Below are 56540 nucleotides of genomic sequence, written 5' to 3' on the forward strand. Positions count from 1 at the left end.
CCTCTCCTGGCGGTTACACCGCCCCCGCCACCCCCTCCCCTCCCTGTTCCCCCCCTGCTAAAACCGAAACGGCCGCGGGCCCCGGAGAGTCTCCGGGGCCCGCGGCCGTTTCGGCGGTGGAGACCGGCGTCAGCCGGTCATCCGATGTCAGCCGTTGCGCTTCCAGCGCGGCTTGTCGTCGCGGCGGCCGAAGGAGCCGGTGCCACGGTGGTCGTCACGACGGCCGTAGGGGCGGTCGTGACCGGCCGAACGGAAGCCAGGACGGTCGTCACGGCGCTCGCGGTTGAACGGACGGTCGCTGCCCCGGTGACCACCGCGGTCGTCACGGCGGAAGCCGCCCCGCTCGTCACGGCGGTCGAAGGAACGGCCACCACGGTCGCGGTCGGAGGGGCGGCGGTCGTCACGGCGCTCGAAGCCACGGCCACCGCGGTCGCCCCGGTCACCACGGTCGTCACGGCGCTCGAAGCCACGGCCGCCACGGTCACCGCGGTCGTCACGACGCTCGAAACCACGGTCGCGGTCCCGGTCGAACGGGCGGCGGTCGTCACGGCGCTCGAAGCCACGGCCGCCACGGTCACCGCGGTCGTCACGACGCTCGAAACCACGGCCGCCACGGTCACCGCGCTCGTCACGACGCTCGAAACCACGGCCACCGCGGTCGTCACGGCGCTCGAAGCCACGGCCGCCGCGGTCACCGCGGTCGTCACGACGCTCGAAACCACGCCCGCCACGGTCACCGCGCTCGTACGGCGCCGAAGCCGCCGGACGGTCCTCACGCTCGGCCTCGCGCTCCGCAGGCTGCTGCGCCGCGGCCTCGACCACGGCCTCCGCCGCGGCCGCCTGGGCCTCGGCCACCGCGGTCTCCGGGTCCTCGCCCCGCTCCCGGGCGACCCGGGCGACCAGCCGGTCGGCCTCCTCGCGCAGCTCGGTGGCCCGGCGCTGGGCGCGCTCGAGCTGCTTGGTGAGCTGAGCCAGATCGCGCTCGGCCTGCTGGGCCGCGTTGTTCGCGGACTCGGCCTGGACCTCGGTCATCGACCGGGCGCCGGTGATCTCGGCGACCTCCGGGTCGAAGGCGCCGGCGCCCTGGATGATGTGGCGCGCGGCGTCGACGCCGGCGTCCTCCATCAGCCGGAAGATCTGGCGCCGCTGGTGCGGCAGCGACAGGGAGACGACCGTGCCGGTACGGCCCGCACGCGCCGTACGGCCGGCCCGGTGCAGGTAGTCCTTGTGGTCGCCGGCCGGGTCCACGTTCAGCACCAGGTCGATGCCGTCCACGTGGATACCGCGCGCCGCGACGTCCGTCGCGACCAGGACGTTGACGTAGCCGTCCTTGAAGTCGGCCAGCGTCCGGGTCCGGGCGCCCTGGGTCATGCCGCCGTGCAGCGCGTCGGCCTTCGCACCGGCCTCGCGGAGCTGCTCCGCGACCCGGTCGGCACCCAGCTGGGTGCGGACGAAGATGATCGTGCGGCCCTTGCGGGAGGCGATCGCGGCCGTGACCGGCGCCTTGTCCTTGGGCTTCACGATGAGGATGTGGTGGGACATGGTCGTCACCGCACCCTGGGCCGCGTCCACCTCGTGGCTGACGGGGTCCTTCAGGTAGCGGTCGACGAGCGTCTTGATCTCGTTCTCCATGGTCGCGGAGAACAGCATCCGCTGGCCGCCCGCCGGGACCTGGTCGAGCAGCTCGGTGACCTCGGGCAGGAAGCCCAGGTCGGACATCTGGTCGGCCTCGTCGAGGACGGCGATCTGGGTGTCCTCGAGGGAGCAGGCGCCGCGGTTGATGATGTCGCGCAGCCGGCCCGGGGTGGCGACGAGGACGTCGACGCCGCGCTCCAGGGCGTAGATCTGGTTGCCCATCGACGTACCGCCGCAGACGACCTTCATCTTCAGGCCGAGGACGTCGCCGTACGGCTGGAGGGCATCGGCCACCTGCATGGCCAGCTCACGCGTCGGGGTCAGGATGACGGCGCGGGGCTTGTGCTTCTGGGTGCGGCCGCCGGCCAGCGTGGCCAGCGTCGGCAGACCGAAGGAGAGGGTCTTGCCGGAGCCGGTGCGGCCACGGCCGAGGATGTCCTTGCCGGCCAGGGCGTCCGGGATGGTCGCGGCCTGGATCGGGAAGGGGGTGGTCACGCCGTTCTGTGCGAGCTTGCGCACGACGCCCTCGGGGAGACCGAGGTCGGCGAAGGTGATCTGGGGGGACTGAGGGGTGTCAGTGGTCTCGGTGACCTCGGTGATCTCGGTCGTCCCGTCCACGAGTTCGTCGTTGACGTTCTCGTTCTCGGGCATGACGATCTGATCAGTACTGGACACGGACATGCGAATGCGAAACCTTCCGGAGTCTCTTCGGCACGCGCCCGTCAACTCCGTGATTCGCATATGACCGCCTCAATGCGGTCCGCCACGGCAAGGGAGAGTACGCGCCACACGGCGCGCTCTGTGGTGGCGCCGGGCAAATGGGATCAAACGATCTACCACCATACGCACCCACCACCCCCAAAGGCAAACCGGACCCGGTCGTCACAGGTCAGCGACCTTCCAGGCCCCCTCGCCTCACGCGGGCGCCCCCGCCACCGGCGCCGGTTCACGCTGCACCAACTGCGCCCTCGCCTCCTCGTGGGCCGACGAGGACGGCTCCGCCGACGGCGGCTCCGACGTGGGCTCCGGCGGCGTCGACACCGGAGGCTCGGGCGGGGCGGACGTCACCGGAGGGGACGGCTGGACCTTGGTCGGCGCCGGATCCCCCGGCTGCGAGCTCTTCCCCGGCCGCGGGGACGCCGACGGCTCACCGTCCTCCCCGGACGGCGACGCCGAGGCCGAGGCCGACTTCCCGGGCTTCGCCTTCCCCCCGTGCTCGTGCTTTCCGTCACCCCCCGGACCGTCGTACCCGAAACCGCCCCCGCCACCCCCCGGAGCACCGTCCGGCTCCTCACCGCCACGCTGCCCCGCCGAGTGCGCGGGCCGGGCCCGGCCGTCGTCGTCACCGACGCTCACACACCCCGCGGCCACGGACACCGCCAGCACCGTGACGGCGAGACGGACGGGTACGTACAAGCGGCGCACTGCGGCCACCTCCGGAGGCGGGAAAGGGAGTCAACCTCCCCAACTCCCGCCGCCCGCAAGAGGACACGCACCGCGCCTGAACCGGCCCCACCCGATCACCCGTACCCGAGCGCGTGCAGCCGGGCGTCATCGATGCCGAAGTGGTGCGCGATCTCGTGCACCACCGTGACCTCCGTCTCGGCGACGACGTCCTCCCGGGACTCGCACATCCGCAGCGTCGGCCCCCGGTACACCGTGATCCGGTCCGGCAGCACCCCCGCGTACCACTCGCCCCGCTCCGTCAGCGGCGTTCCCTCGTACAGCCCGAGCAGCCCGGGATCGTCGGCCGGCGGTTCGTCCTCGACGAACACCGCGACGTTGTCCATCAGCCGCATCAACTCCGGGGGAATCCGGTCGAGCGCCTCGGCGACCAGTTCCTCGAACTCCTCGCGCGTCATCTCCAGCACACGGCCATTGTCCGGCACGGAACCGTCGCACGAGAGAGCCGAACCGTCGCATATCCACGCCGGAGCGTGGGCATACGGGCCCAATGGTCCGCGTCCCCGTCGCAGCCCTGAACCGCAGGCTCCACCGCAAACCCGACCGCACCCGCACCGCCCGCACCCTTCCCGACCTCGAACTGGCCACCCGCCCCCGCCGCTGGCTCAACGCCCTCGGCCTCACCGCCGTGGTCCTCGCCGGCGCCTGGCTCGGCCTGCTCGTCGTCGGCAACGTGCGCGCCCCGGTCGGCCCGATGGACACCACCATGGCGCTGCGCCCCTCCCTCACCGGCGGCACGAAGATCAACGTCTCCCCGCTCGGCGCGCTGACCCTGGACAGCCACGTCGCCCCCGTCCGCCTGGACGTCAACGTCGACCAGCTCGACCCGCTCCGCGCCCAGGCCCTCGTCGACCACCCCGAACGCATCTCCGGCCTCCAGGACGAGGTCGCCCGGGACGTCGAGCACGGCACCCTCGACCTGGCCCTGCGATCCGGCGTCGCCGTCGTCACCGGCGCCACCGCGCTCGGCCTCGCCGTCTACCGCCGCCCCCGCCGCGCCGTCGCGGCCGGCGGGCTCGCCCTCACCCTGCTCGCGACCTCCGGCGCCTGCGCCTACGCCACCTGGAACCCCAAGTCCGTCCTCGAACCCCGGTTCTCCGGCCTGCTGTCCTCGGCCCCGTCCGTGGTCGGCAACGCACGCAGCATCGTCACCGAATTCGACGTCTACCAGCAGGAGTTGGCGCGGCTGGTCACCAACGTGACCAAGCTCTACGACGTCACGTCCACCCTCCCCGCCTACCAGCCGGACCCGGCCACCCTCCGCGTCCTGCACGTCTCCGACATCCACCTCAACCCGGCGAGCTGGAAGATCATCGCCTCGCTGGTGAAGCAGTACAAGGTCGACGTGATCGTCGACTCCGGCGACACCATGGACCACGGCACGGCGGCGGAGAACGGCTTCCTCGACCCGATCGCCGACCTGGGCGTCCCCTACGTCTGGGTCCGCGGCAACCACGACTCGCGCGCCACCCAGCGCTACCTGGAGCGCATGAAGAACGTCCACGTCCTGGACGCCGGCCGCGCGCGGACCGTCGCCGGCCTGCGCTTCGCCGGGATCGGCGACCCCCAGTACACCCCCGACCGCTCGGTGGCCCCCGGCGGCGACGCGGCCGAACGACTCGCCGGCGACCGCCTGGCCTCGGCCCTGCGCGACCAGCGGGCGGCCGGCACCCCGGTGGACGTGGCCGTCGCCCACGAACCCGTGGCGGCCCGGGAGACGGACGGCCAGGTGCCCCTCGTGCTCTGCGGCCACCTGCACCACGAGGGCAACGAACTGCTGAAGTACGGCACCCGGTTGCGCATGGAGGGCTCGACCGGAGGCAGCGGCCTGCGCGCGGTGGAGGGCAAGTACCCCGACCCCATCGAGGCCTCGATCCTCTACGTCGACCGCGACAGCCACCGCCTGCAGGCCTGGGACGAGATCAGGCTCGGCGGCCTCGGCCTGACCACGGCGGAGGTGAGCCGCCACCTCCCGGAGGACGTCTTCGACCACCGCCGGTCCGGCACCACCCCCAGCCCGAGCACGGCCTCCCCCGCCTCCCCGTAAACCGTTTTGGCGAACCCCGCCGCCATCCCATATGCTTCTCACGTCCCCGACGCGCTGAGAAGCGCGCAGGCGGGCCGATAGCCCTCATCGTCTAGCGGCCTAGGACGCCGCCCTTTCAAGGCGGTAGCACGGGTTCGAATCCCGTTGGGGGCACGCAATACCGTGTGCGACACTGTTGCACGCAAGCTTGGTCCTGTGGAGCAGTTTGGAGTGCTCGCCACCCTGTCAAGGTGGAGGCCGCGGGTTCAAATCCCGTCAGGACCGCTGAGGCTTCCCCGGAAGCCTCGTGGCTGGGTAGCTCAGTTGGTACGAGCGATCGCCTGAAAAGCGATAGGTCGCCGGTTCGACCCCGGCCCCAGCCACAACGAAGGCCCCGATCCCCGGATCGGGGCCTTGTTGCGTTCCGGGACCCGCCTCGGTCCAGGCGGCCCCGGGCCGGTGGCGTCGGGCGGGTGGGGGCGTTACGTTCTCGCTGCCAGGGACGGTTCGCGGGGGACGGAGGAAAACATGGGCCGGGACGAGGCGCGTGCGGTTCGGGATGCCGAGGTGGAGAAGGTTCGGGCCAGGTACGGGCTGCTGGCCGTTGTGGTCAGCAATATCGCCATCGCCGGGGTCGCCGCCTTCGGGGTGTGGCGGCTGAACGGGGACCAGGCCGTGATCGTCGGAGTGCTGACCGCCGCGTTCACCGCGGTGAGCAGCATGACCACCGCCTATCTGGGGATCAAGGCCGTGTCCAACACCGCGCGGGCGATCGCCCTCGGGGACGGTGCGGGCCGGGGGGACAGGGCGGCGGCGTCCGCCGAACCGCCCGCTTCCTAGCGGCCGCCCGGGTGGCGGTGGCGCCAGACCAGGAAGACCGCGACGGAGACGACGGCCCAGCCCGCGAGCACCAGGAACGGGAAGGCGTGCTGGTGGCCGGGGAAGTAGACGGCGGTGTGCTGGGCGTTCACCGAGGCTCCAGGCGGCAGCCAGCGGCCGATGACACCGAGCGGGGAGGGCAGCAGGGGCCAGGAGACGGCGCCCCCGGACGAGGGGTTGCCGAGGAGGACCATCAGTCCCCAGGTGGGCAGCATGGCCCAGCGGCCGACCAGGGTGTTGAACATCGTGAACACCATGCCGGAGGCGAACATCGTCAGCGCCAGGATCAGCCAGGACTCGACGAACGGCAGGTCCAGCGCGCCGAGCAGCCAGTCGACCACCGCGGCGATGGTGAACCCGCCCAGCACGGCGTAGGCGGCGGTGAAGGCGATACGCTCCAGCGGGTTCAGGGCCCGTGCGTGCACGCTCATCTGGATGGACCCGACGAAGCCGATGATCACGGCGGCCAGTGAGATGTAGAAGATGGCGAGGCCGTGCGGGTCGCCCCGCTGCAGGGGCCTCAGGTTTCGCACCGTGACGGTGGTGCCGGTGGCCCCGCTCACCTTCACCGCCGCCTCCCCCAGGAGCTGGGCGACGGTCGCCCCGGACGCCGCGGAGACGTCCAGGACGATCGCCCGGCCGCCGGCGGGCGCCTCGACGACCGCGAACACCTTCTGTTCGTCGACGGCCCGCACCGCGTCCCGCCGGCTGTCGTAGGGCTGGAGCTCGAGGGAGGCGTCCAGGGCCTGCTCCATGCCGTCGATGAACCGGCGGGCGTCCGGTTCGCCGTGCGGGCCGACGACGGCGGTGGGGATGGCGTGCGGGGCGGGGTTGGCCATCGCGTAGGTGTAGGAGCCGGCGAAGAGGCCGGCCGCGGCGGCCAGGATGAGCAGCAGGACGGTGGCGGGCAGGAAGGGTGATTCGCGGAAGGCGGCCCATCGCCCGCCCCGGGTGGGCGGCCGCCCCTGGGCACCGTGCGGCGAATCGGACATGTCGCCCACGCTAGATCATCCGGTCCCACGCCGACGGCATGACCGCGCCCGCCCCGCGGGGCGGGCCGGGCGCGGCTCGCGGGGCGGGCCGGGCGCGGCTCGCGGGGGCCCGGGCGCGGCCCGCGGGCAAATCGTTCGCCAGGGATTTCCGTGAGGTGAGATCCTGGACGGCGTATGTCTACGCATCCCGCCCCCGCCCTCGGCACCCTCGCCCCCCGTCTGACCGAGCTCTCGCTGCGCGACGCGCACCGGCTCGGCCGGCGGCTCGAGGGCGCGCGCAAGATCCGTAAGCCGGAGGCCCGTGCCGCCGTCCTCGCCGAGATCGAGGGAGAGGTCGGCAGGGCCGAGGCCCGGATGGACGAGCGGCGCTCCCGCGTGCCCGCCGTCGACTATCCGGAGCAACTGCCGGTCAGTCAGAAGAAGGACGAGATCGCGGCCGCCATCCGCGATCACCAGGTCGTGATCGTGGCCGGTGAGACGGGTTCGGGCAAGACGACCCAGATCCCGAAGATCTGTATGGAGCTGGGCCGTGGTGTGCGCGGCATGATCGGGCACACGCAGCCGCGCCGGATCGCCGCGCGCACGGTCGCCGAGCGGGTCGCGGAGGAGCTGCGGACGCCGCTCGGGGAGGCCGTCGGCTGGAAGGTCCGTTTCACCGATCAGGTGAACCCGGACGCCACGTTCATCAAGCTGATGACGGACGGCATCCTGCTCGCGGAGATCCAGACGGACCGTGAGCTGCGCGCCTACGACACGATCATCATCGACGAGGCCCACGAGCGGTCCCTGAACATCGACTTCCTGCTGGGTTACCTCGCGCAGCTGCTGCCGCGCAGGCCAGACCTGAAGGTCGTCATCACCTCCGCCACCATCGATCCCGAGCGTTTCTCCCGGCACTTCGGCGACGCGCCGATCGTCGAGGTCAGCGGGCGGACGTATCCGGTGGAGGTGCGTTACCGGCCGCTGCTGGAGGAGGACTCCGACGACGCCGACCGGGACCAGATCACCGCGATCACCGACGCCGTCGAGGAGCTGATGGCGGAGGGGAAGGGGGACATCCTGGTCTTCCTGTCCGGCGAGCGCGAGATCCGGGACACCGCCGACGCCCTCACCAGGAAGAACTATCGGTTCACGGAGATCCTCCCGCTGTACGCGCGGCTCTCGCACGCCGAGCAGCACCGGGTCTTCCAGCCGCACACCGGCCGCCGGATCGTACTGGCGACGAACGTCGCGGAGACGTCCCTGACGGTGCCGGGGATCAAGTACGTCATCGACCCGGGTTTCGCCCGGATCTCCCGGTACAGCCACCGTACGAAGGTGCAGCGGCTGCCCATCGAGCCGGTGTCGCAGGCGAGCGCCAACCAGCGCAAGGGCCGCTGCGGCCGTACCTCGGACGGCATCTGCATCCGGTTGTACGCCGAGGACGACTTCCTCGCGCGGCCGGAGTTCACGGACGCGGAGATCCTTCGGACGAACCTGGCGAGCGTCATCCTGCAGATGACCGCGGCCGGCCTCGGCGACATCGAGAGGTTCCCGTTCATCGATCCGCCGGACCACCGCAACATCCGCGACGGTGTGCAGCTGCTGCAGGAGCTGGGCGCGCTGGACCCGGCCCAGAAGGACCCGCGCAAGCGGCTCACGGACACCGGCCGCAAGCTCGCCCAGCTTCCGGTCGACCCGCGGCTGGCCCGGATGGTGCTGGAGGCCGACAAGAACGGCTGTGTCCGCGAGGTGATGGTCATCGCGGCGGCGCTGTCCATCCAGGACCCGCGTGAGCGTCCGGCGGAGAAGCAGGCCCAGGCGGACCAGCAGCACGCCCGGTTCAAGGACGAGACCAGCGACTTCCTGGCGTATCTGAACCTGTGGCGGTACGTGCGTGAGCAGCAGAAGGAGCGGGGTTCCAGCTCGTTCCGGCGGATGTGCAAGCAGGAGTACCTGAACTTCCTGCGGATCCGCGAGTGGCAGGACATCTACACCCAGCTCCGCACGGTCGCCAAGCAGATGGGCATCCACCTCGCCGAGGAGGAGGCCCCGGCCGACCGCGTCCATGTCTCCCTGCTCGCCGGTCTTCTGTCCCACATCGGTATGAAGGATGTGAAGGACGGCAACAAGAACGAGTATCTGGGCGCCCGCAACGCCAAGTTCGCGGTCTTCCCGGGTTCGGCGCTGTTCCGCAAGCAGCCGAGGTTCGTGATGTCGGCCGAGCTGGTGGAGACCAGCCGGCTGTGGGCCCGGGTCAACGCGAAGATCGAGCCGGAGTGGGTGGAGCCGCTCGCCGGCCATCTGCTGAAGCGGACGTACAGCGAGCCGCACTGGGAGAAGGACCAGGCGGCGGTGATGGCGTACGAGAAGGTGACGCTGTACGGCGTCCCGATCGTCGCCCAGCGGAAGGTGAACTACGGCCGGATCGACCCGGAGGTCTCGCGCGAGCTGTTCATCCGCAACGCCCTGGTGGAGGGCGACTGGCGCACGCACCACAAGTTCTTCGCCGACAACCGCAAGCTGCTCAGCGAGGTCGAGGAGCTGGAGCACCGGGCGCGGCGCCGGGACATCGTCGTGGACGACGAGACGCTGTTCGACTTCTACGACCAGCGGGTGCCCGAACACGTGGTGTCCGGTGCCCACTTCGACTCCTGGTGGAAGCGGAAGCGGCACGAGCAGCCGGAGTTCCTGGACTTCGAGCGGGCGATGCTCATCCGGGAGTCGGCGGAGGCGGTCACCAAGGCCGACTATCCGGACTCCTGGCGCCAGGGGCCGCTGAAGTTCCGGGTGACGTACCAGTTCGAGCCCGGCGCGGACGCGGACGGCGTCACGGTGCACGTTCCGCTGCAGGTGCTCAACCAGGTCACCGACGAGGGCTTCGACTGGCAGATCCCGGGGCTGCGGGAGGAGGTGGTGACGGAGCTGATCCGTTCCCTCCCGAAGCCGGTCCGCCGCAACTACGTGCCCGCGCCGAACTACGCCAGGGCGTTCCTGGAGCGTGCGGTGCCGCTGCAGGAGCCGCTGACGGTGACGATGGCGCGTGAGCTGAGGCGCATGGTCGGTGTGCCCTTCGAAGCGGAGGACTTCGACTGGTCGAAGGTCCCGGACCATCTGCGGATCACCTTCCGCATCGTGGACGAGCGGCGGCGCAAGATCGCCGAGGACAAGGACCTGGAGGCGCTGCGGCTGCGGCTGAAGCCGAAGGCGCGCGAGGCGCTCTCGCAGGCCGCGGCCGCCACGGCTTCCCGGCAGGGTGGGGAGTCCCTGGAGCGGGCGGGTCTCACCGACTGGTCGATCGGCACGCTCACCCGGGTCTTCGAGACGCGCCGGGCGGGTCAGCCGGTGAAGGCGTACCCGGCGCTGGTGGACGACGGCGACACGGTCTCGGTGCGGCTGTTCGACACGGAGGCGGAGCAGGCCGAGGCGATGTGGAAGGGGACCCGCCGGCTGATCCTGCGCAACATCCCGGTGAATCCGGCGAAGTTCGCGAGCGACCGCCTCACGAACGCCCAGAAGCTCGCCCTGTCCGCCAACCCGCACGGCTCGGTGCAGGCGCTGTTCGACGACTGCGCGATGGCGGCGGCGGACAAGTTGATCGCGGACTTCGGCGGGCCGGTGTGGGACGAGGAGTCGTACCGGAAGCTGTACGACAAGGTGCGCGCCGAGATCGTCGACACGACGGTCCGCACGGTCGGGCAGGTGCAGCAGGTGCTGGCGGCCTGGCAGGCCTGTGAGCGCCGCCTGAAGGCCGTGCGCAGCCCCGCGCTGCTGGCGAACCTGACGGATGTCCGCAAGCAGCTCGACGCCCTTGTGAAGCCCGGTTTCGTGACCTGGGCGGGGATACGGCGGCTGTCCGACCTGATGCGCTACCTGGTGGCCGCGGACCGGCGCCTGCAGCAGATGCCGACGGGCGTCCAGCGGGACACCACCCGCATGGAGAAGGTCCATGAGATGCAGGACGAGTACGCCTGGCTGCTGGAGCAGCTCCCCCAGGGGCGGCCGGTGCCGCGGGAGGTGCTGGACATCCGCTGGATGATCGAGGAGCTGCGGGTGAGCTACTTCGCGCACGCGCTGGGCACGGCGTACCCGGTCTCGGACAAGCGGATCGTGAAGGCGATCGACGCGGCGGCGCCGTAGCCGGACGGATACGGTGGGTGAGTTCGACCAGTGGGCTCACCCTCCTGTACAGTCCTTCTCGCAGCACAGCGCAACACCAAGTGCCGCGAAACCTGGTCCTGTGGAGCAGTTTGGAGTGCTCGCCACCCTGTCAAGGTGGAGGCCGCGGGTTCAAATCCCGTCAGGACCGCAGTTGAGGAAGGGCCCCGCGAGGGGCCCTTCCTCTTTTGTGCCCTCGGCCCCCTCCACACTCGCCCCCAGGGCCCGGTGCGGCCGCCCGCGCCCTTGACGGCGTCACCTTCGCTCGGTACCCAGAAGGCAGGGCGTGTCCTCCCCTCGGGCGGCCTCCGGAGGTGGCGTATGGCGGCATCGGCCAGGCACGAGACGCGGGCGCTGCTGAGGGCGCATCTCTCGGCCGCCTCGTCCTACGGGCATCTCACCCGCCACTGCCCCGTCTGTCATCGCCTGCTGCGGCTGGTGATGGACGCCGGTCCGTATTCCCTGGACGCGGACGAGGAGCCCGTCGAGGACGAGCGGCCGCGCAGCGCCTGATCGCCGCCGGGCCGGCCCAACACCCGTACGGGCGGGGGGTGCTGGAGCACGCGATGCCCCATTAGCGCACACGGGCCACGGGCAACAAGCACCCTGGCGTGTGACGGGAGTCACCGCATGAGTTTTCAAAAGTACGGAACTTACCCCCCTCATACAACTGGTCAATTTAATATGTGCAATTGCACCACCCCCAGAGGGCGCGCACAGCTGATCCGACAGCCCTCCCCAGAGTCCGACAAGGACGCTCACAACCGCCGCACCGGCCCCTGGACCAGCGCACAAAAAAGATCGCGCTGAACCCGGCGGAGTCCAGCGCGATCTACGACGCACCCTGTGTCGCTGCCTACAACGTTCTCTTCGGCTTGGGCGTGGGCCCTGTTGGGGCAGGTCCCGCGTCGCTTGGAGCTAGGGTTTCGGGCGCCGCGGCCAGTTGGGGGACCGACCGTTTCGCCCGGTTTTCAGTTGTTCAGGCCTCGCTGCGCTGCTGCGGAATGCCCGCGAGCAGTGCGCGGACCTCGGCTTCGCGGTAGCGGCGGTGCCCGCCGAGCGTACGGATCGACGTGAGCTTGCCGGCCTTCGCCCACCGCGTGACCGTCTTGGGGTCGACACGGAACATGGTGGCGACCTCAGCCGGGGTCAGCAGCGGCTCGGCATCAGGGGTGCGAGCGGTCATGAGCGGCCTCCTCGGGAGAACCGAACCTTCTCGGTTCTTTCCTCTAAATTCTGCACCTTGACCCGCGTTGCCCGAAATGGTGGACGCGGGTCGAGTCGGTTATAGGACGAACGGCTTGTCCTCGGCACTACAACTACACCATCTGTCCAGCCGCGTCGGCCAAACCGATGGAATTGCCCTCCCAGGTGTTCATCAGCGACGGAAGCCGATGGACCATGCCATAGCGGACAGTCACGCCACTGTGACGATCAGTCACAGGGGCGATCAGGAGTCACCAGACCCCCTATAGCGTGCAATGCGGAGAATCCGCCCATGATGGAGCATAGTTGAGCGGAGGAGCCCTCCCCGGACTCCTTGTCCTATTTTGGCATGAGGGGTGGCAACCAGGGCAAGGCACTTGTAAGTGCTGTCCATCACCCTTGGGACATAAGCCTGGATCGGGACCAACATCCCGTCAGGCGGTCTAAGTGCCCTAGACCGTACGCTGTTCGGGGCGATTCGGACCGTGATGTACGTCACGTCGCTCAGTTCGCGGAGCGCCGGTCCCGTACCGCCCGCCACCGCTCCACCAGCCGCCCGTACGCCTCACCGGCGGCCGTCCCGTCGCCCCGGCGCAGCGCCTCGATGCCGTCGGCCACGTCCGCCGCCGAGTGGTCGTCCGCCAGGTCTCCGGCCGGCACCGCGTGCACCAGGCCGCCGTAGTCCAGCTCGACCACCGAGCGCGGGTGGAACTCCTCCAGCCAGCGGCCGACGTCCACCAGGCCGTCGATCAGCGGCCCTTCCTCGATGGTGTCCTTCAGCGTGCGCAGCGCCCGGGCCACCCGCCGCCGGGCCTGCACCATCGGGGTGCGGTAGCGCAGCATCGGCGGCACCTCGCCGGACGCCTTGTCGTACCGCCGCTCCTCGTCGGCGACCAGCACGAACCAGTTCAGCGGGATCTGCCACGTCGCGGTACGGATCCAGGGCCGGGCGTCGGGATTGCGGGCCAGCCAGCGCTCGTAGTCCTGGGCGGCCTGGCGGCGCACCACCGGTGGCAGCACCGCGTCCAGCACCGGCGGGGGCAGCTCCTCGTCGAGGTCCGCCAGGGCCAGCCAGCCGCGCAGCCGGGTCCGCCAGGGGCAGACGCAGAGCACCCCGCCGGTCTCCAGCACGAAGGCGTCGCCGCTCTCGTGCACCGGTACCGGAACCGGCGGGGTGGGCAGCAAGTCGGCCAGCGAACGGCGCAGTTCGTCCTGGTAGGAGGGGCGGTCCGGACGCCGGGCGTACCGGGCCCAGTGGGTGCGTTCCGGCTCCGGGAAGGCGGTCAGCGGCTCGTACACACGCAGGTACGCCGCATACGGGACGACCACGGAGGACACCTTGGGCACGCCTGCTCCCTCCCCATCGGGCCCAGCTCGAAACCACACCAAATCGTTTCACGGCGATACGTGCGTACACGGCCCGGGAGAGTGATCCTGAACACTGCGCGGATGGTGAGGGACCCGAGGCTCTACGCTCATGCCACGACCCCGCCACCCGTACGGGGTCGCACCCCACTCGCCGCTACTTACACAGGAGTCACCACAGTGACCGACGTAACCGGCGCGCCTGCTGATGTCCTGCACACCCTGTTCCAGTCGGACCAGGGCGGCCATGAGCAGGTCGTGCTCTGCCAGGACCGCGCCAGCGGCCTCAAGGCCGTGATCGCCCTCCACTCCACCGCCCTGGGCCCGGCCCTCGGCGGTACGCGCTTCTACCCCTACGCCACCGAGGCCGAGGCCGTCGCCGACGCCCTCAACCTCGCGCGCGGGATGTCGTACAAGAACGCCATGGCCGGTCTGGACCACGGCGGCGGCAAGGCCGTGATCATCGGCGACCCGGAGCGCGACAAGACCGAGGAGCTGCTGCTCGCCTACGGTCGTATGGTCGCCTCGCTCGGCGGTCGCTACGTCACCGCGTGCGACGTCGGCACGTACGTCGCCGACATGGACGTCGTGGCCCGCGAGTGCCGCTGGACCACCGGCCGCTCCCCCGAGAACGGCGGCGCCGGCGACTCCTCCGTGCTCACCGCCTTCGGCGTCTACCAGGGCATGCGCGCCTCCGCCCAGCACCTGTGGGGCGACCCGGTGCTGCGCGGCCGCAAGGTCGGCATCGCCGGCGTCGGCAAGGTCGGCCACCACCTGGTCCGGCACCTGCTGGACGAGGGCGCCGAGGTCGTGATCACGGACGTGCGCGCGGAGGCCGTCCAGCGCGTCCTCGACCAGCACCCCGAGGTGACGGCGGTCGCCGACACCGAGGCGCTGATCCGCCTCGAGGGACTCGACATCTACGCGCCCTGCGCGCTCGGCGGCGCGCTGAACGACCTCTCCGTGCCGGTGCTCACCGCCAGGGTGGTCTGCGGCGCGGCCAACAACCAGCTCGCCCACCCGGGCGTGGAGAAGGACCTCGCCGACCGCGGGATCCTCTACGCGCCGGACTACGTGGTGAACGCCGGTGGGGTCATCCAGGTGGCGGACGAGCTGCACGGGTTCGACTTCGACCGGTGCAAGGCCAAGGCCGCGAAGATCTTCGACACCACCCTGGCGATCTTCGCACGTGCGAAGGACGACGGGATTCCGCCGGCCGCGGCTGCCGACCGGATCGCGGAACAGCGGATGGCCGAGGCGCGCGCGGCCCGCTGACCCGCGCCGCCACCGGCCTCCGGTCGCCGCGATCGGATGTCCGATCGCACAGGTGAGCGGTACCCGCCGGCGGGAACTTGGAGAGAACTCTCACTTCCGTCGGCGGGTCGTACCCCGATAAGTGGTTAAAATCGCCACTGACCAGCGAGGACAGGGCACCTCGAGGGTCCTGTGCACACGCGCGTGCTGCGGGCGACGTACCGTATGGGCGCGGGCTCAGGTACCGTGGAAGCCCTACGGACCGGCCTCTCCACGGAGGGCCCGTTCCGATCATGAACGCGTGTCAGACTCTGGGGCCGTCGAGCCCCGTCACCGAGGGGGTCGAGCCATGGGGCGCGGCCGGGCCAAGGCCAAGCAGACGAAGGTCGCCCGCCAGCTGAAGTACAACAGCGGTGGGACTGACCTGTCACGTCTGGCCAATGAACTGGGCGCATCGACTTCGAGCCAGCCGCCGAACGGCGAGCCGTTCGAGGACGATGAGGACGAAGACGACGACCTGTACTCGCGCTACGCCGACCTCTATGAGGACGACGAGGACGAGGACGAGGGTCCGTCACAACATCGTCGCGGCGCTTGACCTTGCACTGAGCACGTATCCGGTCGGTGGCACAGCCACCGACCGGCTTCTGTGCTGTCCGCAGGTTCAGACCGCGTAGTCCCCGACCAGCTCGGCGCCGGTCTCCTTGCCGTCGCGGTCGGTGATCTCACCCGCGACCCACGCGTCGACCCCGCGGTCGGCCAGGGTCGCGAGGGCCACGTCCGTGGACTCCTCGGGAACGATCGCGATCATGCCGACGCCCATGTTGAGCGTCTTCTCCAGCTCCAGGCGTTCGACGTCGCCGGTCCTGCCGACGAGGTCGAACACCGCGCCCGGGGTCCAGGTGGAGCGGTCGACCACGGCGTGCAGTCCGTCCGGTACCACCCGGGCCAGGTTGGCCGCGAGCCCGCCGCCGGTGACGTGGCTGTACGCGTGCACCTCGGTGGTGCGGGTCAGCGCCAGGCAGTCCAGCGAGTAGATGCTGGTGGGCTCCAGCAGCTCCTCACCGAGGGTGCGGCCCAGTTCGGCCACCTCGGACTCGAGGGTCAGGCCCGCGCGGTCCAGCAGCACATGGCGGACCAGGGAGTACCCGTTGGAGTGAAGCCCGGAGGACGCCATGGCGATCACGGTGTCACCCTTGCGGATACGATCCGGGCCCAGCAGCCGGTCGGCCTCCACCACACCGGTTCCGGCGCCGGCGACGTCGAAGTCGTCCTCGCCGAGCAGGCCCGGGTGCTCCGCCGTCTCGCCGCCGATGAGGGCGCAGCCGGCCAGCACGCAGCCCTCCGCGATGCCCTTGACGATGGCCGCGACGCGCTCGGGGTGGACCTTGCCCACGCAGATGTAGTCCGTCATGAACAGCGGCTCGGCACCGCACACCACGATGTCGTCCATGACCATGGCGACCAGGTCGTGGCCGATGGTGTCGTAGACGCCGAGCCGGCGCGCGATGTCGACCTTCGTGCCGACGCCGTCGGTGGCGGAGGCGAGCAGCGGGCGCTCGTAGCGCTTGAGGGCGGAGGCGTCGAAGAGGCCGGCGAAGCCGCCGATGCCACCCAGCACCTCGGGGCGCCGGGTCTTCTTCACCCACTCCTTCATGAGTTCCACGGCGCGGTCGCCCGCCTCGATGTCCACGCCCGCCGCTGCGTAGCTGGCACCAGTTGTCTCAGACATGACTGTGAGAGCTTTCGTGTCGTACTGCAGGGGTGTTACGGGCGCCGGATCGCGTCGGAGGCGGCCGTGGCGGCCGGGCCGGCCGCGAGCTCGGTCTCCAGCAGCTGCTTGCCGAGCAGCTCGGGGTCCGGCAGCTCCATCGGGTACTCGCCGTCGAAGCAGGCGCGGCACAGGTCCGGCTTGGCGATGGTGGTCGCCTCGATCATGCCGTCGAGGGAGATGTACGCCAGCGAATCGGCGCCGAGCGAGGTGCCGATCTCGTCGATGGTCATCCCGTTGGCGATCAGCTCCGCGCGCGTGGCGAAGTCGATGCCGAAGAAGCAGGGCCACTTCACGGGCGGGGAGGAGATCCGGATGTGGACCTCGGCCGCGCCCGCCTCGCGCAGCATGCGGACCAGGGCCCGCTGGGTGTTGCCGCGCACGATCGAGTCGTCGACGACGACCAGCCGCTTGCCCTTGATGACTTCCTTCAGGGGGTTCAGCTTCAGGCGGATGCCGAGCTGGCGGATGGTCTGCGAGGGCTGGATGAAGGTCCGGCCGACATAGGCGTTCTTCACCAGGCCGGCCCCGAACGGGATGCCGGAGGCCTCCGCGTAGCCGATGGCGGCCGGGGTGCCCGACTCCGGGGTCGCTATGACCAGGTCGGCCTCGACCGGAGCTTCCTTGGCGAGGCGGCGGCCCATCTCCACACGGGAGAGGTACACGTTCCGGCCGGCGATGTCGGTGTCCGGGCGGGCCAGGTACACGTACTCGAAGACACAGCCCTTGGGCTTCGCTTCCGCGAACCGGGAGGTGCGCAGGCCGTTCTCGTCGATGGCGACGAACTCGCCCGGCTCGATCTCCCGCACGAAGCTGGCGCCGCAGATGTCGAGGGCGGCGGACTCGGAGGCGACCACCCAGCCGCGCTCCAGCCGGCCGAGGACCAGCGGGCGGATGCCCTGCGGGTCACGGGCGGCGTAGAGGGTGTGCTCGTCCATGAAGACGAGGCTGAAGGCGCCCTTGACCCGTGGGAGGACCGCGTGCGCGGCCTCCTCGATGGTCAGCGGCTTGCCGTCCTCGTCGACCTGGGCGGCCAGCAGGGCCGTCAGCAGGTCGGTGTCGTTGGTGGCCGCGACCCGGGTGGAGCGGCCGTTGTTGTCCTTGGGCAGGTCGGCGACCATCTCGGCGAGCTGCGCCGTGTTGACCAGGTTGCCGTTGTGGCCGAGCGCGATCGAGCCGTGCGCGGTGGCGCGGAACGTCGGCTGGGCGTTCTCCCACACGGACGCGCCGGTGGTCGAGTAGCGGGCGTGTCCGACCGCGATGTGACCCTGGAGCGAACCGAGCGAGGTCTCGTCGAAGACCTGGGAGACCAGGCCCATGTCCTTGAAGACGAGGATCTGGGAGCCGTTGCTGACCGCGATTCCCGCGGATTCCTGACCCCGGTGCTGGAGGGCGTAGAGCCCGAAGTACGTGAGCTTTGCGACCTCTTCACCCGGAGCCCAGACACCGAAGACGCCGCAAGCGTCCTGGGGGCCCTTCTCGCCGGGAAGCAGATCGTGATTGAGTCGACCGTCACCACGTGGCACGGTTCCGAGTGTAGGCGAGGTCGACCACTGGTCCGAATTGGGGATGCGCGCCGGCCCCGGACCGGCGTTTGTCGATCACCTTGGCGGTTTCCTGGCTTTCGCAGGTCAGCGCGGTGATGCCGGGCCGGACCGAGCGTGGAACCGCTCCGCGGGCAGTGGTTCGGGGCGGTGCGCGGGGGTGCGTGAGTGAGGTGTCGCACATCATTCGGGTGCGCCGCGGCTGAGGTGCAGCCGGTCGCCGTCGCCGTCGGTGAGCGTCAGCTTCCCGTCGGCGGTCCTGGCGGTGATGGTGCCGGTGGTCAGGAATCGGGCGAAAGCGCGCTCGAAGGTCATGCGCTCCTCGTCGCAGGCCATCCTGGTGGACCGGATGTCGCCGAACGTGATCCGGTCGCCGTTCACCGTGGCCCGGGCGCCGAAGCCGTTGCAGCCGAGATTGCCGCCCGCCTGCCCGTCGGTGCCGATCCGCAGGCGCGCGGTGGCGGGCGCCCGCAGGGTGGTGCCGCCGGCGGTGAGGCCGTCGACCCGCCAGTCGACGCCGGTCACGGGCTGCCGGGCGCCTGCCGAGCCGCTGTTCGCCTGCCCGGCGGGGGTGCTGCCACAGGCCACCGTGAGCGGGACGAGCACGGCGGCCGCCGTCAGGGACATGCGCTGCTTGTACCGGTTCATACGGATTCGACGCGGCACCCCGGCCCCCGGTTCCGTCACGCCATGAGCGGCAGCAGTTCCCCGATGTCGGCCCGCTCCCCGCTGGCACTGACCAACGCCCCGGCCACGGCGGCCCCGAAGTCCAGCCGGCCGGTGGCCAGCCGGATCCAGGTCAGCGGGTCGGTCTCCACGACGTTGGGCGGGGTGCCCCGGGTGTGCCTGGGCCCCTCGACGCACTGCACCACGGCGTACGGCGGCACCCGCACCTCGGTGGAGGCGCCGGGCGCCTTCACGGCGAGGGCGTCGGCGAGGAGCCGGGTGGCGGCGGCCAGCGCCTGGCGGTCGTAGGGCACCTCGAGGCCTGGTACGGCGGCGTTGAGGTCGTCGGTGTGCACGACGAGCTCGACGGCGCGGGTGACGAGGTAGTCGTCCAGCGGGAGGGCGCCCGCGTTGGTCCGCAGGAGCCGGCCGCCGGGGTGGGCTTCGAGCAGGGTGCGCAGGCCGGCGTCGACCTCGGCGAGGTAACCGTCGAGGTCGGGCCGCTCGGTCGCCAGGCCGCGGGTGAACTCGTCGATCGCGGCGGAGTTCGCGGCGGTGGCGAAGGGCCAGTCGGCCACCCGGACGTCCTGCTTCGGTGGGGCCGGCAGATCCAGGGACCGGTGGACCGCGGTGACGGCCATGCCGATGTGCGCGACCAGCTCCCGTACGGTCCACGCGCCGAGCCGGGTGGGCAGGGCGAGCTGCTCGGGGCCCAGGCCCCGGACGGCCTCCCGTACGTTGCCGAGCTGGGCGAGGACCGCGGCACGGGTCCTGGCGGGGTCGTATGCGCGGGCGCGCCTCTTGGCCGGAGACATGACAGTGACCCTATGCCGCACGGGGGCCCGGGATCAGCCGGTTTCCGCGCGGTGCGCGGCTCGGGCGCCGGCGGTGACCCGCGTCCCCGCGATGGACACGGTGTTCCTGTGCGGGGTACTCCCGGGCGGGGCCGCGGTGATCCCGCTCACGGTGGACGCGCGAGGCCCCGTCCGGCGTGCCGGACGGGGCCTCGGGTGCGCGGTGCGCGAGCGGGGGCTACGCCAGCAGCGCCGGGATCGTCGCCTCGTGGGCCTCGCGCAGCTCGGTGAGGGAGAGCGCGAACTCGCCCTGGACCTCGACGGAGTCGCCGTCCACGACACCGATGCGGGTGACCGGGAGGCCGCGTGCGCCGCACATGTCGTTGAAGCGGAGCTCCTCCGAGCGCGGCACGGCGACGACGGCGCGGCCGGCCGACTCGGAGAACAGGAAGGTGAAGGCGTCCAGGCCGTCCGGGACGACCAGTCGCGCGCCCTTCCCACCGAGCAGCGCCGACTCAACGACCGCCTGGACCAGACCGCCGTCGGACAGGTCGTGCGCGGAGTCGATCATGCCGTCGCGGGAGGCCGAGATCAGGATCTCGGCCAGCAGCCGCTCGCGCTCCAGGTCGACCTTCGGAGGCAGACCGCCGAGGTGGTCGTGGACCACCTGGGACCAGGCCGAGCCGCCGAACTCCTCACGCGTGTCGCCGAGGAGGTACAGGAGCTGGCCGTCCTCCTGGAAGGCGACCGGGGTACGTCGGGCCACGTCGTCGATGACGCCGAGGACGGCGACCACCGGCGTCGGGTGGATGGCCGCCTCACCGGTCTGGTTGTAGAGCGAGACGTTGCCACCGGTCACCGGCGTGCCGAGCTGCAGGCAGCCGTCCGCGAGCCCGCGTACGGCCTCCGCGAACTGCCACATCACCGCCGGGTCCTCGGGCGAGCCGAAGTTCAGGCAGTCGGAGACGGCGAGCGGCCTGGCGCCGGTCGTCGCCACGTTCCGGTAGGCCTCGGCGAGGGCGAGCTGGGCGCCCGTGTACGGGTCCAGCTTGGCGTACCGGCCGTTGCCGTCCGTCGCGATGGCGACGCCGAGGCCGGTCTCCTCGTCGATGCGGATCATGCCGGAGTCCTCGGGCTGGGCGAGGACGGTGTTGCCCTGCACGAAGTGGTCGTACTGCGAGGTGATCCACTTCTTGGAGGCCTGGTTGGGGGAGGACACCAGCTTCCGGACCTGGTCCTTCAGCTCCTCGCCCGTCGTGGGCCGCGGCAGCTTGTTCGCGTCGTCCGCCTGGAGCTCGTCCTGCCAGGACGGGCGGGCGTACGGGCGCTCGTAGGTCGGGCCCTCGTGGGCGACCGTGCGCGGGTCGACGTCGACGATCTTGCCGCCGTGCCAGAAGATCTCCAGCCGGTCGCCGTCGGTGACCTCACCGATGACGGTGGCGATGACGTCCCACTTGTCGCAGATCTCGAGGAAGCGGTCGACCTTCTCCGGCTCGACCACCGCGCACATGCGTTCCTGCGACTCGCTCATGAGGATCTCCTCGGGCGAGAGCGTGGAGTCGCGCAGCGGTACGTCGTCCAGGGTGACGCGCATGCCGCCGGAACCGTTGGAGGCCAGCTCGGACGTGGCACAGGACAGACCGGCCGCGCCGAGGTCCTGGATGCCGACGACCAGCTTCTCCTTGAACGCCTCCAGGGTGCACTCGATGAGGAGCTTCTCCTGGAAGGGGTCGCCGACCTGGACGGCCGGGCGCTTGCTCGGCTTGGCGTCGTCGAAGGTCTCGGAGGCGAGGATGGACGCGCCGCCGATGCCGTCGCCGCCGGTCCGGGCGCCGTACAGGATGACCTTGTTGCCCGCGCCGGAGGCCTTGGCCAGGTGGATGTCCTCGTGCCGCATCACACCGATGGCACCGGCGTTGACCAGCGGGTTGCCCTGGTAGCAGGCGTCGAAGACGACCTCGCCGCCGATGTTGGGCAGGCCCAGGCAGTTGCCGTAGCCGCCGATGCCGGCGACCACACCGGGCAGCACGCGCTTGGTGTCGGGGTGGTCGGCCGCGCCGAAGCGCAGCGGGTCGACCACGGCCACCGGGCGCGCGCCCATCGCGATGATGTCGCGCACGATGCCGCCGACACCCGTGGCCGCGCCCTGATAGGGCTCGACGTAGGAGGGGTGGTTGTGCGACTCGACCTTGAAGGTGACCGCGTAACCCTGGCCGACGTCCACCACACCGGCGTTCTCGCCGATGCCGACGAGCAGGGCGTCCGACTGGGGCGCCTTCTCGCCGAACTGGCGCAGGTGGACCTTGGAGGACTTGTACGAGCAGTGCTCGGACCACATGACCGAGTACATGGCGAGTTCGGCGCCGGTCGGGCGGCGGCCGAGGATCTCCACCACCCGCTCGTACTCGTCCTTCTTCAGGCCGAGTTCGGCCCAGGGCAGCTCGACGTCGGGGGTCGCGGCCGCGTGCTCGACCGTGTCCAGAGGCGTCCGGCTCATGCGTTGACCAGCTTCTTGAGGATCGAGGTGAAGAAGGGGAGGCCGTCGGTGCGGCCCGAACCGATCAGCGGCTCGACGGCGTGCTCGGGGTGCGGCATGAGGCCGACGACGTTCCCGGCCTCGTTGGTGATGCCGGCGATGTCCCGCAGGGAGCCGTTGGGGTTGAAGTCCAGGTAGCGGAAGACGACCCGGCCCTCCGCCTCCAGCTTGTCGAGCGTGTACTCGTCGGCGACGTACCGGCCGTCCATGTTCTTCAGCGGGATGTGGATCTCCTGGCCCTGGCGGTAGTCGCCGGTCCACGAGGTCTCCGCGTTCTCCACCCGCAGCTTCTGGTCGCGGCAGATGAAGTGGAGGTGGTCGTTGCCCAGCATGCCGCCCGGCAGAAGGTGGGCCTCGGTGAGGACCTGGAAGCCGTTGCAGATGCCGAGGACCGGAAGTCCGGCCTTCGCCTGCTCGATGACCGTCTCCATCACCGGCGAGAAGCGGGAGATGGCGCCGGCCCGCAGATAGTCGCCGTAGGAGAAACCGCCGGGCAGCACAACGGCGTCGACCTGCTTGAGGTCCTTGTCCTTGTGCCACAGCGCGACCGGTTCGGCACCCGCGAGACGGATCGCGCGCTGGGTGTCCCGGTCGTCGAGACTTCCCGGGAAAGTGACGACGCCAATACGAGCGGTCACTTGGCCGCCTCCGCGACTTCCGCACCCTCTTCCACCTTGACGATGAAGTCCTCGATCACCGTGTTGGCGAGGAAGGATTCCGCAAGATCGTGGATGCGGGCGAGCACGGCCTCGTCGACCGGCCCGTCAACTTCCAGTTCGAAACGCTTTCCCTGACGGACGTCCGAGATCCCTTCGAAACCCAGGCGCGGCAGCGCACGCTGGACCGCCTGGCCCTGGGGGTCGAGGATCTCCGGCTTGAGCATGACGTCGACTACGACGCGTGCCACTGGCACTCCCGGTGTGTGGTGCTGAGCAGGTTCCTTCAGACTACCCGCACAAAATTTCTACGCGGGTAGAGTTGTAGGAAACTACGTGAGCCGCATCACGATCGGGTGACGGGCGCGCTCCCTCGCGAAAAGTTCTGGGAAAGTTCCACAGACCCACCCACGACATCTATTGCACGGGGACACGCGGGCGGATTTAGTCGGTCTTCACTTTGCATTGCCGGGCACTGTACAAATGAATTGGCAATAGCCGATACTCGGCACGTCATCGCCAGATGAGCTGTATCGACGTGCCGCACGAAGGGACCGATATTCGTGGCGCAAAAGGTCGTGGTCACTCTCTTTGACGACATCGACGGCTCGGAAGCGGCGGAGACGATCGCCTTCGGACTCGACGGCAAGTCGTACGAGATCGACCTGAACGAAACCAACGCCGAAAAACTGCGCAAGGCGCTCGAGCCCTACGTGGAGGCGGGCCGCAAGCGCTCGCGGTCCGGCAAGGCCTACAAGCAGACGGAGGTCGCTCCCGACCCGGCGGCCGTCCGCGCCTGGGCCCAGGCGAACAAGATGGACGTGCCGGCGCGCGGACGCATCCCGAAGAAGGTCTACGAGGCGTTCAGCGCCGCGCAGTGAGGGGCCCGCGAAGGGGCGAGCCCTCAGGGTCCGTCAGCGGGCCCTGAGGGCCGTGCACTTGGCCGCGCCGGGAGGCGACTTGCGCTACCCCCCTGCTGATCAGCTAATGTCTGGGACACGCCGAGGGGCGAGGCCGAAAGGCCGGATCCCACGGACCGTGCGGGTGTAGTTCAGTAGTAGAACATCCCCCTTCCAGGGGGAAGGCGCAGTGTGCAATTCCTGTCACCCGCTCTGGCATCGGTCGTCCCGACCACTCCTGTGGATCAGGTAGGCTGGTGCCCGCACCGATCGGTGGGAGCCGGTCGGGAGCAGTGCGGACGTAGCTCAGTTGGTAGAGCGCAACCTTGCCAAGGTTGAGGTCGCGAGTTCGAGCCTCGTCGTCCGCTCGGGAAAAAAGCCCCGGTCTTCTGGACCGGGGCTTTTTCGTGCGCCTGGTTCTTCCCACCACTCTCTCCGGACACCGGACATGTGAAGGTCGCCACATCCGCACACCCCACGGCGGAGCGGGCCGGTGCGCGACGGCTCACGCGCATCATCCGCACCACGCACCCCGGAAACCACTGTGCGGGTGGGGAGTTGACCCCCGCCGAAGACCCGCCGGGCGGCCGGGACCGGCTCCTCCCGGGCCCGGCGGAGTGCGATGCCGGGACCGTCGTGCGGCAGGGCGTCCCGCGCACCCACGAGGTTGGGTATAGTTGCTCTCGCGCCACGGCGCAGTGCGGACGTAGCTCAGTTGGTAGAGCGCAACCTTGCCAAGGTTGAGGTCGCGAGTTCGAGCCTCGTCGTCCGCTCCATGCAGAAAGCCCCCGGTTCCGGCCGGGGGCTTTCTGCATGCCCCCGGACTTCTCCGGGGGCACTGGCGTCAGGACCAGGCGGTGCCGGTCAGCCGCTCGTACGCGTCCACGTACTTCTGCCGGGTCGCCTCGACCACCCGCTGGGGCAGCGCCGGCGGGGGCTGCTCGCTCCTGCGGTCCCAGCCGGACTCGGCGGAGGTCAGCCAGTCCCGGACGTACTGCTTGTCGTACGACGGCTGGGCGCGGCCGGGCTGCCACTGGTCGGCCGGCCAGAAGCGGGACGAGTCCGGGGTGAGCACCTCGTCGGCGAGGACCAGGGTGTCGCCGTCGAAGCCGAACTCGAACTTGGTGTCGGCCAGGATGATTCCGCGGTCGCGGGCGATGTCCCGGGCGCGGGAGTACACGGCGAGCGTGGACTGCCGGAGCTGGGCGGCGGTCTCCGCGCCCACCTGGCGCGCGACCTCCTCGTAGGAGACGTTCTCGTCGTGCTCGCCGACCTCGGCCTTGGTGGCCGGGGTGAAGATCGGGGCGGGCAGCTCCGAGCCGTCCACCAGGCCCTCGGGCAGGGCCAGTCCGCAGACGGTGCGGGATTCCTCGTACTCGGCGAGGCCCGAGCCGGTGAGGTAGCCGCGGGCCACGCACTCGACCGGGACCATCCGCAGGGACTTGCAGACCAGCGTGCGGCCCGCCCAGTCGGCCGGGGCGTGCTCGGGGAGCTCGGTGCTGATCACGTGGTTCGGGGCCAGGTCACGCAGCTGCTCGAACCACCACAGGGAGAGCCGGGTGAGGACGCGGCCCTTGTCGGGGATCTCCGTGGGCAGCACCCAGTCGTAGGCGGACATGCGGTCGCTGGCGACCATCACGAGGTCGCCCGCCTCGTTCTGGTACAGCTCGCGCACCTTGCCGGTGTGCAGGTGCACCAGGCCCGGAACCTGAATCGGCTCGGGCTTTTCTACGAATCCGGACACGGTTCCTCCCCGTGGTTCTGTCCAATGGCTCGATTGTCCCGTATCGGACATGCGCCGACGACAGCGGGTCAGTCCCGTTTGCAGATGCGGTCCAGCAGGTTCGCCGTGGCCCGCTGGATCCGCGGATCCACATGGCCGGGGCGGTCCAGGGACGGCGACCAGGCGAAGGTGCCGGAGGCGAACACCCAGGCACCGGAGGGAGCCCGGTACAGGGAGGTCTCCTGGTGCCGCTGGACGCCCTCGTTGTCGGTGTAGGGGGAGTGCGCGAGCAGGATGCGGTCGTCGTGGTCGGGCAGCGGGGTGCGCGGGAAGTAACGGTCCGCCTCGCCCGCCACCAGGCCCTCGATCTCGTCGCCCTCGCGCGCCCCGGTCGCGTCCCACAGCCAGTGGCCCGCGTTGCGGACGATCAGCGAATGCGGCTCGGGGACGCGGCCCGCGTACTGGATGCCGACGACCTGCTGCTCGGGCCGGTCGATCTCGCGCCACAGCACCGGCTTTCCGGGGCCCTTGCGCTTGCGGCAGGTCAGCAGCCGGTCGGGCACGCCGGACGCGGACGGGCCCAGCTCCACCTGCCAGTACATGGTGTTCGCGGAGAGGAAGACCAGGGAGGTGCCGTGGTCCCGGGCGTTCTCCACGGCCCGGCGCATCGGCACCGACCAGTACTCGTCGTGGCCGGGGAAGACCAGTCCCCGGTACCGGGTGGGGTCGACGCGGCCGGCGTGCAGGTCGCGGGCGTCGGCGTAGGCGATGTCGTAGCCGTAGCGCTCGGCCCAGCGGATGAAGTCGTAGGCGTGGCCGACGTGCAGGGGCAGTCCGGCGCCCGCGTACGGGCGGTCGAAGGAGACCGTGGTGGCCGCGTCCGGCTCGCCGAGCAGACGGCCCTTCTCGTCCCAGGCGTGATAGAGGCTGGCGCCGGTGCGGCCGTCCTCCGGGTAGAGGTTGTACGCCTGCCAGGTGATGTCGGGCAGCAGCAGGAGCAGGTCGGCCGGGTGGTTGTCGCGGACCGTGAAGGGCACGTGGGAGCGGTAGCCGTCGGCGGTGGTGAGGACGGCCACATAGGCGCCGACGGCCCAGTGCGACGGCACCTGGAGGCGCCAGGAGAGCCACCAGTGGTGGCAGGACACCGTGCGGTCGGCGGCCAGCGGCGAGGGCTGGACGATGCCGGAGAGCCGGGGGCTGGTGGTGATCTTCGAGGCGCCGTCTCCGCCGTAGTGGCCGATCCGGTAGATGTCGACGCCGAACTGCTGCGGCGGGTCGACCGTGATGTGGAAGTCGATCGCCTCCCCGGGCGCGACCGCCCCGGAGGAGGTGAAGCCCTTGATCTGGCGGTACACGTCGTCGGCCGAGCGGGGCCCCGGCCCGGACGTGCGCGGCGCGGGCACGCGCGGCCGCTCGCCGGCGGGCTGCTGCGGGCTCGGGTCGACGTACCAGGGCACGACGTGCCCGGTGTCGTCGAAGTACGTCTCACTGCCGCGCAGCCAGGGAACCGGTCCCTGGCCGAAGGGGTCCGTGACGGCGTGCGCGAGCGCTCCGGACTCCCAGCGGCGGATGTGGTCCGAGGCCATGGACGCTCCCCTCCCTCATGCCCCCGTTGCCAGCGTGGTGCGTGCTGCTCGGTCGTGCTGTCGTATGTCGCATGCCTTTGCCATGTGCGCGGTCGGTCCCAGCACATCACATAACGCACGGATCTGGTCACTGTTCGTTGCGAATTGACCTGAACTGGAAGTCCGTCCTCCGTTACGGCGTCGGATCCGCGACGGCTCCTGAGGGGGTGCCGGGCGGGCGCCGGGCGGAGGGTCAGACGAGCCGTACCGGCTTCTCCGGGCGTATCCCGGACGCGCTCAGCCAGTCGCGCAGCGGGCCGGGGTCGCCCTCCTCGATCAGGCGCAGCACCTTGGGCCCGAGGTCGGCGGCCCGCTCGCCGTCCAGCAGCAGGGAGGGACCGTCCAGCCAGTCGAGCGCGGGGGCCGCGCCCGCCGTGTCCACGGCGGCACAGCAGACCATCGCCGTGAGGTGATCGGCGAGCAGGTCGCGGCCGGTGCGCGGGGGCTGGAGCGGGAACAGCGGCAGGGCGCCGTCGTCCCAGAGCGAGCTGTCCGGAAACAGCCCGGCGGCGGTCGCGCCCTTCGGCGCCGCGGCCTCCTCCCGGGCCAGCTCCGCACTCAGACCGGCGGCGAGAACCGCGCTGCGCTCGGTGCCGGGATCGGTGTCGTCGTCCTCGGCGACCGGGGTGTCGTCCTCGGCGGTGGTGACGATCGGCCCGGCGGCCGGGGTGAGGTGGCCGGCCGGGTCCCCGTTCACGTCGGCGGTGGGGGCGTGCGCCGCTGGGGTGGGGGTGTCCGCGGCGACGGCCCGCTCGAGGGCCGGGCCGGGGCGGTCCACCGGGGCCGGCGGCTCGTCACCGGCGATCGACTCCCGGGCCGCCGTCGTCCGGCCGTCGTCCGGGCTCCCTGCGGGGTCGGGCGCGGAGCCGGTGGACGGGTGGCCGAGCTCCGTGAGGTGGTCCAGGACCCGGGCCAGCGTGGGACCACCCTGGCCGGGAGCGGTGGGGGCGGGCCGGACGCCGAGGGAGTCGAGGACCCGGTGCAGCCGAGCCGCGTGGGCGCGCCAGGTGCGGTCGACGACCTCCTCCGGGTACGCCTGCCAGTCCACCGGCGACCAGTCCGGGCCGGTCTCGGCCGGGCCGCCGTGGAACAGACGGGCGGCGAGCAGGGAGGCGGCCTCGTCCACCGCGCCGGGCTCCTCCAGGAGGTCGCAGGCGGGGCGCTCACCGAGACGGGATGCGAAGCCCTCGGCCAGACGGTCGCGCCGGGACAGCTCGGTCAGGGCCGACACGACCCCCGCGTCCAGCCGGGAGGGCCAGCGGCCCATGCGCCAGGCGGGCAGCGCCACCTTGGTCAGCAGCCGGTCCCAGCCCGCGTAGGCGAGGCCGACCTGCTCCTGGGCGACGATCCGCAGCCCGTAGTCCACGGTCTGCGCGCGCTCCGCGGCGGCCGCGGCGACCCCGCGCTCCATCAGGGCCGCGTGCTCGCGGCAACCGCGCAGCATCAGCCGGGCGACCCAGCCGAGGGCCGCGCACACGACCCGGGTCAACGGGCAGCGGCCGGGCGTCGAGGCGACCGCCACCGCCGCGTCGAGACCGCGGACGAAGCGGCGGGCGGCGGCTATGTCCGGGTGCGCGGAGGGACCCGTACCGGCGACGACCGGGGCGAGGACCGCGCGCAGCTCACCGACGCGCATCCACCACAGGAACGGGGAGCCGATGACGAGGACGGGGGCGGTGACCGTCCGCCGCCGGCCGTCGAGGCCCGGCCCGGCGCCGGGTCCCGCCGCCTCGTCGTGCGCCGGCCGCTGGGGCGGGCCGTGGGCCGGATGGGCCCGGTCCTCCAGCCAGCTGTCACAGTCCGGGGTGAGCGCTATGGCCGAGGGCGCGGGGACGTCGAGCCGGTCCGCGAGGTCGCGCACCAGCCGGTACAGGTCCGGGGCCGATTCCTCGGCGACCGGGACCGTGGGACTCACGGCCGGTCGGGCACGGGCCACCACCAGCGCGACGCCGGCCGCGGCCAGCAGCACGAGCGCGGCCGGCACGCCCACGGCCCAGCGGGCGGTGTCCCAGCCCGGACCGGTGAGTCGGCCGGTGGCGCCGCCCGTCAGCAGGACCACCTCGACGGCCGCGGGCAGCAGGGCCACGCCCAGGGCCCGGCCGCGGACGCGCAGCACGGCCAGGGCCCACGAGCGCGCGGCCCGCGCGCCCGCCTCAACTCCGGTTCCGGTCATGATCGGACCTCACCCCCTCCCTGCCGATCCCGCGCTGTCCTGGCGTTGCTCACTCCCCCACTGTGGCACCCGTCACTGACATCGCAATGCCGGTGGGCCAAGTGCCGGAACGCTTGCGCCGCACCATAGTTGGGGCCCCGGTCCCAGTCAGCCGTATGGGGGATTGCTCACTCGATGGAATGGCTTTGGTCAGAGGTGGGCGACAGACAGCAAGCATCAGGCCCCGGATTCGGGGTCCGGGGCCTGGGGTGTGCGGGTGGGTCGGGGAGGGCCGGTCAGGCGCCCGCCGCCCGTGCCGCGATGTCGGTGCGGTGCTGGGAGCCGTCGAGGCGGATACGGCCCACCGCCCGGTAGGCCCGCTCGCGGGCCCCGGCCAGGTCCTCGCCGGTCGCCGTGACCGAGAGCACCCGCCCGCCGGCGCTGACGACCGCGTCGCCGTCCCGCTTCGTCCCGGCGTGCAGGACGTAGGCGTGCGGCGCGTCCTCGGCGGCCACCTCGTCCAGACCGGTGATGGGGTCGCCGGTGCGCGGGGTGCCGGGGTAGTTGTGCGAGGCGACGACGACGGTGACGGCCGCGTCCTCGCTCCAGCGCAGCGGCTCGAGGTCGGCCAGGGTGCCGTTCGCGGCGGCGAGCAGCACGCCGCCCAGCGGCGTCCGCAGACGGGCCAGCACGACCTGGGTCTCGGGGTCGCCGAAGCGGGCGTTGAACTCGATGACGCGCACGCCGCGCGAGGTGATCGCCAGACCGGCGTACAGCAGCCCGGAGAACGGGGTGCCCCGGCGCCGCATCTCGTCCACGGTCGGCCGCAGCACCGTCCGCAGCACCTCTTCGACCAGCTCGGGGTCCGCCCACGGCAGCGGCGAGTAGGCGCCCATGCCACCGGTGTTGGGACCCTCGTCGCCGTCCAGGGCGCGCTTGAAGTCCTGGGCGGGCTGGAGCGGTACGACGGTCCGGCCGTCGGTGACCGCGAACAGCGACACCTCGGGACCGTCGAGGAACTCCTCGATGACCACGCGCTCACAGGCCGCAGCGTGCGCCTTGGCGGCGTCGAGGTCGGAGGTGACCACGACGCCCTTGCCCGCGGCGAGGCCGTCGTCCTTGACGACGTAGGGCGCCCCGAAGGCGTCCAGGGCCTCGGCGACCTCGGCCTCCGTGGTGCAGACGTACGACCGTGCGGTCGGCACCCCGGCCGCCGCCATCACGTCCTTGGCGAAGGCCTTGGAACCCTCGAGCTGCGCGGCCTCCCCGGAGGGGCCGAACACCGGGATGCCCGCCTCGCGCACCGCGTCGGCCACACCGGCGACCAGCGGGGCCTCCGGGCCGACGACGACGAGGTCGGCTTCGAGGTCACCGGCCAGCGCGGCCACGGCCTTGCCGTCGAGCGCGTCGACCTGGTGCAGCTCGGCCACCTCGGCGATGCCGGCGTTGCCGGGTGCGCAGTGCAGGGCGGTGATGTCGGGGTCGAGGGACAGGGAGCGGCACAGGGCGTGTTCGCGGGCACCGCTGCCGATGACGAGGACCTTCACGGGGCTCAGCCTAATGGCAAGGTCGCCGAAGTCCGCCGGGCGGGTTTCCTGTGGGTTCCTACGAACGGCGGGCCGGGCTCGTGGTCGGACGGGCCCCCTACTCGTGGGTGAACTCCTCCACCACCGTCGCCCCCAGCTCCCGCACGATCAGGCCCTGGCCGGACAGGGCGGACTCGTCGAGGTCGGGGTCGTCGTCCTCGGGGATGTCGTCCTCGGGCGCGACGGGGGCCGGCTCGGGTGCCCGGGGCGGCTGGGGAGCGGGGGCCTGCGCCGGGGCGGACTGGCCACCGCCCTGGGAGGCGCCCGGTGCGGGCGAGGCCGGCTGGGGTGCCGCCGGGCGGGGGGCGGCCGGGGCGCCGTAGCCGCCGGCGGGGGCACCGCCGTAGCCCGCGCCACCGGCTCCGCCGCCTCCGCCGAAGCCAGATGCGCCACCGGACGGCGCAGGTGCGGAGCCGCCCGAGGGGTCGACGACCGCCTCGATCTTCCACTGCACGCTGAACTGCTCGGCCAGCGCCTGCCGCAGCACGTCCTCGCTGCCACTGCTCGCGAAGTTGTCCCGGGCACCGGCGTTGACGAAGCCGACCTGGAGGGTGGTGCCGTCGAAGCCGGCCACCTGGGCGTTCTGGCTGAGCAGGATCCAGGTGAAGCGCCGGCGGTTCTTGACGGCCTCGAGGATGTTGGGCCAGAGCACGCGGGGATCGAGCCCGCCGGCCTGGGGGGCCGCCGGGGCCGGGGCGCTCGCCGCGGGAGCCGCCGGAGCGGGCGGCTCCGGGCGCTGCGCCTGGGAGCGGGCCGGAACGGCGCCGCCCTGCTGCGGGCCCGTCGCGGCCGCCGTGGGCCACCCACCGGGCCGCCGCCCGCCACCGGCCGCCGCGGCGGTCGGCCAGGCACCGGGAGCCGGGGCGGAGGCAGGGGCCGAAGGTTCGGGAGCGGCGGGGGCGGGCGCGGCGGCCGCTGGGGCGGGCGCGGCGGCCGCTGGGGCCTGCGCCGCGGCCGCTGGGGCCTGCGCCGCGGGTGCGGGAGCGGCAGGGACGGGTGGCGCGGGGGCGGGGGGCGACACCGGAGCGGGAGCGGGTGCGGGCGCCGAGGGCTCCCCGGTACCCGAGCCACCGTGGGCACCGGGCCCGGCGGGCTGTCCGCCCGGTCCCCGCACGGCCGCACGGGCCGCGGCGGGACCGCCGCCGGGCGGCACCGGCGCGCCACCGGGGGCCACGCCCGCGTGGGCGTCGGGACCGGGGACGTACCCCATGGCGGGCGCACCGCCGCCGCCCGAGAAGCCGACGCCGCGTTCCAGCCGGTCGAGGCGGGCCAGGAGCGACCGCTCGTCGCCGTAGGCGGCGGGGAGCATCACCCGGGCGCAGATCAGTTCGAGCTGGAGCCGCGGGGAGTTGGCGCCGCGCATCTCGGTGAGGCCGTCGTTGACGAGGTCGGCGGCGCGGCTCAGCTCGGCGGCGCCGAAGGTCGAGGCCTGCGCCTGCATGCGCTCCAGCACATCGGCCGGGGCATCGATGAGCCCCTTCTCGACGGCGTCCGGGACCGCGGCCAGGATCACCAGGTCCCGCAGCCGCTCCAGCAGGTCGGCGACGAACCGGCGGGGGTCGTTGCCGCCCTCGATGATCCGGTCGACGACCTCGAAGGCGGCGGCCCCGTCACCGGTGGCGAAGGCCTCGACGACGGAGTCGAGCAGCGACCCGTCGGTGTACCCGAGCAGGGAGGTGGCCATGGCATATGTCACACCCTCCGCCGTGGCGCCGGCGAGGAGCTGGTCCATGACGGACATCGAGTCACGCACGGAGCCGGCGCCGGCCCGCACGACGAGCGGCAGCACGCCCTCCTCGACCGGGATGTCCTCCCTGCCGCACACCTCGCCCAGGTAGTCCCGCAGGGTGCCCGGCGGGACGAGCCGGAAGGGGTAGTGATGGGTCCGCGACCGGATGGTCCCGATGACCTTCTCGGGCTCGGTCGTGGCGAAGATGAACTTGAGGTGCTCCGGGGGCTCCTCCACGACCTTCAGCAGGGCGTTGAAGCCGGCCGACGTGACCATGTGGGCCTCGTCGATGATGTAGATCTTGTACCGGCTGCTCGCGGGCCCGAAGAAGGCCTTCTCCCGCAGCTCACGGGCGTCGTCCACACCACCGTGGGAGGCCGCGTCGATCTCGATGACGTCGATCGACCCCGGCCCGTTCCTGGCCAGGTCCCGGCACGACTGGCACTCGCCGCAGGGCGTCGGGGTGGGACCTTGCTCACAGTTCAGGCAGCGGGCCAGAATGCGCGCGCTGGTCGTCTTCCCGCAGCCACGCGGCCCGCTGAACAGGTACGCGTGATTGACCCGGTTGTTCCGCAGCGCCTGCTGCAGCGGGTCGGTGACATGCTCCTGCCCGATGACCTCGCCAAAGGTCTCCGGGCGATAGCGGCGGTACAGCGCGAGAGACGACACGCATACGAGGTTATAGGCGCCCACCGACAACCAGCCCCGCCCAAGGCTCCCCCGCCGGGCGCCGGCGCCTGCCCCGCAAACACAAGGGCCCCCCACGCACCCGCCAGAGCCGACCTACCCTTGCTGCCTTCCGGCCCTGGGGGAGTTCAGTCAGATAGCGCCGCGTGAGGGGCTGCGCCCACAGTACCCGATCGAGGCCCGTCGGCTGTACCCGATGTCGGCCTGCGAGAACGGGTTCGCGAGCACTCCCCTCGGTCATGTAATGTTTCCGGCGGAGGATTCGCCTAGAGGCCTAGGGCGCACGCTTGGAAAGCGTGTTGGGGGCAACCCCTCACGAGTTCGAATCTCGTATCCTCCGCCAGTGCCTCACCGGGCACGATGTCGAAGGGCCCCACCGCTTGCGGTGGGGCCCTTCGACGTTGTCCGTCTCAGTTTCCGTCTCAGTTGGATTTTTCCTCGGCGCCGGGAGGCGTCCAGAGCGCGTCACCGACCTGCTGGGCGACCTTGCGGAGCATGACTCCCGTCACATGCATGTACCGCGCCCGCATCCGGGCCGCTCCCCCGGGCTCCCAGCCCATGATCGAGTCGATCACGACGTCCGGGACACCGAGGATCAGGAGGACCGTCGCGGCGGTGTGGCGAGCGTCGTGCAGACGGCCGTCGCGGACACCGGCGTCCCGAAGCAGGCGCTTCCAGACGTGGAAGTCGGTGTTCGGGCTCAGCGGCCCGCCGGCCGGTGAGGCGAAGACGTACCCCTTGCCCTCCCAGTCGGCGCCGGCCGCGATCCGCTCCCGCTCCTGTGCTTCCCGGTGCTGACGCAGGATCTTGATCAGCGGATCGGGCAGGCCGATGGTGCGCCGTCCGGCCCGGGACTTGGTGGACTTGTGCTCGCGCCGGGTCTGCTCCCGCTTGGGGCAGTAGCCCGCCTTCCGCCCGCACGGGTCGGCACCGCAGCCGTGCGCGTACTTGGGACGCAGCCGGTTCTTGCGGATGCGGACGTATCCCGCGTCGAGGTCGACGTCCTCCCAGTGCAGCCCGAGCGCTTCCCCTTGCCGCAGGCCGAGCGCCAGGGCGACGACCCACCGCGCACTGTTCCGGAGCTTGGCAGCCTCGACCAACAGGCTCTGAACCTCTTCGATCGTGTACGGCTCGATGTCCTCCTCTTCGAGCCGCGGAGCCTTGGCGATCTCCGCCGCGTTGGTCGGGACGTGTCCGCGCCGAACCGCCTCACCAAGGGCGACCCGGATCGTCCGGTGGACGTGGTGGGCGGTGCCGGCGGAGCTCCCGGACTCCTGCATCTTCCGGTAGAAGCGCTCCAGGTGCTCGGGCTCCAGGCGGTCGAGCCTGTGGGCACCGAGGCCGGGCACCAGGTGCACGCGCACATCGATCTCGTACCCGTCGTACGTGTTCTCCGACACGTACGGCTTGGCGATGTTCTCCACCCAGTGCTCCAGCCAAGCCTTGACGGTCCAGCTTTGCCCGACCTTCTTGAGCTTCTTCTCGTCCCGCGCCCGCTCCATCTCGCGGACGGCCCTGGTCACCTCGGCCTTGGTCCTGCGCTCGATGTGACGGCGGTCGGGCTTGCCGTCGTCGCGGACGCCGACCGTCACCCGGCCGTGCCACTTGCCGTCCTTGCCGAGGTAGATCGAGGAAGCTCCGTTGGGCTGGCGAGTGCGCTTCTGCTCTGCCACGTCGTCTCCCCTTACGCGACGGCGGCCGGGCGCCGCAGCTTCGCCACGTACGCAGAGAGGGCGTCGACCGGAACCCGCCGCAGCCGTCCCACGGTCACGGACTCGATCTCGCCGGACATGACGAGCCGGAAGCACGTCGTACGACCGATCCGGAGCCGTCGCGCGGCCTCTTCGACGGTCAGCAACACCAAGGCGGAGTCGGTGGCGGTCTCGTCGAGGACCGCCGGGCGAACCGCTGTCAGCGTGGTCATCAGGTGAGGTCTCCCATCGGGTCGAGGACAGGAACGGCGGAAGTGGCGGACGGCCCGACGGCGTCGGGTGACAGGGCACCGTGGGCGACGAAGCGTTCCGCGTCCGTCCAGCCCGTTCCGGCAAAGCGCCAGTGCGAGAGGACGAGAACGGTGTCCGGGTCGGGCAGCGGGTGGCCGGCTTCTGCCGCGCGTTCGCGGGCGCGGGCTTCGTTGTGGTCGGCGCGTTCTTGGCGGAGGGCGCCGAGGGTGACGGAGTAGGCGCGGGACTTGGTGGAGAAGTGGCCGCGGAAACCGAGCATGTGGGCCCACTTGCGCAGGCGCAGGGGCTCGAGTTCGGGGAGCGCGCCGAGGTGCCAGCAGGTGAGGATAAGTTGCCGGGCGTGGTCGGTAACGCCGGAGCCGATCAGGTCGGTGATCGGGTTACGGACAGGGCGGTCCAGGGTGCCCGCGGTCTCTGCGCCCTTGGTGGCGTACTTGGCGATGTACGCGGCCACGGCCCGGCTGGAGAGCTCCGAGGTGCCCGCGAAATCGGCTGAACGGATGGGGCGGACGTCGAACTGTTCGCCGAAGCGGAAGGCGTACGGGCGGCCGTCGAGGACGGGACCGGGGGTCTCGGCGAGGCGGGCCGCCGAGCGGATCGCGTCGGTAAGGAGTTCTGTTGTGGCCCAGGCCGGCGGTGCGTCCTCGGCACCGTCCGGGCCGTCGAGGCGGATTACGGCGTGGAAGTGGACGGCACCGCGCCGCTGGTACTCGGCGACCTTGGCGTAGGAGACCTTGAGGCAGTCGCGCAGCGCGGAGCGGCCGATGCCCGCCCGGGAGGCGAGCTGCTGGCGCAGGTAGGTGGCGAACCGGGCCCAGAGGGCGCCTGCGTGCGCGTTCCACAGGACGGCCGCGCGGTAGTCGTACCGGTCCGGGGTGAGCGGCGTGCCGAGGGCGGGATCATCGTCCGAGTGGGAGCTCCCGCAGCGACACCGGCCGCCGCCAGGCCGGTTGTGGACGGGGCCGAAGGAGGGGGCGGTGAACGTGGCAAAGACGCGCGGGTGCCCTGCGACGGCGGGGCCGATGCCCTTGCCGCCGCTCAGTCCGGCCGTGACCAGGTGGAAGGTGTCTTTGCGGTAGACCTCGGCGCAGGCGGCGCACCGGGTGGCCCTGCGGTTGTTGCAGCGGATGAGGAGCTGTCCGGCCGGAAGGCTGGAGTCGACGATCTCCCGGACGACTTCGCCCGTGGCGGCGTGGACGTCGAGGCGGTGGCCCTCCATCCGTACCGGTTGTTCGCAGCCGCCCAGGCGCTGGATCTGCCGGGCGTAGGCGCTGAGGTCGCTGTACCGGGCGAGGGCCGTCAGGTGGCGGATGGCTCCGAGGGGAGCCGGGGCGTGCATGTGTGGGTTCCTCCTTGCGGTGCGGAAGTTCGGAGCGGGCACCCCGGTCTGCCTGTCGAGGGGGCTAGACAGTGTGGGCAGGCCGGGCGGGCGGAGCCGAGGAGTCAGCGGCGGGTGAGGAGGGAGCGGACGACGACGGCGCAGACGGCGACCGAGGCGACGGTGACGGTGACGGCGAGGAGCATGGAGACCAGGACGGCGCCGACGACCAGGACCACGGCGGTGCCGCCGCCGACGAGGGCGAGCACCGTGCCGGGGCTGAGTTGGGCGGTCGGGCGGGACGGCGACGGAGCGACGGGGGCCGGCGAGGAAGTCTGCGCGGCCGGGGTGATGGTCGTCGGCTCGACGACGGCGGGCGGGGTGACCAGGCCGGTCGGCTGGGGCATGGTCGGGATCTTCGGCTGGAACATGGCGGGTCTCCTTTCTCGGGTTACTTGATGAGGGAGTTGATGACGGGGGCCAGCAGGCTGTCGGCGAGGAGGTAGCCGCCGAGGAGGAGGGCGGCGATGAGCCACCAGGGCGGGCGGATGAGCTTGACTCCCAGGACCCCGATGCAGAGCAGGGCGAGCCAGAGCGGGACGTCCATTGCGGTGGTCTCCTGTCAGGCGGAGCAGCGGTGGGTACGGGCGGCGAGTTCGGCGGCGGCGCGGGAGTCGTACTCGGCGGAGAAGTCGCAGCGGGGCGCGGTGCAGGCGGCCAGGTGACGGTTCTTGCCGCGGTCGAGGTAGGAGGCGACGTTCACGGGGCCGATGCGGCGGACGTTGCGGAAGCGGGGGTGCATGGTGGTGCTCCTCTCAGAGGTGAGCGGCAACGGATGCGGTCATGGACGGAGGCAGGCCGAGCCGGGCGCGTACGGCGTCGGGATCGGCAGGGCTGCCGGTGGTCAAGCGGTGTTCGTCAGCCAGTGCCCGGACGCGGTCAACGAGGGCGGGCGGCAGGGCGACGGCGGGAGCGGGCGCCGGGACCGGGGTCGGGATGACGGCCGGTACGGCAGCGCCCCCGGGAGCGGGTTCGCTGTCGGTGGACGGCGCCGGAAGCGCGTCCCGGTCGGACGTGTCGACGGCGGCCGGGGCCGGGTGCGGATCCGTGTCCGTGGTCGAGGGGGCCGGAGCTGTCGGCGCTTCCGGGGTGTGCGGTGCGTGTGCCAGGAGTGTGCCGCCGAAGAAAGCGACGGCGGGCCAGCCCGCGACGACGACGCGGAGCGAGGCGGGAACGTGGTCCAGGTCGAGGAGTCCGGCGGTGGCGACGTTGGCGCCGAGGGATGCGGCGAGGGCCACCAGGAACCACAGCCGTGGGCCCCCGGCCGCCTGCCCCGCTCGCTGTGACTGGCGCATGCGGCGCCAGGCGGCGACCAGCAGCAGGTCGACACTGACGGGGTAGGCCCATGCCTTCCAGCCGCCCTGTCCGGACGCCGAGGCGAGGTCGTGAAGGTGGGAGAAGGACAGGGCACCCGCGATGACGGCCTGCACGATCACGGCGTCTACGCGGACCAGGTGGGCACGCATCAGCTCGGGTTCCCTTCCGGGCCGTCAGTTGGCGGAGTTGAGCGCATCGGCACGCTCACGGGCGAGGCGTGCCACCTCGGCGGTTTCGGCGTCGCCAGGCGTGTGAGCCGCGATGCGCTCCAGCAGCTCCGCCTTCCGCTCCATCAGCGCGGCGTACTCGGCACAGGTGCGGTTCTGGCGGAACGCGGCCAGGTCGGCGATGAGCGCGCTCACTTCGGCGACGGAGGGGCGTGACATGGCGCTTCCTTTCGGTTTTGGGCATGGGCCGGGTAGGGACGTGGCGCGACGCGGTCACGCCGGCCGTGGAGAGGGGGTACGGCTACTCGGTCACCGGGCGAGCGGTGGGCACACCGGCGGCGGGAGAGGACAGCCCGGCCGATTCGACGGCGACGGCGGGCCGGAAGGAGTCGAGCCGGGGCAGTTCCGGGACCAGGGCGGCGGTGTCCCAGCAGACGGCCGCCGCGTCGTCGAGGGTCAGGTGTGGGGAGCGGACGCGGGACCAGCCGCCGGAGGAGTCGCCGACGACCGCGACGCCGGGCCGTTCGGCCGGGATGGAGGTGGCAGCCAGGGCCGCCTCAGGGGAGATGTCGGCCAGCGCCATGTTCGCCGATGACTCGTCGTTGACGCGGTGACAGATGCGGCCGGACAGCTGGGCGCGCAGCATGGTGGCGCCCTTGCCTAGTTCGGAGCCGAAGCGCTGCCCGCACACCTCCAGGTAGATGCCGGCTGCGCGGCCGAGCTGGGCGAGGCGGATGAGCTTGGTGACCATGGCGTCCCGCCGTTTCTCGTCGTCCTTGCCCGCGGCGAGGAAGAGTTCCGCGACCTCGTCGACAACGACCACGACCGGCACCGGCCGCACCGCTTCCGGCAGCCCCCACACGTCCGAGGTGAGAACGGCGTCCGGGCCGGCCCCGCTACGGAGGCCGATGAGGCGGAACCGGGCCTCCATCTCCTCCAGTAGCGCGTCGAGGAGTTCGTTCGCGCCGTCGGGATTGTCGGCGAGCGCCGACAGGCGCGGTGCGAACGGGGCAAGTTCGACCCCCCATTTGCAGTCGATGCCGACGAGCACGACCCGTTGCCGGGCCAGGCCGCACAGCAGGTTGCGCAGGTAGACGGATTTGCCGGACTGGGTGGCGCCGAGGATCAATTCGTGCGGCACGGTGCGGAAGTCCCGTACGTGCCAGTCACCGTCTTCCCGCAGCGCCAACGGCAGACAGAGGGGCCCAGCCGCCAGCCGGCGCCGGGCGGGCCGTACGTCGGCGAGCACGTCCCAGCCGATCAGCCGCAGTTCCAGCCGCCCCGGCTTGGTGGGACGGATGTGCACGGCGTGAGCGCCCCAGGCGTGCCGCAGCCGGTCGGCGGAGGCGGTGAAGTCCTCGGGCGCCTGACCGGCCGCCATGCGCAGCCGCATCACGAGCCCGGACCCGGTCGGCAGCGGGAACGAGTGGCGAGGCGGTACAGGGGCCGCCTGCCGCCCCATCATCCGGGCGGTGGCCCGACGAACCGCCGAGGCCGGGACCGTCAAGCCACAGGCGTCCATCGTCGCCCGGTACGAGACGAGCACCCGCAGCGCGACGACCGGATATCCGACCAACCACCAGAACACCACCGGCATACGGCGGCGCACCCCCAGCAGCACGACCAGGACCAGCAGGACGGGCAGCAGCACCCGGACGGCGTCGGCCATGGCGATCAGCCCTGCACCGGAGCCGGAGCGTTGACCATGACGGCGTCGGCCCGGTAGGCGATGCCGTGACGGGCACGCCCACCGAACTCGCTCTCCCAGGGCCGGGCCATCAGGCCGGACAGGATGACCGGGGCACCCATCACCAGGCCCTCGCCGATGCCCTGTTCGGGAACGGTGACCTTGATCATGTCGGAGCCGCCGGCCGCGATGAACACCAGCTCCAGCGTCATAAGCCGCTGGTTGGTCACCGGGTCCACGGCGACCTCACCGGTCTGCCGGTCCTTCACCTTGACCTCGGGCAGCTTGGTGACGAGGAGCGTCGCGGCCGAGGTGTCCACGGGGATCACACGCATTTTCTGTACCTCACTGGATCGATCGAGCTGGATACCCCCCTAGACAGTGCAGGAGGGGCCCGCCCTAACTGTCTAGGGGGGTTGACGACAAAGGTAACCGACGGCCCGTCAACTGTCTAGGGGGGTATACGAACGTGTCTCAGTGCCGACGTAAGGAGCCCGTTACGGCAGCACCCAGTGAAGGACGGTCGCGTCGTCGTACGCCTTGCCACGCGGCCAGCGCCGACCGTCAGGATCGCCGTCCTCGGCGTCGCGTACGCGACGGATCAGCTCATCCGGGCCGAAGGAGGCGAGCACGCGCAACGCTCCTTGCCAGTCGGCGAGTTCGAAGCGGTCGACGAGGCGTGTCGCGCCGTCGCTCAGCAGCGTCACCGATGCCAGCGAATCGAGCGGCACCGTCCCCGTCACGGCATGTTCGGCCGCCTGCGGATCGGGGCCGGCGATCCAGAATCCGCCCGGCCGGTTGCGGAGCCCCGTCAGGGCGTCGCGGTAATCGGCGAGCGCGGCGGAGTGTTCGGGCGAGCCGGTAGGCAGCGCGTCGACCGGCCCGCGCAGCCGCTTGCCGACCTCGTCCAGGCGCCGGTCCGTGACGACGGCCGTGCCGCCGTCCTTCTCGGTGAGGAGCAGGGAGGAGTCACCGAGAACGAGGTACTCCAGAGCTCCCGTGCCGACCCGGGCGCAGACGACCGTACTTGTCGGGCTGGCCCGGTAAGCGAGGTCGCAACTGTCCTCGTGCAGGGACCGGACGAGGCCGATCGAGTCGGCCAGACAGTCGGCGAGCGGCCGGACGGGATGCGCCGTGATGCCGCGCAACAGCAGGCTGCCCAGCGTCGAGGAGAACCAGGCGACGCCGTGCGTGCACCCGGTTTCGGCCCCGCCGACGCCGGCACCGTCGAGGAGCACTGCCGCGCCGGGGGCAGCGGCGGCGAAGTCCTCGTTGTCCCGGTCGGGGTCGGCGGGCAGCGTGGCGAGGGCGACCCTCACGCCGTCGTGTCCTCGTCGTGCCGGTACAGGGGGCAGAGCAGTTCGACGGACTGCGGTTCGCTGGTCTCCGGGTCGTACTCCACACCTACCAGGGTGGAGAACCGGTGATCGCCCACCTGTCCCCAGAGCGTGTTCAGGTCGTTGGCGAGCAGCTGCACGACACCGAGGGAGCCTTGCGTGTGGATACCGGCGAGGGCCAGAAGCGAGCCCTTGCCGTCCGGGCGCGACAGCCGGCCGAGGTATCCGACGTCGTACGGGCGGGCCGGATCACTGTCCTGTCCCGACCGATGCACGGTCCCGGTCCGCCGGTCCACCACTGTCCAGGGCCCGTCTTCAGCGCGCTCCCAGTGCAGGACCGGGTCTTGCGCGTAGGTGTCCCACATCTCCTGGGACATGCGCGGACCGCAGACGACGATCAGGCCGTCCCGGTTGAGATCGATCTCACCGGTGAGCGACACGTGCTCCGACGTGACGTCGAGCCCGTACGACCGCGCCAGGTCCTCCAGCCGCTTCCCGGAGCTGACATCATCCACGGCGACGACCGTCCGCCCGCGTTCGTCGTCCCGCCGCAGCGGAGTCGCAACGGTAACCGCGCCCCGGCCGAGGAAGGCCCCTTCCGGTGCAGGCCCGGTGTGTCGGATCTGGTGAATCCGTCCGCGGCTCAGGCCGGCCTTTGCCGCGATCTGGGCGTACGACAGTCCTTGCGCATGCAGGTCCTGCACCACACGCCGGCGGAGGCGGGCCAGTTCGGTCACCTCTTGCTGTGCGTCGGCCAACCGGGTCGTCACCTCGCGCAGGAGCAGGTACGGATCATCGATCGTCGTGATCCGTTGCAGCTCGTCCGACATGACCTCACCTCCTAGCAGTAACCAGGAGTCTAGGGCCCTAGACGGTATGGGCGGGAGACGCTGGCCCGTACGAACACCGATCACAAAGAAACGGCCCCGCCGCCGAGGCACACCCCGAGGGCTCACCCGTCACCGCCTGCAGGGTAGCCGCGGGCCACCGTCGAGCGGAGTGCGATCACACGCCCTCCCGCGCCAGATCGGCCCACACGGAACGGCCGTCGGGCCAGTTCTTCACGCCCCAGTCCTTCGCGCAGCTCGCGGTCAGGACCAGTCCGCGTCCGCCCTCTTCCTGACTGGTCACGTCGCACAGGTGCGGCACCCGTTCGCCGCCCTGGTCGACCACCTCGATCCGCACGAGGTCATCGCCGAAGCCGACGACGACGAGGAACCAGCCGCCGGCCGCGCCGCTCAGCGAGTGGCGCACGGCATTGGTCGCGAGCTCGCTCACGACCAGGACGGCATCGTCGACGGGACCCCATTCGGCAAGGAGGGAGGCAACGAAGTGACGGGCATGGACCACCTCTTCTGCAAGGCCGGGGAAGGCACGGCACCACTTGGAGAGCATGGGAGAACACCTCAGTTCGTCTAGGGGGCTAGACAATGCAGCGGCAGAGTATTCCCATGCGTGAGTCATCGGCTAGGCATCTAGAGGAATTATTCCTCTAAGGGGTGACGGTGTCTCCCAGGTCGCGGAACTCCTTCATCACGTGCAACAGGAGCTCCCGTACCGCGTCACCGAAGATTGCGGCCCGTTCGAAGCGACTGAACGTCTCCTCGTACGCGGCCACCTCAGCGGAGTCGACCGACACCCGCTCACCGGCGAACGTCTCGACCACGACCGCCTGCCGGTCGCACAAGGTGAACCCGTGATGAGGCAGCACCGGCACCGGCCGACGCCAAGGGATGACCCCAAGTCGCACCGTGCTAAGACTCTCGACAGCCAGCAGCCGGTCGAACTGGGCGAGCATCAGCGCCGGGGTCCCCGGCCACGTCCGCAACACAGCTTCCGTCAGCACGAACACCGACTCCCGCCCCGGCTCATACAACACGCTCTGCCGCTCCACACGGGCAGCGACAGCACGGCCGACCGCCTCAGGCGTCGAGTTCGGCGCACTCTCGAAGACATGCCGGGCGTACTCCGCGCTCTGCAGCATGGCCGGCAGAACAACGCACTGGAAGGAGCGCACCAGCCGAGCCGAACGAACCTGTTCGTCGACGGTTGTACCAGCGCCCGGAGTTGCATCGCCTGCGGAGTCATCGGAGTCTGCGGCAGTCGCCACGGCGGCCAGGAGTTCACGCACCTCACGAGCGGTCGACTCGTCGAGCCCGAGGGCACCTGAAAGCCGGTCCAGCACGTCAAGGCTCGGGACCATGCGCCCGGTTTCCACCTTGGACACAGTCGGCTGCCCCACACCGGCACGCTGCGCCAGCACGGCACCCGTCATGCCAGCCTCTGCCCGGAGCGCACGAAGACGCGCACCAAGCGCCCTCATCCGCTCCCGCCGTTCACTCCCCATGCCCAGGGTTCTACACCACGAGGCAGCAGACGCCGGGTGAGTAGGTCACGTTGATCAACAACAGACCCGGGCGTGATTCAAATTTTCTCTACTGGTTCAAGGCCCGCGCACGGCGCGGGCGCGCGCCGCCTCTGCGGCGCGGCCTGCCTCCTGTCTCCGCCCCGGCTGGCCGCGCCCGGCGGCGCGCTCGCGGCTGCGGGCACACGGCGGGAGAAACCCTCTGTGGCTGGGGCGGTCGGCTCCACGGCTTTAGGCAGCCACTTTGGGGCGAGCCTCTAAGATCATGGCCCCAACGTCGTGCTTTACCGGGCAGGTCCACAGACTGCCCGACGCGCCGGAAGCTTACGGGGCCATGATCACTCGCCCCAAAGCAGCTCGGGCAGAAGGGGCCGATTCTCACAGAGGCCGCGGCCGGCGGCAGTGACGACAGCACTGATGGCAACGGCGACGGGCATGAGCCCGGCAGCAACTTGAGAGGCCATGCAGGCAGGATTTCCCCCAAGCCACGAGCGCCCTCCCGGGCCGTCCTCGGGCCGTGGAAGGGCGCTCAATGGTGACCAACGTCGACAGGTGCCGACAGCTCGGCGGCAGGTCAGGGCGTTGATCGATAAGGCGGCCGCAGGTCACGGCCGCCGGTGATCAGTTGTGGCTGAGCTATACCACCGAGGGCGTGGCCAAGCACTGCAATCCCCCGCCGGCACTCGCGTCGACGGTGCTGTAGTTCCAAGCGCCGGTGGCACATCGCTTGAACTGGGAGCCGAGCACTGCAAAACGCACCATACTGGGCGCGGTAGAACCGGAGGGGGCATCAGCGATGTTGAGGCGATGGGCACAGCGACGCTACGACAAAGCTCAGTCGGAGTACTGGCGAAGCATTGACCCCGTACTTGAGCATGGAGAACGGAAGATTGCCAGCGCGCCTGCGCGGAACCTGTGGGACGGCCCGCAGGACGGTGTCCTATTCCTTACGGACCGAACGATCTACTGGGGCGCATGGCTGGGTGATGGAAGACAGACCAGGCCCATGTTCGCTCAGGACCTTCGAGACTGTCCGAGTGCACGCATAGGCGAGCAGGGCACGTTGGATGTAGCCGTGAGTGGCGAACACGTGGGGTCGTTCGCCTCGTTCGCGCCAGCCCCTGGCGCTCAGTGGAGCTTCACCGAGTTCTGCAAGAGCTTCGGCCAAGCCATGGCGGACAGCAGAGACCTGCCACGCCACGGAGACACTCTCTAGCAAGGGCCATGCCGCACCCGGCTGTGACGCGGTGAGTGTATAACTGCGTGACAACGCCGACAGACAGCAGCGCACAAGCGCGGACGTCCGCGGACCGTCGCAGCAGGTGAGAGGCGCACCAGCCCGAGGCTGAGGCCCCGCCCAAGTTGCTTCGGGACGAAGAAGTCCCCGCGCAATGCCCCATCACCGCGGTTCCGCCGTCGCAGCTTGCTCTGACGAACGTCGAACAGCGTGGCTGAGGTCGGTGGGGGCAGCGCTGCACATGCGCGCTGATCGGTCGACGCACCCGCCATCGTGGCTGACTGTCGTCGGCCGGGGTTCAGACCTGGGGCCGCCCCACGCCGGTGCACGTGATCAGCGTTCTGCCGTCTTGGGTGAGGAACAGCATGAATGTCCAGGAGGCATCAGCAGTCCTGATCTGTCCCAGGCGAATCGGCTGTTGATGCCGGCCGAGCAGTTCCACGGCGCGTTCCAGGTTCACTGTCTCGATGCCGCGACGGCGCGTGTGCCGCAGTCGACGTCCATAGATGAGGGTGAGCGGCTCAGGAGACGTAGTTCCGTCCCAGACCACGTAGGAACCACCGCAGCGGAGCGCAGCTAGCGCGGCCACGGACGCCTCGTCGCTGCCGATCAGCAGTCGTGCGAGTAGTTCCCGCTCCATGCCGCCACCCCCACCGGGATCCTGCTGCACAGCAGCCGGATACAGCAACCGCAGCAACCGGCCGCACCCCCCGGCGCCCCGTAGAGGCCGAAGCGCAACCTGTATGACCGTCTCCGACCCATCTCTCTAGAGCTACGGATCAGAAGGTGCCGTGCCCCAGTCGTGCCCGAGCAAGCGGGGAACAACGGGAAACATCGGGCAGTCACGGCACTTGGAACACAAGAGCGGCCCCCGACCGAGAAACCAGATCAGGGGCCGTTCTTACAGCTCACCACGGGGAGGCGGTGGGATTTGAACCCACAGTGACTACTAAGGCTTGTCCGCAATGATCACTTGGGGTTTCGGTATGGCGCCGACGAACGGTAGGCGAGGGAGTCCTCGCCACTGGACTGCCAGGCCACTGCTGCCAGAGCGCGGTGTCCCCTTCGGAGACCCGGCGTGACACCGCATAACCCCGTTTCCCAGGCGGTTGCCGTGCGGGCCGTTGCCGAACGGCTTGACCTAGTTGGCTTTTGTCATTATTCCCGCGGTCTTGATCTTGGTCATTGGCGGGCAGAAGACTAAGGAGTATCCGCTACTCACCCAAGCCCCTGCTTCGCGCGCAATGTCCGGGCCACCATGCAGGTCCCAGCATATTGCGACCGCCTTGTAATGCCCGCCATTTGCCTTATTGCATCTGGCCTCCGCGCCATTGAGGTCAGACTTACCGGATTGACACCCGGATGGGTGGGCTGCAGCAGCCGTTCCCTGAAATCCGAGCGCCGTCATCGCAACGGCGGTGAACAATGTTACACACACCTTCTTCATTTCCAGTGATCCCCTCTCAGCCAGTACGAGTGATTCTTAGACCCGGGTCTCCACACCTGGGGTGACGGGTGTCCTGTAGGACCCCTGGCAGTACGCGTAGGAATACCCGTACTGCTTCCACCCGCCGTGGAAGTCCGCCACCTTCCCGGTTTCGGGGTCCTTACATATGACCAGAGCTCGGAACCTGCCGCCGTTGTCCTTCTTGCATGTGGCAGCTGAGGCAGTCCAGCTCGCGACGATCTGATAGTGGCAATCCGTGGGGTGAGCCTTGGCGCCGACTTCAGAAGCGGAGGCGGTCGCCCCGGCCCCGAGTGAGAAGAGCCCGGCCAGCAGCCCTCCAAGTGCCGACATGGTGACGGTGCGCCGAATGCGAGTAGCCTTCAGCATTTTCTTCACCTACTTCTGTGGTAACGCACGTTGCGTTTCCGGCAGGATGGCGGGGGCGGCATTGCCTTGAATGTCAACCTTCCCCCTATCTGCGCGGAGAGCGATTCATCTCCCCTTGCGGGCATGACATTTCCATGCCGGGGACGGCGAGGCAAGCGCAACTAAGATACTTTGAGGGTTACTTGAGCTTGCGGCATCCGATAAATGAGAGATTCAATTCCGGCGCCATCGAGTCAAGGCAGAAAAGAAGTAAATCCAGCCATGAGATGGCTGGAATTACTCTTTCCTGGAGCGGTGAATTGACGTCGGTTAAGGCCTGTCCCGTAAATGATCTCTGCCCTGATGTGGGCGCGGTTGGCGAGGGTGGTTCAGCTCGCCTGTCCGGCGAGGTTGAGGTTGTGGAGGCGAGCGATGCCGCGCATGGCGTGGTGGACGCCGTCACCTCTGAGCCGGCAATCCCGCAGGATCTGACTCGAAAATGGCCGCACGAGGGCAGGGCTGATTGAACCTCGCTCGTGCTGACCAAGACGCTGAGCATGTCTTCCCGCGCCATGATCGAAGCACTCATCGCCGGTGAGCGTGATCCGGTGGTACCCCCAGCCGGTCCGTGTAGGACAAACAGTGATTTCCTGTGGTGGAGCACCCTCCAGGTGATCACGTTCCTGAGGTTGCAAGGTTCGCCAGTAGTCCTGCCGCCCGTCTCAGTTTCCGTCTCATTCAGCGCCGTTCACGGCCGTTCAGACGAGGCCGAGAAGCGCCACCGCCAGTGTGGGCAGCCGTCCATGAACCCAAGCGAACGCCCCTGCACACAGCCCAGCACCCCGCCAACACAGTTGGAAAGCGTGTTGGGGGCAACCCCTCACGAGTTCGAATCTCGTATCCTCCGCCAGTGCCTCACCGGGCACGATGTCGAAGGGCCCCACCGCTTGCGGTGGGGCCCCTCGTCGTTGCCGTCCCGGTCAGCCACTCGCCTCCGGGCCCCACCGTTGCGGCCCCTCCCCGCGCCAGTCGATCCACGGGACCTCGGCCACGTCCGCCGCGTCGATCTCCAGCCCGGCCCGGCGGAGGAACTCCGCGACGTCGGCCGCGTTGTGGGCCAGGCCGAGGAATTCACCGTCCACGCGCACGCGCCGGCCCCCGGAGGGCGACGGCGGTTGCACGGTCACGCGGATCGGTCCGGACGGCATGCCCTCGGGCTCGTCCGGGTCGTGCGAGCCCGCATCCCAGCGCGTCATCGGTGGGACCGCTCACTCACGGGCACTTCCGCCCGGCCCAGCTCACGAAGCTCCCACCACGCCGCGGGGGCGGGACGCCGTCGCCGCCAGTACGGATGGAAGAACGTCCGGGTCGACAGCCGGTACAGACGCCGGCGCAGATCGGTGCGGCCAGGGTGCTCGGCGAGCTGCCGGTACGTGGCACTCCACTCCTTCTGAGCCTGCGCGAGGTCGTCGGGAAACGTTCGCATGACCGAATTCAATCATGTGTTCGATTTTTGAGGCCACCGCGCCGCGAGGGCGGCGAAGCCGAGCGGTGCGGCCGGGGCAGGGTGGGCTCACTCGCTCCCGGGTCGGCCAGGGGTGCTATCAAGGGGATATGGAGGGATTTCCCCGGCAGTCCCCGGGCTCGGCGGAGCACTGGTCCGCCGGACGCCCGCAGAGGCGTCGCACCTCCCTGCTGGATCTGCGCAGTGTGGCCGGTCAGGTGCTCCTGCTGCAGATCGTGGTCGTGGGGCTGCTGGTGGTGACCGCGGTGGCGGCCGTGGTGCTCCAGGCGGCGCGGGACGCGCTGCGGGAGGGGCGCCGGGAGTCGGTCGTCGCGGCCCAGTCGTTCGCGAACGCCCCCGGCGTGGTCAGGGCGCTGCGGAGCCCGGACCCGACGGCGGTCCTCCAGCCGAAGGCCGAGGCGGCCCGCAAGCGCTCGGGCGTCGACTTCGTCGTCGCCATGAACACGAAGGGCATCCGCTACACGTATCCGTACCGGAGCGAGATCGGAAAGAAGTTCGTCGGCACCATCGGGCCGGCGCTGCGGGGCAGGACCGTTGTCGAGCAGGCCGGCGGGCCGCCACTGCCGACGGGCAAGGGGACGGCCGTGCAGGCGGTGGTCCCGGTGACCGACGCGCAGGGCAAGGTCGTCGGGCTGGTCTCCGCCGGGATCACGGTCAGGAACGTGGCGGCCCTGTGGATGCCGGAGCTGCCGATCACCCTGGGCGCGGGCGCCGCCGCGCTGGCATTGGCCGTGACCGGGACGACCCTGGTGTCCCGGCGGCTGCTGCGTCAGACGCGCGGTCTGGCCCCCGAGGAGCTGGCGGAGCTGTACGAGCACCACGAGGCGGTGCTGCACGCGGTACGGGAGGGCGTGCTGATCACCGACGCCGAGGGCCGGCTGCTGCTGGCCAACGAGGAGGCGACGAGGCTGCTCGGGCTGCCGGACGAGGCGCGGGGGCGTCCGGTGCGGGAGCTGGACCTGCCCGAGCCGGTCCAGCGGCTGCTGACCTCACCGGAGGCGGTCACCGACGCGGTGCATCTCGCGGGGGACCGGCTGCTGGCGGTCAGCAAGCGGCCCACGTACCCGCGGACCGGGCGCGGAGGCAGCGTGGTGACGCTTCGGGACACCACGGAGCTGGCGGCGATCACCGGCCGGGCCGAGGTCGCGCGGCAGCGGCTGAACCTGCTGTACGACGCCGGGATGAGGGTCGGCACCACGCTGGACGTGGGGCGTACGGCCCAGGAGCTGGCCGATGTGGCGGTACCGCGGTTCGCCGACCTGGTGACGGTGGACCTGCTGGACGCGGCACTGCGCGGGTGGGAGCCGACGGCGGAGGGCTGGCGGCACCTGCGGCGCGCGGCGATCGCCGGCGAGCGGCGGAAGGTGCCGGTGTACCCGCTCGGTGAGGTGATCGACTTCTCGCCCCGGGCCCCGCAGATGCGGACGCTGCAGGAGGGGCACGGCATGCTGGAGGCGGACCTGCGGCAGGCCCCCGGCTGGCGGGACCAGGACCCGGAGCGGGCCCGGCTGTCCCTGGAGTGCGGACTGCGTTCGCTGGTGGCCGTGCCGCTGCGGGCGCGGGGCGTGCCGCTGGGCGTGGCGAACTTCTACCGGCGGCGCGAGTCGAAGCCGTTCGAGCCGGACGACCTCTCCTTCGCCGAGGAGCTGGCCGCGCGGGCGGCGGTCGCCATCGACAACGCCCGCCGGTTCACCCGGGAGCACGCGATGGCGGTGACGCTGCAGCGCAGTCTGCTGCCGCGCGGGCAGCCGGAGCAGGACGCGCTGGAGGTCGCCTGGCGGTATCTGCCCGCGGAGGGCGGGGTGGGCGGCGACTGGTTCGACGTCATCCCGCTGCCCGGCGCCCGGGTGGCCCTGGTGATGGGCGACGTCGTCGGACGGGGACTGCACGCGGCGGCGACGATGGGGCGGCTGCGCACCGCGGTGCACAACTTCGCCACCCTTGACCTGCCCGTGGACGAGGTGCTCGGGAACCTGGACGACCTGGTCGTCCGCATGGACGACGAGGAGAGCGAGGCCGCCGAAGGCCTCGAGGGGGAGGGCGTGACCGGGGCGACCTGCCTGTACGCGGTCTACGACTCCGTGACGGGGGCCTGCACGATGGCCCGCGCGGGGCACCCGGAACCGGTCCTCGTGCGCCCCGACGGCACGGTCGCCTGCCCGGGCGTACCGGCGTCGGCGCCGCTCGGCCTGGGCGGATACCCCTTCGAGACCGCCGAGCTGTCCCTGCCGGAGGGCTCGCAGCTCCTGCTGTACACGGACGGGCTGGTGGAGGACCGCCGCCAGGACATCGACGTCGGCATGGAGCGGCTGCGCCGGGCGCTGGAGGGCTCCGGGGACCGCACTCCGGAGGAGACCTGCCGGACGGTGATCGACACCCTGCGGCCGGTCCACTCCTCCGACGACATCGCGCTGCTGGCGGCCCGCACCCGGCGCTTCCCGCCCTCGCGGGTGGCGGAGTGGGACGTGCCTGCGGACCCGGCGCTGGTGCCCTCGGCGCGGGCCCGCTGCCGGGAGACGCTGCGGGAGTGGGGGCTTGAGGAGGCCGGGTTCACCACGGAGCTGATCCTCAGCGAGCTGGTCACGAACGCGATCCGGTACGGCTCACCGCCGGTCACCGTACGGCTGCTGCACGGGCGCTGTCTGACCTGCGAGGTGTCGGACGGCAGCAGTACCTCGCCGCGGCTGCGGCGGGCGGCGACGACGGACGAGGGCGGCCGGGGCCTCTTCCTGGTCGCGCAGTTCGCCCAGCGCTGGGGCACCCGGTACACCAGCCGCGGCAAGGTCATCTGGACGGAACAGCAGCTGCACGGCGCGACCTCCGCCGCCGGGCACGCGCCGGTCGACTTCCTCCTCGAGCAGTTCGACGACCTGGAGGTGTGAGCCCGTCCCGGTGCTCGCGCGGCCGGTCAGCCGAGCCGCTCCGCCGTCAGCTCCCCGACCCCGGCGGCCAGGGCGTCCGCCACCGCTCGCGGGGGTGTCTCGGGCGCTCCCCGGTCCTTCCCCGGGCGCGAGGTCCGCGCGGCCAGCGGCAGTTCCACCTGAACGCCTCCCGCACGGGTCAGGTTCACGGGGTTGCGCGGGTTGAGGCCCCGCAGCCCGGCCGGGATGAGCTCCAGGTCCGTCACGGTGTCGAAGGCGGGGGCGAGCAGGGCGAGCGGGCGCCCGAGGACCAGGGCCGCCTCGCGGTTGGCGCCGCCCAGGAAGATCGAGCGGGGGGCGTCGGGCCGTAGGTGGCCGTGCAGGGAGACGGTCAGGGAGACATGGGAGAGGAATTCCCGCAGGGCCTCGCAGGGGGCCTCGGACATCCGGTGCGAGGGGATGTGGACCGGGGAGCCGGCGGGCTGGGTGAAGACCAGTGCGGTCGCTCCGGTGCGGGCCGCCACCTCGTGGGCCAGTTCCGCCGTACCGCCCTCCTTGGCGCCGTGCAGGGCCAGCAGGCCGATGTCCGACCGGACGGTCAGTGCGGCTTCGAACTCCGCGCCCTCGATGATCACTCGCTCGCCGCGCTCCATCTCGCCCTCTCCCCCGGGTCCGTCACCGCGCCACCCGTACGGTCCTCGACACGGTCACCTGGTCCACGTCCGACACCCGCACCGTCACCCTCATGGTCCACGTTCCCGGGATCGGCAGGGCGAAGGAGTCGGCCGCCCAGTAGCCGCCGCGGTCGGTGACGCTGGCGTCCAGGGGGCCGACCCGCTGGGCGGGAAGGGTCATCGAGAGGCGGAGTTCGGGGACGGAGGCCAGGCCGCCGTCGGGACCGTAGACCACCGCCTGGACGGAGTTCGTGCCGACGCGGCCGGGGTCGAGGGTGATCTGCACCTTGCCGTGGCCGCCCGGAGTGCCGACGTCGAACGGGATCGTGGTGACCGAGGCGGCGGGGATGCCGGCCGGGGCCGCCTCGGACCGCGCCGCCTCGGCCGCCGCCCGGCCGGGCAGGGTGCTGGTCAGGAGGGTGGTCAGGACGAGGACGAGGACCCCCGTGGCCAGTTCGGCCAGCACCGTGCGGCGCAGGTGGTGCGGGGCGGGGGCCGGCGCGGTGTCCGGTCCGGGCTCCGGACGGGGTTCGGCGGGGAGCGGCGGTCCGGTGGCCGGCTCGGGGACGCGAGCCGGGCGCGCCGCCGGGGACGTGCTCGCCAGGCGGGCCGTCCAGCGCCGGGAGCGGGAGGCGGCCGCGAGGAGCAGGGCCACCGCCGCCAGCTTGGCCAGCAGGATGCGCCCGTACGTCGTACCGGTGAGCGCCTCCAGGGAACCCAGGCCCCGCCAGGACTGGTAGACGCCGGTCACCGCGAGGACCGTCACCGAGGCGAAGGCCAGGCGGGAGAAGCGCGCGACGGTACGCGCCTGCGCTTCCGGCGCCCCCGCGGGGGCCGGAGCCGCCGCCGGGTCCCGGCGCAGCGTCAGCAGCAGCGCCGCGAGGCCGCCCAGCCAGGCGGCCATGGCCAGCAGGTGCAGCGCGGCGGAGGCGATCGCGACGGGTACCTGCGGCCCCGCCGAGGCGTGTTCGGCCGCCGCCCAGGTCAGGGCCAGGGCCACGGAGACGAGCGCGGCCGAGGCCAGCAGGGCCCGGCGGGGGACGCGCCGCCGCAGGCCCCGGCGGGACAGCAGGACGCAGGCGCCCGCCAGGAGCAGCAGGGTCAGGCGGGCGAGCAGGAGCTCACCGGGCCGGGTCGCGGCCGTGCGGGTGAGCGAGGACAGCGCGAACGCCCCCGCGGGGGAGGTGCCCTCCTCGTAGGGAGCCCTCAGCAGGAAGAGGGCGGCGGTCGAGGCGAGCAGGACCCACCAGGCGGCCAGCGCCGGGCGGCGCAGCCGGGCCCGGCCGGGCGGGCGGCAGTACGCCACGAACGCCACCGTGCCGAGCAGGAGCGCCACCGACAGGTAGGCGAGGTACCGCGCGATGTCGTAGAGGCTCGTCGTCGCCCGGTTCTCCGCGCGGTCCGGGAGCGGGGCCGCCGGTGCCGCCGTGCGCTTGCCCACCGAGAAGGTGAGGGCCCCGGACACCGGGTGGCTGTCCGCCGAGACCACCCGCCAGGTCACCGTGTAGGTACCGGTGGCGAGCCTGGCGGGCAGCGGGACGCGGGCCGTGTCGGAGCGGCCGGGTGCGTGGTCCGCCTCGCCGGTGCGCAGGCGGTGGTTCTCCGGGTCGTAGACGCGGAACGAGTCGGTGAGCAGGCCCACGGACTCCGTGAAGGTCAGCGTCACCCGGCGCGGGGCGGACTTCAGGACGGTGCCGTCGGCGGGGTCGGTCCCGCGCAGGGCCGCGTGGGCCGAGGCGGGGACCGCGGTGCCGAGCAGGAGCAGGAGCAGGCCCGTGCCGAGCACGGCCAGCCGCCGCAGCCACCGGTGTGCGTCGCGCACCTCACCCCTCCGTCCACCGGCCCGGGCGGCCGCATGCGCTCCGGGCACGTCAGCCCTCCACATACGTACGCGCCGATCGGCCGCCGTGCTCACCGCACCGGCCGCCCGGTGTGTCCGGACGGGCGGTCCTCGTCCGGACGGCGCGTCAGGCCTGATCGTCCGGGAAGGCCGTCTCCCGGTCCAGGAAGGCCAGTCGGGCGTGCTTCTCGGGCAGGTGCACATCGGGGACGTCGATCTCGGGCAGCACGACCGCGGGGCCCTGCTCGAAGCCGTGACGCCGGAAGCGTTCGACCGCCCTGGTGTTGCGCACGTCCGGGTCGACCACGATCCGGCGGCGGCCGAGCCCCAGCAGGGCGTACGCCGTCATCCCGGTCAGCAGGGCCGAGGTCCAGCCGGGGCGCCGGCCGGCCGGTCCGGCGGGGGCGAGGAGCACATGGACGCCGATGTCGCCGGGGCGTACTTCGTAGGTCTCGCCGACCCGGTCGGCGCCGGGTTCGTAGGTCTGCAGCAGGGCGGCCGGTTCGCCGTCCTTGGTGACGAGGTGGGCGTGGTGGGTGCCGAGGGTCGCCATGTGGGCGTAGATGTCGGTCACCTGGGCGCGGGTCAGGCCGGTCATGCCCCAGAACGCGGCGCGCTCCTCGCGCACCCAGGCGTGCACCACCCGCGCGTCGCCCTCCGGGTCGAGGGGCCGGACGCGGACGGTGCCGTAGCCGTCGATGTGCCGTTCGAACAGGTCAGACATCGTTCTCCTGGGTGTCTTCGGGGGTGAGCAGGGCCCAGTCGGTGACGACCGGGGCGAGATCCCCCTCGAGCCACAGGGGGAGCTGGTCGCGGTGGTGCGGTGCGCCGGGGACGCCGTCGGCGCCGAAGGGGACCACCCAGCGGCTGTCCTCGCGGCGCGCGAGGTCCCAGACGTAGCGGGCTGCCGGGCCGCGGGCGGCGAGGTCGGTGAGGCCGGGGACGGCCGAGGTGCACAGCACGCAGTCGTGGTCGCCGGCCAGGCCCGGTTCCGCGTACGGCTCCTCCCCCGGCAGCGCCCTCCAGGGGGCGAGCCGGTGGGTGTCCGCCCAGGTGCCGGCCGGCTCCGCGGCGGCGGTCTCCGTCAGGGCCTCCCGTACGACGGCGTCCCGGTCGACGCCGTACAGCTCATCCGCCGTCAGCAGGTGTTCGAGCGCGTGGCCGACGCGCGGGACGAGGGCCAGCCAGGGGAGCAGGACCTCGGGGTAGGCGGGCGGTTCGGTGAGGGCGGCGAACGCCGGGTGGGCGGCGAGCCGGCGGACGACCGCCGTGCGCACCGCGGCGTAGGCGGCGGCGCCGGTGCTGCCGGCGTCCATGCGGCGGTCCCAGGCCAGCAGCCGGTCGCGGAGGCGGGCCGCCGCGGGGGTGAGGGCGTCGAGGGCGGCGACGCGGTCGAGGAGCGGACCGGCCGAGGCGAGGTGGGTGTCGGTGTGGACGGAGTGCAGGCCGGCGGCGGACCAGGTGGGGCGCTCCTGGAGCAGGGCGCGGATGCGGTCGGCGCGGTGCGGCGGCGCGAACTCGACGCCGAGGGGAGCGGCCGGGCCGCGCTGGTTGGCCATCACGGCGATGCCGTCGGCGGCCGGTGGGGCGTACGGCGTCTCGTGCCAGCCGCGCCACTCGTGGCCCGGGCGCCAGGCGGGGACCACCCGGACCCGGTTGTCCGCCGCGCGCACGGGGACGCGGCCCGCGACCCGGTGCAGCAGGCCGCCCTCGGTGTCGGCGGCCTGCACGACGTTGACCGGCTCGGCCCAGCCGTCGAGCGCCCGGTCGACGTCGCCGACCCGGCGGGCGCGCAGGAGGGGGAGCAGACAGCCGAAGCCGAGGTCCTCCGTGACGCGGGGCGGGTAGCGCAGGGCGAGGGCGGTGGGCGGCCCGGCCGGGCCGGTCCCGTCGTCGGCGGCGTCACGGCCGTGCGGCGGGGCGGCCGTGAGGCCCGCCTCCAGGCCCTCCGGGCCGCCGGCGATCACCGGTCCCCGCTCGGTCTCCAGCACCTCGATCTCGACCGGGGTCTCCCCGGCGACCTCCACGGTCTCCGTGTGCCGCAGTGCCCGGCGCCAGACCCCGTCGGGGCCGAGCGCCTCCACGCCCGCGCCGGTGCGCCGCAGCCGCTCCCGGTATACGTCCTGGTAGTCGGCCATGGCGTTGGTGATGGCCCAGGCGACGGTGCCGGTGTGGCCGAAGTGGGCGGTGCCGGGAACGCCGGGGACGGCGAGGCCGACGACGTCGAACTCCGGGCAGGACAGGCGGATCTGCTGGTAGACGCCCGGGTCCTCGATGAAGCGGTGCGGGTCACCGGCGACGATGGGCCGCCCGGTGTCGGTGCGGTCGCCGGACAGGAGCCAGCCGTTGCTGCCGGCGGTGCCGGGGCCGTCGGTGGCGAACAGGCCGACCGACTCGGGGCCGAGGTGCCGTATCGCCTCCTCGCGCCACAGCTTGGCCGGGAAACCGGCGAACAGGATGTGCGTGGCGAGCCAGACCCCGAGCGGGGTCCAGGGCTCCCAACGGCCCGGAGCGAGGCCGGACCGCGCGAACTCGGGCGCCCGGCGGGTCCCGTCCGCCAGGCCCTCGTTGACGCCGTCGACGTACGCCCGGACCCAGTCCGCCGTCTCCGGGTCCCGGCTCTCCAGCGCGCCGAAGCAGCGCCTCGCGGTGTCGTCGAGGCGGGCGCGGCGGGCGAACACGTCCCAGGGCAGGGCGGCCGCGCCCAGGAAGGAGGCCGAGGTGCCCCGGGCCCGGTGTCGCTCGACCTCGAGCTGCCAGGCGCGGTCCAGGGCGGTCACCCGGCCCTGGGCGCGGGCCAGGGCGCGGGCGTCGGCGGCCCGCAGATGGGGGATGCCCCAGGCATCGCGGTGGATCTCGCTGGTCACCTAGGAAAACCTCTTCGCTTTAGGTAAGCCTTGCCTAACTTGATGCCGGAATCGTACGCGACGCCCGGCGGCCCGGGGAGAGCAACCTTCCGCGGGGTTCACGGGTCCAGTGGGGCAACGTTCACCAAGTCGAGGAGTCTCGTTGCGCAGAGCCGTCACCGCGGCCGCCGTGCTGGCCGCGG

Annotated in this window: 47 protein-coding genes, 8 tRNA genes, 1 other RNA gene and 1 pseudogene (1 of these 57 cut by a window edge); 17 read left to right on the forward strand and 40 right to left on the reverse strand. The window is 71.4% G+C overall.

Translation table 11 applies throughout. The features are described 5' to 3' along the window. Positions 1–147 precede the first annotated feature (147 nt). Positions 148–2316, reverse strand: a complete 2169-nt coding sequence (locus ACZ6B1_RS32515) for a DEAD/DEAH box helicase (protein ID WP_468784353.1) — start codon at positions 2314–2316, stop codon at positions 148–150. An 839-nt stretch (positions 2317–3155) separates the two neighbouring features. Beyond that, a complete protein-coding gene (locus ACZ6B1_RS32520; protein WP_468784355.1) occupies positions 3156–3506 on the reverse strand; it encodes a metallopeptidase family protein in 351 nt (116 codons plus the stop codon). A gap of 83 nt (positions 3507–3589) precedes the next feature. Here ACZ6B1_RS32520 and ACZ6B1_RS32525 point away from each other — a divergent pair, with 83 nt between their 5' ends. The 5 genes from ACZ6B1_RS32525 (at position 3590) to ACZ6B1_RS32545 (ending at position 5965) form a co-directional block, all read left to right on the forward strand. After that, on the forward strand, positions 3590–5146 hold the full coding sequence (locus ACZ6B1_RS32525; RefSeq protein ID WP_468784357.1) for a metallophosphoesterase family protein: 1557 nt from the start codon (positions 3590–3592) through the stop codon (positions 5144–5146). An 80-nt stretch (positions 5147–5226) separates the two neighbouring features. Beyond that, a tRNA-Glu gene (locus ACZ6B1_RS32530) sits at positions 5227–5299 on the forward strand. 36 nt (positions 5300–5335) lie between these two features. Then, positions 5336–5410: transfer RNA gene (locus ACZ6B1_RS32535), tRNA-Asp, on the forward strand. 24 nt (positions 5411–5434) lie between these two features. After that, positions 5435–5508 (forward strand) — tRNA-Phe (locus ACZ6B1_RS32540). A gap of 145 nt (positions 5509–5653) precedes the next feature. Further along, positions 5654–5965 (forward strand): hypothetical protein, encoded by a 312-nt coding sequence (locus ACZ6B1_RS32545; RefSeq protein ID WP_468784359.1) that lies wholly within the window; start codon positions 5654–5656, stop codon positions 5963–5965. On the opposite strand, the gene ACZ6B1_RS32550 is transcribed toward ACZ6B1_RS32545, so the two are convergent. Next, positions 5962–6996: an ABC-2 transporter permease gene (locus tag ACZ6B1_RS32550; protein WP_468784361.1), complete on the reverse strand. Its 1035-nt coding sequence runs from the start codon at positions 6994–6996 to the stop codon at positions 5962–5964. The two genes, ACZ6B1_RS32545 and ACZ6B1_RS32550, sit on opposite strands and share 4 nt — an antisense overlap. A 174-nt stretch (positions 6997–7170) precedes the next feature. Between ACZ6B1_RS32550 and hrpA the strand changes: the two genes are divergently transcribed. The 3 genes from hrpA (at position 7171) to ACZ6B1_RS32565 (ending at position 11646) form a co-directional block, all read left to right on the forward strand. After that, positions 7171–11115 (forward strand): ATP-dependent RNA helicase HrpA, encoded by a 3945-nt coding sequence (gene hrpA, locus ACZ6B1_RS32555; protein ID WP_468784363.1) that lies wholly within the window; start codon positions 7171–7173, stop codon positions 11113–11115. A 94-nt stretch (positions 11116–11209) separates the two neighbouring features. Further along, a tRNA-Asp gene (locus ACZ6B1_RS32560) sits at positions 11210–11284 on the forward strand. Between the two features lie 170 nt (positions 11285–11454). Next, positions 11455–11646: a DUF6274 family protein gene (locus ACZ6B1_RS32565; RefSeq protein WP_468784365.1), complete on the forward strand. Its 192-nt coding sequence runs from the start codon at positions 11455–11457 to the stop codon at positions 11644–11646. A gap of 466 nt (positions 11647–12112) precedes the next feature. Here the strand turns inward: ACZ6B1_RS32565 and bldC are convergent, their stop codons facing one another. Both bldC and ACZ6B1_RS32575 read right to left on the reverse strand, forming a co-directional pair. Then, on the reverse strand, positions 12113–12319 hold the full coding sequence (gene bldC / locus ACZ6B1_RS32570) for a developmental transcriptional regulator BldC (protein WP_003949541.1): 207 nt from the start codon (positions 12317–12319) through the stop codon (positions 12113–12115). 524 nt (positions 12320–12843) lie between these two features. Beyond that, a complete protein-coding gene (locus tag ACZ6B1_RS32575) occupies positions 12844–13686 on the reverse strand; it encodes a DUF8083 family protein (RefSeq protein WP_468784367.1) in 843 nt (280 codons plus the stop codon). Positions 13687–13884: 198 nt separating this feature from the next. Here ACZ6B1_RS32575 and ACZ6B1_RS32580 point away from each other — a divergent pair, with 198 nt between their 5' ends. Beyond that, on the forward strand, positions 13885–14979 hold the full coding sequence (locus ACZ6B1_RS32580; protein WP_468784370.1) for a Leu/Phe/Val dehydrogenase: 1095 nt from the start codon (positions 13885–13887) through the stop codon (positions 14977–14979). A 328-nt stretch (positions 14980–15307) separates the two neighbouring features. After that, a complete protein-coding gene (locus tag ACZ6B1_RS32585) occupies positions 15308–15556 on the forward strand; it encodes a DUF3073 domain-containing protein (protein WP_199211120.1) in 249 nt (82 codons plus the stop codon). Between the two features lie 66 nt (positions 15557–15622). On the opposite strand, the gene purM is transcribed toward ACZ6B1_RS32585, so the two are convergent. The 7 genes from purM to purS form a co-directional block, all read right to left on the reverse strand. Then, positions 15623–16690: a phosphoribosylformylglycinamidine cyclo-ligase gene (gene purM, locus ACZ6B1_RS32590; protein ID WP_468784373.1), complete on the reverse strand. Its 1068-nt coding sequence runs from the start codon at positions 16688–16690 to the stop codon at positions 15623–15625. Between the two features lie 35 nt (positions 16691–16725). Next, positions 16726–18255 (reverse strand): amidophosphoribosyltransferase, encoded by a 1530-nt coding sequence (gene purF / locus ACZ6B1_RS32595; protein ID WP_468784376.1) that lies wholly within the window; start codon positions 18253–18255, stop codon positions 16726–16728. Positions 18256–18456: 201 nt separating this feature from the next. Beyond that, positions 18457–18900, reverse strand: a complete 444-nt coding sequence (locus ACZ6B1_RS32600; RefSeq protein ID WP_468784378.1) for an META domain-containing protein — start codon at positions 18898–18900, stop codon at positions 18457–18459. A 56-nt stretch (positions 18901–18956) separates the two neighbouring features. Beyond that, a complete protein-coding gene (locus ACZ6B1_RS32605) occupies positions 18957–19754 on the reverse strand; it encodes a maleylpyruvate isomerase family mycothiol-dependent enzyme (protein ID WP_468784380.1) in 798 nt (265 codons plus the stop codon). Positions 19755–19971: 217 nt separating this feature from the next. Further along, a complete protein-coding gene (gene purL, locus ACZ6B1_RS32610) occupies positions 19972–22230 on the reverse strand; it encodes a phosphoribosylformylglycinamidine synthase subunit PurL (protein ID WP_468784383.1) in 2259 nt (752 codons plus the stop codon). Continuing rightward, positions 22227–22907 (reverse strand): phosphoribosylformylglycinamidine synthase subunit PurQ, encoded by a 681-nt coding sequence (gene purQ / locus ACZ6B1_RS32615; protein ID WP_468784385.1) that lies wholly within the window; start codon positions 22905–22907, stop codon positions 22227–22229. Before purQ ends, purL begins: the two co-directional genes overlap by 4 nt. Beyond that, positions 22904–23176: a phosphoribosylformylglycinamidine synthase subunit PurS gene (gene purS / locus ACZ6B1_RS32620; RefSeq protein ID WP_250404436.1), complete on the reverse strand. Its 273-nt coding sequence runs from the start codon at positions 23174–23176 to the stop codon at positions 22904–22906. Before purS ends, purQ begins: the two co-directional genes overlap by 4 nt. A gap of 312 nt (positions 23177–23488) precedes the next feature. Here purS and ACZ6B1_RS32625 point away from each other — a divergent pair, with 312 nt between their 5' ends. The 4 genes from ACZ6B1_RS32625 (at position 23489) to ACZ6B1_RS32640 (ending at position 24600) form a co-directional block, all read left to right on the forward strand. Further along, complete coding sequence (locus ACZ6B1_RS32625; protein WP_189985882.1) at positions 23489–23806, forward strand: histone-like nucleoid-structuring protein Lsr2; 318 nt, start codon at positions 23489–23491, stop codon at positions 23804–23806. Positions 23807–23965: 159 nt separating this feature from the next. Then, positions 23966–24037, forward strand: a tRNA-Gly gene (locus ACZ6B1_RS32630). A gap of 82 nt (positions 24038–24119) precedes the next feature. Further along, a tRNA-Gly gene (locus ACZ6B1_RS32635) sits at positions 24120–24192 on the forward strand. A gap of 332 nt (positions 24193–24524) precedes the next feature. Further along, a tRNA-Gly gene (locus ACZ6B1_RS32640) sits at positions 24525–24600 on the forward strand. A 68-nt stretch (positions 24601–24668) separates the two neighbouring features. Here the strand turns inward: ACZ6B1_RS32640 and ACZ6B1_RS32645 are convergent. The 6 genes from ACZ6B1_RS32645 to ffs form a co-directional block, all read right to left on the reverse strand. Further along, the gene (locus tag ACZ6B1_RS32645; RefSeq protein ID WP_468784388.1) at positions 24669–25568 is read right to left on the reverse strand and encodes a phosphoribosylaminoimidazolesuccinocarboxamide synthase; all 900 of its coding nucleotides are present in this window, start codon (positions 25566–25568) and stop codon (positions 24669–24671) included. Positions 25569–25636: 68 nt separating this feature from the next. Beyond that, a complete protein-coding gene (locus tag ACZ6B1_RS32650) occupies positions 25637–27133 on the reverse strand; it encodes a N,N-dimethylformamidase beta subunit family domain-containing protein (RefSeq protein ID WP_468784389.1) in 1497 nt (498 codons plus the stop codon). 232 nt (positions 27134–27365) lie between these two features. Beyond that, positions 27366–29345 carry a hypothetical protein gene (locus tag ACZ6B1_RS32655; RefSeq protein WP_468784390.1) on the reverse strand — a complete coding sequence of 660 codons (1980 nt, stop codon included), beginning with the start codon at positions 29343–29345 and terminating at the stop codon, positions 27366–27368. Between the two features lie 275 nt (positions 29346–29620). Next, the gene (purD, locus tag ACZ6B1_RS32660) at positions 29621–30871 is read right to left on the reverse strand and encodes a phosphoribosylamine--glycine ligase (protein ID WP_468784391.1); all 1251 of its coding nucleotides are present in this window, start codon (positions 30869–30871) and stop codon (positions 29621–29623) included. A gap of 97 nt (positions 30872–30968) precedes the next feature. Beyond that, positions 30969–33308, reverse strand: a complete 2340-nt coding sequence (locus tag ACZ6B1_RS32665) for a DNA polymerase III subunit gamma and tau (protein ID WP_468784392.1) — start codon at positions 33306–33308, stop codon at positions 30969–30971. Positions 33309–33389: 81 nt separating this feature from the next. Beyond that, an RNA gene (ffs, locus tag ACZ6B1_RS32670) (signal recognition particle sRNA small type) lies at positions 33390–33484 on the reverse strand. 97 nt (positions 33485–33581) lie between these two features. Here ffs and ACZ6B1_RS32675 point away from each other — a divergent pair. Beyond that, a tRNA-Ser gene (locus tag ACZ6B1_RS32675) sits at positions 33582–33669 on the forward strand. Between the two features lie 79 nt (positions 33670–33748). On the opposite strand, the gene ACZ6B1_RS32680 is transcribed toward ACZ6B1_RS32675, so the two are convergent. The 18 genes and pseudogenes from ACZ6B1_RS32680 to ACZ6B1_RS32765 form a co-directional block, all read right to left on the reverse strand. Continuing rightward, positions 33749–34999 (reverse strand): tyrosine-type recombinase/integrase, encoded by a 1251-nt coding sequence (locus tag ACZ6B1_RS32680; RefSeq protein WP_468784393.1) that lies wholly within the window; start codon positions 34997–34999, stop codon positions 33749–33751. Positions 35000–35010: 11 nt separating this feature from the next. Continuing rightward, on the reverse strand, positions 35011–35250 hold the full coding sequence (locus tag ACZ6B1_RS32685) for an excisionase family DNA-binding protein (RefSeq protein WP_468784394.1): 240 nt from the start codon (positions 35248–35250) through the stop codon (positions 35011–35013). After that, positions 35250–36629: a replication initiator gene (locus ACZ6B1_RS32690; RefSeq protein ID WP_468784395.1), complete on the reverse strand. Its 1380-nt coding sequence runs from the start codon at positions 36627–36629 to the stop codon at positions 35250–35252. Before ACZ6B1_RS32690 ends, ACZ6B1_RS32685 begins: the two co-directional genes overlap by 1 nt. 104 nt (positions 36630–36733) lie before the next feature. Beyond that, a complete protein-coding gene (locus ACZ6B1_RS32695) occupies positions 36734–37039 on the reverse strand; it encodes a SpdD-like protein (protein WP_468784396.1) in 306 nt (101 codons plus the stop codon). Positions 37040–37059: 20 nt separating this feature from the next. Next, complete coding sequence (locus ACZ6B1_RS32700; RefSeq protein ID WP_240103009.1) at positions 37060–37215, reverse strand: hypothetical protein; 156 nt, start codon at positions 37213–37215, stop codon at positions 37060–37062. A gap of 15 nt (positions 37216–37230) precedes the next feature. Then, positions 37231–37410, reverse strand: coding sequence for a mobile element transfer protein (locus ACZ6B1_RS32705; protein WP_468784397.1), 180 nt, complete (start codon positions 37408–37410; stop codon positions 37231–37233). A 13-nt stretch (positions 37411–37423) separates the two neighbouring features. Further along, a complete protein-coding gene (locus tag ACZ6B1_RS32710) occupies positions 37424–38134 on the reverse strand; it encodes a DUF2637 domain-containing protein (RefSeq protein WP_468784398.1) in 711 nt (236 codons plus the stop codon). A gap of 24 nt (positions 38135–38158) precedes the next feature. After that, complete coding sequence (locus ACZ6B1_RS32715) at positions 38159–38371, reverse strand: hypothetical protein (protein ID WP_468784399.1); 213 nt, start codon at positions 38369–38371, stop codon at positions 38159–38161. An 82-nt stretch (positions 38372–38453) separates the two neighbouring features. Then, the gene (locus ACZ6B1_RS32720; protein WP_468784400.1) at positions 38454–39821 is read right to left on the reverse strand and encodes an FtsK/SpoIIIE domain-containing protein; all 1368 of its coding nucleotides are present in this window, start codon (positions 39819–39821) and stop codon (positions 38454–38456) included. 5 nt (positions 39822–39826) lie between these two features. Further along, on the reverse strand, positions 39827–40174 hold the full coding sequence (locus tag ACZ6B1_RS32725) for an SCO3933 family regulatory protein (RefSeq protein ID WP_388393334.1): 348 nt from the start codon (positions 40172–40174) through the stop codon (positions 39827–39829). A 162-nt stretch (positions 40175–40336) separates the two neighbouring features. Further along, the gene (locus tag ACZ6B1_RS32730) at positions 40337–41158 is read right to left on the reverse strand and encodes an integrase (protein WP_468784401.1); all 822 of its coding nucleotides are present in this window, start codon (positions 41156–41158) and stop codon (positions 40337–40339) included. After that, positions 41155–42006 carry a sigma factor-like helix-turn-helix DNA-binding protein gene (locus tag ACZ6B1_RS32735; protein ID WP_468784402.1) on the reverse strand — a complete coding sequence of 284 codons (852 nt, stop codon included), beginning with the start codon at positions 42004–42006 and terminating at the stop codon, positions 41155–41157. The genes ACZ6B1_RS32730 and ACZ6B1_RS32735 overlap by 4 nt, the downstream gene beginning before the upstream one ends. Positions 42007–42181: 175 nt before the next feature. Beyond that, positions 42182–42571, reverse strand: coding sequence for an ATP-binding protein (locus ACZ6B1_RS32740; RefSeq protein WP_468784403.1), 390 nt, complete (start codon positions 42569–42571; stop codon positions 42182–42184). A 97-nt stretch (positions 42572–42668) separates the two neighbouring features. Continuing rightward, a complete protein-coding gene (locus ACZ6B1_RS32745) occupies positions 42669–43523 on the reverse strand; it encodes a helix-turn-helix domain-containing protein (RefSeq protein ID WP_468784404.1) in 855 nt (284 codons plus the stop codon). 1553 nt (positions 43524–45076) lie between these two features. Then, on the reverse strand, positions 45077–45475 hold the full coding sequence (locus ACZ6B1_RS32750; protein WP_468784405.1) for a hypothetical protein: 399 nt from the start codon (positions 45473–45475) through the stop codon (positions 45077–45079). Between the two features lie 1505 nt (positions 45476–46980). Next, positions 46981–47082 (reverse strand): annotated as a pseudogene (locus ACZ6B1_RS32755) (IS5/IS1182 family transposase); the annotation flags it as partial. Positions 47083–47571: 489 nt separating this feature from the next. Beyond that, positions 47572–47847, reverse strand: a complete 276-nt coding sequence (locus tag ACZ6B1_RS32760) for a hypothetical protein (protein ID WP_468784406.1) — start codon at positions 47845–47847, stop codon at positions 47572–47574. Further along, positions 47844–48077, reverse strand: coding sequence for a hypothetical protein (locus tag ACZ6B1_RS32765; RefSeq protein WP_468784407.1), 234 nt, complete (start codon positions 48075–48077; stop codon positions 47844–47846). Before ACZ6B1_RS32765 ends, ACZ6B1_RS32760 begins: the two co-directional genes overlap by 4 nt. Before the next feature lie 128 nt (positions 48078–48205). On the opposite strand from ACZ6B1_RS32765, the gene ACZ6B1_RS32770 reads away from it, so the two are divergent. After that, entirely contained in the window at positions 48206–50998 is a 2793-nt protein-coding gene (locus tag ACZ6B1_RS32770) for a SpoIIE family protein phosphatase (protein WP_468784408.1), read from the forward strand. A gap of 26 nt (positions 50999–51024) precedes the next feature. On the opposite strand, the gene ACZ6B1_RS32775 is transcribed toward ACZ6B1_RS32770, so the two are convergent. The 4 genes from ACZ6B1_RS32775 to ACZ6B1_RS32790 form a co-directional block, all read right to left on the reverse strand. Further along, complete coding sequence (locus ACZ6B1_RS32775; RefSeq protein WP_468784409.1) at positions 51025–51630, reverse strand: poly-gamma-glutamate hydrolase family protein; 606 nt, start codon at positions 51628–51630, stop codon at positions 51025–51027. A gap of 22 nt (positions 51631–51652) precedes the next feature. Then, complete coding sequence (locus ACZ6B1_RS32780; protein ID WP_468784410.1) at positions 51653–53536, reverse strand: copper resistance CopC family protein; 1884 nt, start codon at positions 53534–53536, stop codon at positions 51653–51655. An 82-nt stretch (positions 53537–53618) separates the two neighbouring features. Next, on the reverse strand, positions 53619–54215 hold the full coding sequence (locus ACZ6B1_RS32785) for a GNAT family N-acetyltransferase (RefSeq protein ID WP_468784411.1): 597 nt from the start codon (positions 54213–54215) through the stop codon (positions 53619–53621). Next, positions 54208–56358 (reverse strand): penicillin acylase family protein, encoded by a 2151-nt coding sequence (locus ACZ6B1_RS32790; protein WP_468784412.1) that lies wholly within the window; start codon positions 56356–56358, stop codon positions 54208–54210. The genes ACZ6B1_RS32785 and ACZ6B1_RS32790 overlap by 8 nt, the downstream gene beginning before the upstream one ends. A 142-nt stretch (positions 56359–56500) precedes the next feature. On the opposite strand from ACZ6B1_RS32790, the gene ACZ6B1_RS32795 reads away from it, so the two are divergent. After that, a protein-coding gene (locus tag ACZ6B1_RS32795; RefSeq protein ID WP_468784413.1) for a VCBS repeat-containing protein crosses the window boundary here: on the forward strand, positions 56501–56540 show its 5' portion. It continues 1421 nt past the right edge of the window; the window shows 40 of its 1461 coding nt (coding positions 1–40); its start codon is at positions 56501–56503; its stop codon lies off the right edge, out of view.

The organism is Streptomyces sp. NPDC041129 (assembly GCF_055592265.1).

What these genes read in the sequence shown, in the direction of transcription:
- ACZ6B1_RS32515 (WP_468784353.1), bottom strand. Translation starts at nt 2,316, where the DNA reads ATGTCCGTGTCCAGTACTGATCAGATCGTCATGCCCGAGAACGAGAAC.
- ACZ6B1_RS32525 (WP_468784357.1), top strand. Translation starts at nt 3,590, where the DNA reads ATGGTCCGCGTCCCCGTCGCAGCCCTGAACCGCAGGCTCCACCGCAAA.
- ACZ6B1_RS32545 (WP_468784359.1), top strand. Translation starts at nt 5,654, where the DNA reads ATGGGCCGGGACGAGGCGCGTGCGGTTCGGGATGCCGAGGTGGAGAAG.
- ACZ6B1_RS32550 (WP_468784361.1), bottom strand. Translation starts at nt 6,996, where the DNA reads ATGTCCGATTCGCCGCACGGTGCCCAGGGGCGGCCGCCCACCCGGGGC.
- hrpA (WP_468784363.1), top strand. Translation starts at nt 7,171, where the DNA reads ATGTCTACGCATCCCGCCCCCGCCCTCGGCACCCTCGCCCCCCGTCTG.
- ACZ6B1_RS32565 (WP_468784365.1), top strand. Translation starts at nt 11,455, where the DNA reads ATGGCGGCATCGGCCAGGCACGAGACGCGGGCGCTGCTGAGGGCGCAT.
- bldC (WP_003949541.1), bottom strand. Translation starts at nt 12,319, where the DNA reads ATGACCGCTCGCACCCCTGATGCCGAGCCGCTGCTGACCCCGGCTGAG.
- ACZ6B1_RS32585 (WP_199211120.1), top strand. Translation starts at nt 15,308, where the DNA reads ATGGGGCGCGGCCGGGCCAAGGCCAAGCAGACGAAGGTCGCCCGCCAG.
- purM (WP_468784373.1), bottom strand. Translation starts at nt 16,690, where the DNA reads ATGTCTGAGACAACTGGTGCCAGCTACGCAGCGGCGGGCGTGGACATC.
- ACZ6B1_RS32600 (WP_468784378.1), bottom strand. Translation starts at nt 18,900, where the DNA reads ATGTCCCTGACGGCGGCCGCCGTGCTCGTCCCGCTCACGGTGGCCTGT.
- ACZ6B1_RS32605 (WP_468784380.1), bottom strand. Translation starts at nt 19,754, where the DNA reads ATGTCTCCGGCCAAGAGGCGCGCCCGCGCATACGACCCCGCCAGGACC.
- purL (WP_468784383.1), bottom strand. Translation starts at nt 22,230, where the DNA reads ATGAGCCGGACGCCTCTGGACACGGTCGAGCACGCGGCCGCGACCCCC.
- ACZ6B1_RS32650 (WP_468784389.1), bottom strand. Translation starts at nt 27,133, where the DNA reads ATGGCCTCGGACCACATCCGCCGCTGGGAGTCCGGAGCGCTCGCGCAC.
- ACZ6B1_RS32655 (WP_468784390.1), bottom strand. Translation starts at nt 29,345, where the DNA reads ATGACCGGAACCGGAGTTGAGGCGGGCGCGCGGGCCGCGCGCTCGTGG.
- ACZ6B1_RS32685 (WP_468784394.1), bottom strand. Translation starts at nt 35,250, where the DNA reads ATGACCACGCTGACAGCGGTTCGCCCGGCGGTCCTCGACGAGACCGCC.
- ACZ6B1_RS32690 (WP_468784395.1), bottom strand. Translation starts at nt 36,629, where the DNA reads ATGCACGCCCCGGCTCCCCTCGGAGCCATCCGCCACCTGACGGCCCTC.
- ACZ6B1_RS32695 (WP_468784396.1), bottom strand. Translation starts at nt 37,039, where the DNA reads ATGTTCCAGCCGAAGATCCCGACCATGCCCCAGCCGACCGGCCTGGTC.
- ACZ6B1_RS32700 (WP_240103009.1), bottom strand. Translation starts at nt 37,215, where the DNA reads ATGGACGTCCCGCTCTGGCTCGCCCTGCTCTGCATCGGGGTCCTGGGA.
- ACZ6B1_RS32705 (WP_468784397.1), bottom strand. Translation starts at nt 37,410, where the DNA reads ATGCACCCCCGCTTCCGCAACGTCCGCCGCATCGGCCCCGTGAACGTC.
- ACZ6B1_RS32710 (WP_468784398.1), bottom strand. Translation starts at nt 38,134, where the DNA reads ATGCGTGCCCACCTGGTCCGCGTAGACGCCGTGATCGTGCAGGCCGTC.
- ACZ6B1_RS32715 (WP_468784399.1), bottom strand. Translation starts at nt 38,371, where the DNA reads ATGTCACGCCCCTCCGTCGCCGAAGTGAGCGCGCTCATCGCCGACCTG.
- ACZ6B1_RS32720 (WP_468784400.1), bottom strand. Translation starts at nt 39,821, where the DNA reads ATGGCCGACGCCGTCCGGGTGCTGCTGCCCGTCCTGCTGGTCCTGGTC.
- ACZ6B1_RS32725 (WP_388393334.1), bottom strand. Translation starts at nt 40,174, where the DNA reads ATGCGTGTGATCCCCGTGGACACCTCGGCCGCGACGCTCCTCGTCACC.
- ACZ6B1_RS32735 (WP_468784402.1), bottom strand. Translation starts at nt 42,006, where the DNA reads ATGTCGGACGAGCTGCAACGGATCACGACGATCGATGATCCGTACCTG.
- ACZ6B1_RS32740 (WP_468784403.1), bottom strand. Translation starts at nt 42,571, where the DNA reads ATGCTCTCCAAGTGGTGCCGTGCCTTCCCCGGCCTTGCAGAAGAGGTG.
- ACZ6B1_RS32745 (WP_468784404.1), bottom strand. Translation starts at nt 43,523, where the DNA reads ATGGGGAGTGAACGGCGGGAGCGGATGAGGGCGCTTGGTGCGCGTCTT.
- ACZ6B1_RS32760 (WP_468784406.1), bottom strand. Translation starts at nt 47,847, where the DNA reads ATGACGCGCTGGGATGCGGGCTCGCACGACCCGGACGAGCCCGAGGGC.
- ACZ6B1_RS32765 (WP_468784407.1), bottom strand. Translation starts at nt 48,077, where the DNA reads ATGCGAACGTTTCCCGACGACCTCGCGCAGGCTCAGAAGGAGTGGAGT.
- ACZ6B1_RS32770 (WP_468784408.1), top strand. Translation starts at nt 48,206, where the DNA reads ATGGAGGGATTTCCCCGGCAGTCCCCGGGCTCGGCGGAGCACTGGTCC.
- ACZ6B1_RS32775 (WP_468784409.1), bottom strand. Translation starts at nt 51,630, where the DNA reads ATGGAGCGCGGCGAGCGAGTGATCATCGAGGGCGCGGAGTTCGAAGCC.
- ACZ6B1_RS32780 (WP_468784410.1), bottom strand. Translation starts at nt 53,536, where the DNA reads ATGTGGAGGGCTGACGTGCCCGGAGCGCATGCGGCCGCCCGGGCCGGT.
- ACZ6B1_RS32785 (WP_468784411.1), bottom strand. Translation starts at nt 54,215, where the DNA reads ATGTCTGACCTGTTCGAACGGCACATCGACGGCTACGGCACCGTCCGC.